Origin of the sequence: Streptomyces sp. NPDC056734 (assembly GCF_042790455.1) — a bacterium.
Classification (GTDB): domain Bacteria; phylum Actinomycetota; class Actinomycetes; order Streptomycetales; family Streptomycetaceae; genus Streptomyces.
The window spans coordinates 101317-154931 of sequence record NZ_JBHTZD010000015.1; the positions used below are offsets into that span (position 1 = coordinate 101317).

44 protein-coding genes and 1 pseudogene (1 of these 45 running past the window's edge) are annotated in these 53615 nt (G+C 72.8%); 20 read left to right on the forward strand and 25 right to left on the reverse strand.

Annotated elements, in window-relative coordinates:
- From ACFRFC_RS23255 to ACFRFC_RS23265, 3 genes are all read left to right on the forward strand, one after another.
- Positions 1-594 carry the 3' portion of a histidine phosphatase family protein gene (locus tag ACFRFC_RS23255; RefSeq protein ID WP_382690474.1) on the forward strand. Its footprint begins 6 nt before the window's first position, so the window shows 594 of its 600 coding nt (coding positions 7-600); its start codon lies beyond the left edge, outside the window; it ends in the stop codon at positions 592-594.
- A gap of 63 nt (positions 595-657) precedes the next feature.
- Entirely contained in the window at positions 658-1278 is a 621-nt protein-coding gene (locus ACFRFC_RS23260; RefSeq protein WP_382690476.1) for a hypothetical protein, read from the forward strand.
- Between the two features lie 52 nt (positions 1279-1330).
- Entirely contained in the window at positions 1331-1753 is a 423-nt protein-coding gene (locus ACFRFC_RS23265; RefSeq protein WP_382690478.1) for an acyl-CoA thioesterase, read from the forward strand.
- 124 nt (positions 1754-1877) lie between these two features.
- Here ACFRFC_RS23265 and ACFRFC_RS23270 read toward each other — a convergent pair whose 3' ends face one another.
- The 6 genes from ACFRFC_RS23270 to ACFRFC_RS23295 all read right to left on the reverse strand — a co-directional run bounded on the left by ACFRFC_RS23270 (position 1878) and on the right by ACFRFC_RS23295 (position 5936).
- Positions 1878-3257: an 8-oxoguanine deaminase gene (locus ACFRFC_RS23270; RefSeq protein ID WP_382690480.1), complete on the reverse strand. Its 1380-nt coding sequence runs from the start codon at positions 3255-3257 to the stop codon at positions 1878-1880.
- Between the two features lie 50 nt (positions 3258-3307).
- Entirely contained in the window at positions 3308-4237 is a 930-nt protein-coding gene (pucL, locus tag ACFRFC_RS23275) for a factor-independent urate hydroxylase (protein ID WP_382690482.1), read from the reverse strand.
- Positions 4238-4239: 2 nt separating this feature from the next.
- Positions 4240-4677: a hydroxyisourate hydrolase gene (gene uraH, locus ACFRFC_RS23280; protein WP_382690484.1), complete on the reverse strand. Its 438-nt coding sequence runs from the start codon at positions 4675-4677 to the stop codon at positions 4240-4242.
- A 5-nt stretch (positions 4678-4682) separates the two neighbouring features.
- Positions 4683-5195 (reverse strand): 2-oxo-4-hydroxy-4-carboxy-5-ureidoimidazoline decarboxylase, encoded by a 513-nt coding sequence (uraD, locus tag ACFRFC_RS23285; RefSeq protein WP_382690486.1) that lies wholly within the window; start codon positions 5193-5195, stop codon positions 4683-4685.
- Between the two features lie 130 nt (positions 5196-5325).
- Complete coding sequence (locus ACFRFC_RS23290) at positions 5326-5637, reverse strand: helix-turn-helix domain-containing protein (RefSeq protein WP_382690630.1); 312 nt, start codon at positions 5635-5637, stop codon at positions 5326-5328.
- 47 nt (positions 5638-5684) lie between these two features.
- Entirely contained in the window at positions 5685-5936 is a 252-nt protein-coding gene (locus tag ACFRFC_RS23295) for a hypothetical protein (RefSeq protein WP_382690488.1), read from the reverse strand.
- A gap of 143 nt (positions 5937-6079) precedes the next feature.
- On the opposite strand from ACFRFC_RS23295, the gene ACFRFC_RS23300 reads away from it, so the two are divergent.
- The 3 genes from ACFRFC_RS23300 to ACFRFC_RS23310 all read left to right on the forward strand — a co-directional run bounded on the left by ACFRFC_RS23300 (position 6080) and on the right by ACFRFC_RS23310 (position 8795).
- Positions 6080-6937, forward strand: coding sequence for a TIM barrel protein (locus ACFRFC_RS23300; protein ID WP_382690490.1), 858 nt, complete (start codon positions 6080-6082; stop codon positions 6935-6937).
- Between the two features lie 178 nt (positions 6938-7115).
- On the forward strand, positions 7116-8006 hold the full coding sequence (locus ACFRFC_RS23305) for a 2-hydroxy-3-oxopropionate reductase (protein ID WP_382690492.1): 891 nt from the start codon (positions 7116-7118) through the stop codon (positions 8004-8006).
- 528 nt (positions 8007-8534) lie between these two features.
- Positions 8535-8795, forward strand: a complete 261-nt coding sequence (locus ACFRFC_RS23310; protein WP_382690632.1) for a hypothetical protein — start codon at positions 8535-8537, stop codon at positions 8793-8795.
- Positions 8796-8848: 53 nt separating this feature from the next.
- Here the strand turns inward: ACFRFC_RS23310 and gcl are convergent, their stop codons facing one another.
- Positions 8849-10633: a glyoxylate carboligase gene (gcl, locus tag ACFRFC_RS23315; protein WP_382690494.1), complete on the reverse strand. Its 1785-nt coding sequence runs from the start codon at positions 10631-10633 to the stop codon at positions 8849-8851.
- 246 nt (positions 10634-10879) lie between these two features.
- On the opposite strand from gcl, the gene ACFRFC_RS23320 reads away from it, so the two are divergent.
- The gene (locus ACFRFC_RS23320) at positions 10880-11389 is read left to right on the forward strand and encodes a hypothetical protein (protein ID WP_382690496.1); all 510 of its coding nucleotides are present in this window, start codon (positions 10880-10882) and stop codon (positions 11387-11389) included.
- A 30-nt stretch (positions 11390-11419) separates the two neighbouring features.
- Here ACFRFC_RS23320 and ACFRFC_RS23325 read toward each other — a convergent pair whose 3' ends face one another.
- Complete coding sequence (locus ACFRFC_RS23325; protein WP_382690634.1) at positions 11420-13105, reverse strand: AMP-binding protein; 1686 nt, start codon at positions 13103-13105, stop codon at positions 11420-11422.
- A 454-nt stretch (positions 13106-13559) separates the two neighbouring features.
- Positions 13560-13703: a hypothetical protein gene (locus tag ACFRFC_RS23330; protein WP_383112650.1), complete on the reverse strand. Its 144-nt coding sequence runs from the start codon at positions 13701-13703 to the stop codon at positions 13560-13562.
- A gap of 72 nt (positions 13704-13775) precedes the next feature.
- Between ACFRFC_RS23330 and ACFRFC_RS23335 the strand changes: the two genes are divergently transcribed.
- The gene (locus ACFRFC_RS23335) at positions 13776-16580 is read left to right on the forward strand and encodes an ATP-binding protein (protein WP_382690498.1); all 2805 of its coding nucleotides are present in this window, start codon (positions 13776-13778) and stop codon (positions 16578-16580) included.
- A gap of 293 nt (positions 16581-16873) precedes the next feature.
- Positions 16874-17662 (forward strand): S1 family peptidase, encoded by a 789-nt coding sequence (locus ACFRFC_RS23340; protein WP_382690500.1) that lies wholly within the window; start codon positions 16874-16876, stop codon positions 17660-17662.
- 127 nt (positions 17663-17789) lie between these two features.
- Here the strand turns inward: ACFRFC_RS23340 and ACFRFC_RS23345 are convergent, their stop codons facing one another.
- From ACFRFC_RS23345 to ACFRFC_RS23365, 5 genes are all read right to left on the reverse strand, one after another.
- A complete protein-coding gene (locus ACFRFC_RS23345) occupies positions 17790-19106 on the reverse strand; it encodes a winged helix DNA-binding domain-containing protein (protein ID WP_382690502.1) in 1317 nt (438 codons plus the stop codon).
- A gap of 163 nt (positions 19107-19269) precedes the next feature.
- Positions 19270-20475, reverse strand: a complete 1206-nt coding sequence (locus tag ACFRFC_RS23350; protein WP_382690505.1) for an ABC transporter permease — start codon at positions 20473-20475, stop codon at positions 19270-19272.
- Entirely contained in the window at positions 20472-21209 is a 738-nt protein-coding gene (locus tag ACFRFC_RS23355) for an ABC transporter ATP-binding protein (protein WP_382690507.1), read from the reverse strand. Before ACFRFC_RS23355 ends, ACFRFC_RS23350 begins: the two co-directional genes overlap by 4 nt.
- A complete protein-coding gene (locus ACFRFC_RS23360) occupies positions 21206-22402 on the reverse strand; it encodes a peptidoglycan-binding protein (protein ID WP_382690509.1) in 1197 nt (398 codons plus the stop codon). Before ACFRFC_RS23360 ends, ACFRFC_RS23355 begins: the two co-directional genes overlap by 4 nt.
- Positions 22399-22944, reverse strand: coding sequence for a hypothetical protein (locus tag ACFRFC_RS23365; protein WP_382690511.1), 546 nt, complete (start codon positions 22942-22944; stop codon positions 22399-22401). Before ACFRFC_RS23365 ends, ACFRFC_RS23360 begins: the two co-directional genes overlap by 4 nt.
- Before the next feature lie 228 nt (positions 22945-23172).
- Here ACFRFC_RS23365 and ACFRFC_RS23370 point away from each other — a divergent pair, with 228 nt between their 5' ends.
- Together ACFRFC_RS23370 and ACFRFC_RS23375 are read left to right on the forward strand one after the other, a co-directional pair.
- On the forward strand, positions 23173-23829 hold the full coding sequence (locus tag ACFRFC_RS23370; RefSeq protein ID WP_382690514.1) for a response regulator transcription factor: 657 nt from the start codon (positions 23173-23175) through the stop codon (positions 23827-23829).
- Positions 23826-25106 (forward strand): sensor histidine kinase, encoded by a 1281-nt coding sequence (locus ACFRFC_RS23375; RefSeq protein WP_382690516.1) that lies wholly within the window; start codon positions 23826-23828, stop codon positions 25104-25106. The genes ACFRFC_RS23370 and ACFRFC_RS23375 overlap by 4 nt, the downstream gene beginning before the upstream one ends.
- 76 nt (positions 25107-25182) lie before the next feature.
- Here ACFRFC_RS23375 and ACFRFC_RS23380 read toward each other — a convergent pair whose 3' ends face one another.
- A complete protein-coding gene (locus ACFRFC_RS23380) occupies positions 25183-26508 on the reverse strand; it encodes an MFS transporter (RefSeq protein ID WP_382690518.1) in 1326 nt (441 codons plus the stop codon).
- Between the two features lie 29 nt (positions 26509-26537).
- Positions 26538-27875 carry a guanine deaminase gene (guaD, locus tag ACFRFC_RS23385; RefSeq protein WP_382690520.1) on the reverse strand — a complete coding sequence of 446 codons (1338 nt, stop codon included), beginning with the start codon at positions 27873-27875 and terminating at the stop codon, positions 26538-26540.
- 243 nt (positions 27876-28118) lie between these two features.
- Between guaD and ACFRFC_RS23390 the strand changes: the two genes are divergently transcribed.
- The gene (locus ACFRFC_RS23390; RefSeq protein WP_382690522.1) at positions 28119-30602 is read left to right on the forward strand and encodes a heavy metal translocating P-type ATPase; all 2484 of its coding nucleotides are present in this window, start codon (positions 28119-28121) and stop codon (positions 30600-30602) included.
- Positions 30603-30739: 137 nt separating this feature from the next.
- Positions 30740-31741: an NAD-dependent epimerase/dehydratase family protein gene (locus ACFRFC_RS23395; RefSeq protein ID WP_382690524.1), complete on the forward strand. Its 1002-nt coding sequence runs from the start codon at positions 30740-30742 to the stop codon at positions 31739-31741.
- Between the two features lie 163 nt (positions 31742-31904).
- Here the strand turns inward: ACFRFC_RS23395 and ACFRFC_RS23400 are convergent.
- Positions 31905-32187: pseudogene (locus tag ACFRFC_RS23400) on the reverse strand (response regulator transcription factor); the annotation flags it as partial.
- Positions 32188-32279: 92 nt separating this feature from the next.
- Positions 32280-34145, reverse strand: coding sequence for a protein kinase (locus ACFRFC_RS23405; protein WP_382690526.1), 1866 nt, complete (start codon positions 34143-34145; stop codon positions 32280-32282).
- A gap of 222 nt (positions 34146-34367) precedes the next feature.
- Here ACFRFC_RS23405 and ACFRFC_RS23410 point away from each other — a divergent pair, with 222 nt between their 5' ends.
- From ACFRFC_RS23410 to ACFRFC_RS23420, 3 genes are all read left to right on the forward strand, one after another.
- Positions 34368-34775 carry a YciI family protein gene (locus ACFRFC_RS23410; RefSeq protein WP_382690528.1) on the forward strand — a complete coding sequence of 136 codons (408 nt, stop codon included), beginning with the start codon at positions 34368-34370 and terminating at the stop codon, positions 34773-34775.
- A 58-nt stretch (positions 34776-34833) separates the two neighbouring features.
- On the forward strand, positions 34834-35997 hold the full coding sequence (locus ACFRFC_RS23415) for an RNA polymerase sigma factor (protein WP_382690636.1): 1164 nt from the start codon (positions 34834-34836) through the stop codon (positions 35995-35997).
- A 575-nt stretch (positions 35998-36572) separates the two neighbouring features.
- Positions 36573-38522, forward strand: coding sequence for an NAD(P)-binding protein (locus ACFRFC_RS23420; RefSeq protein ID WP_382690530.1), 1950 nt, complete (start codon positions 36573-36575; stop codon positions 38520-38522).
- Between the two features lie 327 nt (positions 38523-38849).
- Here the strand turns inward: ACFRFC_RS23420 and ACFRFC_RS23425 are convergent, their stop codons facing one another.
- A complete protein-coding gene (locus tag ACFRFC_RS23425) occupies positions 38850-41528 on the reverse strand; it encodes an FAD/NAD(P)-binding protein (RefSeq protein WP_382690533.1) in 2679 nt (892 codons plus the stop codon).
- A 269-nt stretch (positions 41529-41797) separates the two neighbouring features.
- On the opposite strand from ACFRFC_RS23425, the gene ACFRFC_RS23430 reads away from it, so the two are divergent.
- On the forward strand, positions 41798-42721 hold the full coding sequence (locus ACFRFC_RS23430) for an aminoglycoside phosphotransferase family protein (RefSeq protein ID WP_382690535.1): 924 nt from the start codon (positions 41798-41800) through the stop codon (positions 42719-42721).
- Positions 42722-42857: 136 nt separating this feature from the next.
- Here ACFRFC_RS23430 and ACFRFC_RS23435 read toward each other — a convergent pair whose 3' ends face one another.
- On the reverse strand, positions 42858-43589 hold the full coding sequence (locus tag ACFRFC_RS23435) for an NAD(P)-dependent oxidoreductase (protein WP_382690638.1): 732 nt from the start codon (positions 43587-43589) through the stop codon (positions 42858-42860).
- 121 nt (positions 43590-43710) lie between these two features.
- On the opposite strand from ACFRFC_RS23435, the gene ACFRFC_RS23440 reads away from it, so the two are divergent.
- A complete protein-coding gene (locus ACFRFC_RS23440; RefSeq protein WP_382690537.1) occupies positions 43711-44433 on the forward strand; it encodes a TetR/AcrR family transcriptional regulator in 723 nt (240 codons plus the stop codon).
- Positions 44434-44449: 16 nt separating this feature from the next.
- Here ACFRFC_RS23440 and ACFRFC_RS23445 read toward each other — a convergent pair whose 3' ends face one another.
- The 3 genes from ACFRFC_RS23445 to ACFRFC_RS23455 all read right to left on the reverse strand — a co-directional run bounded on the left by ACFRFC_RS23445 (position 44450) and on the right by ACFRFC_RS23455 (position 47863).
- Entirely contained in the window at positions 44450-45055 is a 606-nt protein-coding gene (locus tag ACFRFC_RS23445) for an HD domain-containing protein (protein WP_382690539.1), read from the reverse strand.
- A 186-nt stretch (positions 45056-45241) separates the two neighbouring features.
- The gene (locus tag ACFRFC_RS23450) at positions 45242-47176 is read right to left on the reverse strand and encodes a choice-of-anchor A family protein (protein WP_382690541.1); all 1935 of its coding nucleotides are present in this window, start codon (positions 47174-47176) and stop codon (positions 45242-45244) included.
- Positions 47177-47290: 114 nt separating this feature from the next.
- The gene (locus tag ACFRFC_RS23455) at positions 47291-47863 is read right to left on the reverse strand and encodes a hypothetical protein (protein ID WP_382690543.1); all 573 of its coding nucleotides are present in this window, start codon (positions 47861-47863) and stop codon (positions 47291-47293) included.
- Positions 47864-48062: 199 nt separating this feature from the next.
- Here ACFRFC_RS23455 and ACFRFC_RS23460 point away from each other — a divergent pair, with 199 nt between their 5' ends.
- Positions 48063-49775, forward strand: coding sequence for a purine-cytosine permease family protein (locus tag ACFRFC_RS23460; RefSeq protein ID WP_382690545.1), 1713 nt, complete (start codon positions 48063-48065; stop codon positions 49773-49775).
- 24 nt (positions 49776-49799) lie between these two features.
- Here ACFRFC_RS23460 and ACFRFC_RS23465 read toward each other — a convergent pair whose 3' ends face one another.
- On the reverse strand, positions 49800-51527 hold the full coding sequence (locus ACFRFC_RS23465) for a GAF domain-containing protein (RefSeq protein WP_382690547.1): 1728 nt from the start codon (positions 51525-51527) through the stop codon (positions 49800-49802).
- A gap of 393 nt (positions 51528-51920) precedes the next feature.
- On the opposite strand from ACFRFC_RS23465, the gene ACFRFC_RS23470 reads away from it, so the two are divergent.
- Entirely contained in the window at positions 51921-52346 is a 426-nt protein-coding gene (locus ACFRFC_RS23470; protein WP_382690640.1) for a pyridoxamine 5'-phosphate oxidase family protein, read from the forward strand.
- A 52-nt stretch (positions 52347-52398) separates the two neighbouring features.
- On the opposite strand, the gene ACFRFC_RS23475 is transcribed toward ACFRFC_RS23470, so the two are convergent.
- Complete coding sequence (locus tag ACFRFC_RS23475) at positions 52399-53073, reverse strand: helix-turn-helix domain-containing protein (protein WP_382690642.1); 675 nt, start codon at positions 53071-53073, stop codon at positions 52399-52401.
- Positions 53074-53615 lie beyond the last annotated feature (542 nt).

A 53615-nucleotide genomic window follows, 5' to 3' on the forward strand; every position in this document is an offset into this window, starting at 1 on the left:
GATCTCTTTCTCGTACGGCACGGTGAAACCGAGTGGTCGCGGTCCGGGCGGCACACCGGACGCACGGACGTCCCGCTGACCGAGCGGGGGCGGGACGAAGCCCGCGCGGTCGTGCCGCTGATCCGGTCGCACAGGATTGGCGCGGCGTTCGTCAGCCCCTCGCAGCGGGCCCGGGAGACAGCGGAGCTGATCGGGCTGCCGGACGCGCGGCCGGACGCGGATCTCATGGAGTGGGACTACGGGGCCTACGAGGGGGTCACCACGGTCGAGATCCAGCGGGACCGGCCCGGGTGGTTCCTGTTCACGGACGGGGTGGAGCCGGGGCCGCCGGAGCATCCCGGCGAGAGCGTGGAGGAGGTCGGGCGGCGGGCGGACCGGATGCTGGCCAAGGTGGACGCGGCGCTCAGCAATCACGAGGGGTGTGTGGTGCTGGTGGCGCACGGGCACATTCTGCGGGTGCTGACCGCCCGGTGGCTGGCGCTGCCGCCGCAGGACGGGGCGCTGTTCCAGCTGGCGACGGGGGCGGTGTGCAGGCTGGGCCATGAACACGGGCGGCCGGTGATCGCGGGGTGGAATGTCCGACCCGCGACGTAGCCTTCGAAGGGTGAGTTCGGAGGGTTGGTTCGGAGGGCTGGCTCGGAGGGTGAGGAGGGTGCGATGGCCCGACCGGGCAGTGCCGCCCAGCGGCGGGTCATCGACGCGGCCGATCCGGTCACCGGGCGGCTGAAGGGTACGGAGGCGCAGCTCGCGGCGCTGGTCAAGCGGGGGCTCGCCTTCCGGCATCCGCGTGCGCCGCACGATCACTTTCTGACGCCCGCCGGGCATCGGCTACGGGAGGAGCCCGTTGCGGTGGCTGTGGCGGAGGGCGACGCCGGGGTGTTCAGTGCGCGCGTCGGGGGTGAGGAGGAACCGCCGGTCGGCGGGCCCGCGCGGAGCCGCGAGGTGCACAGTGCCTGGCAGGGGCTGCTGGAGCTGCGGCGGATGACCAATCCGGACGGGGCGACGGACCGGCCCTGCGGCTGGGAGCGGAGCAATCTCGTGCGGGCGGCGGCGCTGGCGCTGGAGGCGGCGGGGCATCGGCCGGCGGACGGGACGGAGGAGTCCGGCTACCGGGTCAGGGCCACCCCGCAGCCGGACGCCGTGGCCGTCCATGAGCCGGACCCGGCGGCCCTGCGAGCGTGCGCGGCGACGCTGGAGCGGGCGGGCTGGCAACCGGGCGAGTACACCGAGCCTCGCACCCGGGTGCGCTATCTGCTGGCCTCTCCGCGCCGGGTGTGAGGGGCGTGCCAGGATCGGCGGGCAGAGTCGATGGCTTGGACAAGGAGTTGTGGTGAGCGAAGAGTTCTCGGTGCCGGTGACCGTCCGTGGGTACGAGACCGATGTTCAGGGTCATCTCAATCAGGCCGTCTATCTCAGCTATGCCGAGCACGGGCGGTGGGCGCTGCTGGAGGCGGCCGGGATCCGTCAGCGGGACCTGACGGACAACAGCCTGGGGCCGGTGGTGCTGGAGACGACCATCCGCTACCGGCGGGAGCTGCTCGCGGGTGATGAGGTGACGGTGACCTGCGCGTTCCTGTGGGGTGAGGGCAAGACGTTCAAGGTGGTGCAGCGGATCGTGAAGGCGGACGGCACGCTGGCCGCCGAGGTGGAGGGCCTGAGCGGACTGCTGGACCTGAAGCTGCGCAAGCTGGTCGCGGACCCGGGCGGACGGTTCAAGCAGCTGGCGTCGGAGCCGGGGCTGTTGGGGCTGTAGGCGGCGAATTCGGAGTTCCGGGGCGTGCGTCGTCCGGCACGCCCTTGAGACAGGCGCCCGGGGCCCCGCTCTGGTCCGGGGTCGCCGACGGGAGCCGTCCCTCCCGGGCGGAGCAGGGGGACGCTCAGCCCCGGGCGGTGATGTCCGCCAGGCGGCGGGCCTCGGTACGGGTCGCTTGGGCGATGGCGTCCTCGTCGGCCGTGAGCAGGCGGCCGTCCGCCACGATCTGGCGGCCGTTCACGAAGGACGCGGTGACCGGGGCGGGGGCGCCCAGGACCAGCGCGGCGACCGGGTCGGCGATGGAGGCGTGGGCGAGGGTGTCCAGCTTCCACAGCACCAGGTCGGCCAGCTTGCCCGGCTCCAGGGAGCCGGTGTCGGCGGCCCGGCCCAGCACCTGGGCGCCGCCGTACGTGCCCAGGCGCAGTGCCTGACGGGTCGTCAGGGCCTGTTCGCGGTGGGCGCCGAGGCGGTTGACGAGGAGGGCGTTGCGCAGTTCGGTGTGGAGTTCGCCGGACTCGTTGGAGGCTGTGCCGTCTACTCCCAGGCCGACCGGGACCCCGGCCGCGAGCAGGTCGGGGACGCGGGCGATACCGGCCGCGATGCGGGCGTTGGAGGAGGGGCAGTGGGCGACGCCGGTCCTGGTGCGGGCGAAGGCGGCGATGTCGGCGTCGTTCATGTGGATGCAGTGCGCCATCCACACGTCCTCGCCGAGCCAGCCGGTCGACTCGAAGTAGTCGGTCGGGCCCATGCCGAAGAGTTCATGGCAGAACCTCTCCTCCTCGACGGTCTCCGAGCCGTGCGTGTGCAGCCGTACGCCCAGGCGGCGGGCGAGCGTGGCGCCCTCGCGCAGCAGATCGGTGGAGACCGAGAAGGGGGAGCAGGGGGCGACCGCCACTTGGGTCATGGCGTCGGAGGACGCGTCGTGGTGCTCCTTGACCGTCTGTTCGGTGGCGGTGAGCGCGCCCTCCAGGGTTTCGACGGCGAAGTCCGGGGGCAGTCCGCCGTCCGACTCACCACGGTCCATCGAGCCCCGGGCGAGGGTGAAGCGGACGCCCATCTCGCGGGCCGCGCGGATGATCGCGCCGGACAGGTCGCCCGAGCCGCGCGGGTAGACGTAGTGGTGGTCCATGGCGGTGGTGACCCCGCCACGGGCCATCATCGCGAGCGAGCCCTGGGCCGCCGCGTACACCATGGGCTCATCGATACGGGCCCAGGTCGGGTAGAGCGCCACGAGCCAGTCGAAGAGGTTGTGGTCGGTGGCCAGGCCCCGGGTGATCCACTGGTAGTAGTGGTGGTGGGTGTTGATCAGGCCGGGGGTGACGAGGTGTCCGGTGGCGTCGATCCGGCGTACGACCTGCTCCAGACCCTCGGGGGCCGGGCCCGCGCCGAGTGACTCGATCCGGTTGCCGGCGATGACGACATGTCCGCCGGCGTACTCGGTGTCGTGGGCGTCGACGGTCGCGATCGCCGCGTTCTCGATCACGATGCGCTGGGGTGCTGCCATGCTGGTGCGTCCTTTTCGAGAGACCTTCGGCTTCAGGGAATAGGCGGAGATCAGCGGGTGGTGAGGTCCAGTGGGATCCTCGCCTCGCAGCCGTCCCGCAGTACGGTCGCCTCTATCAGGCCGTAGGGGCGGTCGGCGGCGAGATACACCTCGTTCTCGTTCTTCAGTCCGAACGGCGCCAGGTCCACCAGGAAGTGATGCTTGTTCGGGAGCGAGAAGCGGACCTCGTCGATCTCGCCGCGCTGCTCGATGATCCGCGCGCCCATCTGGTACAGCGTCTGCTGGAGGGAAAGCGAGTAGGTCTCGGCGAAGGCCCGGAGCAGGTGCTCCCTGGTCCGCTCGTAGGACTCCTCCCAGTCCGGCATCTCCTGGTCGTCGCCGGTCCAGTGGAAGCGCCAGCGGCCGGAGACCTCGGTGGCCAGGATGCGGTCGTGCGCCTCCTGGAGGGTCGTGTACTTGTCCTTGACGTAGCCCCAGAATTCGGAGTCGGTCGAGTTCATGACCACCAGGTCCTTGAGCCCGGAGATGACCTCCCAGTCCGTACCGTCATAGGTGACCTGGGTGACCCGGACCTCCTGGCCCTTGCGGACGAAGGAGTGCCTGGGTTCCTCGGAGGAGGGGGCGGAGGCCGTGGAGGCGGCGGCCTGGGTGGCGATCCGCTCCCAGGCGTACTCCTCGATCCGGATGCGGGCCCGGTGGATCGGCTCCTGGGAGGTGACGAAGTGCCGGGCGAGGTGGATGCCGAACTGTTCCGCGGACTCGATGCCGTGCTCCTTGGCGAACGCGTACACCGTGTTCTTGGTGGTGTCGGTAGGCAGGACGCTGGCGTTGGAGCCGGAGTAGTGGACCTCCTCCATGGCGCCGCTCAGCGCGACGGAGACATTGAGATCCTTGATGTGGTGGGTGGCGCCGTCCCGCGTGATCCTGACGACTCGGTTCTCGGCCTTGCCGTACTGGTTCTGTCCCAGGATGGTCGGCATAGCTAGCTCCCTCGGTATACGGAGTAGCCGAACGGGTTGAGCAGCAGCGGTACGTGGTAGTGCTCGCCGGGGCGCACGGCGAAGGTGATCGCCACCTCGGGGAAGAACACGGCACCGCTGTCCCGATGCGCGGGGGCGTCCTGCTGCGGATCGGCTCGATTCTCTGCGGTCTGTGCGGTGGATTCCTCGACGTACGGTTCGGTGGCTTCCTCGAAGTACGGTTCCACGGCGAAGTCGAGCCGTACGTGGGTGGTGGCCCCCGGCAGTGCCGGGAGGTCCCTGCACCGGCCGTCCGCGTCGGTCGCCGAACCGCCGAGCGGCTGCCAGTCCGCGTCCCGGCCTGCGCGGGCCGCGAGGTGGACGGTCACGCCCCCGGCGGGGCGGCCACGGCTGGTGTCCAGGACGTGGGTGGACACCGAGGCGGTGGTGCTGGTGCTCATGGCGGTCAGTCCTCTTCGGGTTCCAGGAGACGGGCGAGCCGGATGCGGTTGATCTTCCCCAGTTCGGTGCGGACGATCTCCCGTTCCCGCTCCGGCGCGTTGCCGATCCGTGCCCTGAGCGCGTCGCGCATCTGCTCGCCGGTGCGGCCGGTGGCGCAGATCAGGAAGACATGGCCGAACTTCTCCTGGTAGGCGAGGTTCAGTTCCAGCAGGTCCGCGCGCAGGGCGGCGGAGGCACCGGCCAGGCCGCCCTGCTCCCGCGCCGAGGTGGGGTCGCCGGGCTCGGGGCGGCCGATCGGGGGATGCCCGGCCATCGCCTCGCCGAGGCCGTCGGCGGTCAGCCCGGCCAGGGCGGTGTCACTGGTTGTGTACAGGTCCTCACCGGTGGCGTACGGGCGGGCGGCCAGTACGTGCCCCGCCCAGGTCGCGGAGGCGCACACCTCGCGCAGGGCGGCCCGGGCCGCGTTCTCCTCCAGAGCGTTGAACCGGGCCAGGCCCGGCGTCGAGGTCGTCGTCACGGCAGAGCCTCCGCGCCTTGTGCTGAACGGGCTGCGGCCAGCTAACGCCCTGCGGGTGTCAGCGTCAACAGTTTGTTGAAAATTCGGGGTTACGTCAGGAGGCGAGGTGCGGCGGCCGGGAACCGGTGCGTCAGCTCTCCCGCTCTCGGTTGAGGTAGTTGTACACGGTGAACCGGCTCACCCCGAGGGCGGTCGCCACGGTCTCCACCCCATGGCGTACCGAGAAGGCTCCGCGCGCCTCCAGCACCCGCACGACCTCCTGCTTGGTCTTGCGGTCGAGGTCGGCCAGGGACTTGCCGTGCCGGCGTTCCATGGCGGCCAGGATGTGGTCGAGGGAGTCGGCGAGCTGGGGCAGCCGTACGGCGATCGCGTCGGCCCCGGCCCAGGCGAGCACCACATCGTCCGGACCGGCCTCACCCGGCGGGAGCATGGCCCCGCCCATGGCGTCGACCAGCGGCTTCACGGCGGCGATGAAGGCATCATGGCCGGTCACTTATCGCCCTCCCCGACCACATTGACCTGGAGCGAGACGCGGGTGGCACCGGCCTGGAGGGTCCGGCGCAGCAGGGCGTCCAGGGCGGTCAGTACGGCGTCGGCCTGCCCTTCCGCCGTGTTGCCGAAGGGGCCCACGTCCACCGTGTCCAGGTCGGCGGCCTCGATGACCTCCCGCGCCACCAGCGCGTGATCGGGGGCCTGGTCGAGGTCGAAGGGCTCGGTCGTGAACTCAACTCGCAATCGCACGGGCCCAACCTAACGCGTGGCGCGTGCGCGGCGGCAGCCCCCTTGACAAGGGTCCGCACCCGGCGGCACTCTTCCATTACTTCCATTAGACAGAAACTAACTTCCATAATACGGAAATGAGACGCGGAAGGAGCGGAGCCCTGATGCCAGCTTTTGAATCGGGCACTGCCGCGGGCCGGCGCTTCGACGTCAACCTGTCGATCCTCTTCACGGAACTCCCGCTCCTGGAGCGCCCCGCGGCAGCCGCCGCGGCCGGTTTCTCCGCGGTCGAGCTGTGGTGGCCGTGGGTCGACTCCCCCGCCCCCGGGCGATCCGAACTCGATGCCCTCAAGGGCGCCATCGAGGACGCCGGCGTCCAGCTCGTCGGGCTGAACTTCTACGCCGGGCAGCTCCCCGGCCCCGACCGTGGCGCGCTGTCGATCCCGGGGGCGGAGTCCGACCGGTTCCGGGCGAATGTGGAGGTGGCGGCGGGGTTCGCCGCGTCCGTGGGGTGTACGGCGCTCAACGCGCTGTACGGCAACCGGGTGGACGGGGTCGAGCCGGGCGCGCAGGATGCGCTGGCTCTGGAGAACCTCGCCCTCGCCGCGCGGGCCGCCGACCGGATCGGGGCGATTTTGCTGGTCGAGGCGTTGAATCGGCCTGAGTCGCCGAAGTATCCGCTGGTGTCCGCACGGGCCGCGGTCGAGGTTGTCGACAGGGTCAACGAGGTGACGGGGCTTGATAACGCGCGGTTCCTGATGGATCTGTACCACCTCTCCATGAGCGGTGAGGATCTGCCCCAGGTGATCGCCGACTACGCCGACCGGACGGGGCATGTCCAGATCGCCGATGATCCCGGGCGGGGGGCGCCGGGGACGGGGGCGTTGCCGCTGGAGGAGTTGCTCGGTCAGCTGGCCAAGGCCGGGTATGACGGGTGGGTCGGGCTGGAGTACAAGTCGGCGGGGCCGGGCGCGGAGGCGTTCGACTGGCTGCCGGTCGCTGCGCGGGGCTCCGCCCCTTGACCGGCGTTGAGCTGAGCGTCGGGCTCCGCCCTGTGCCCGGCGTTCGGGTGACCGTCGCCGGGGGCTCCGCCCCCAGACCCCCGGACCTATGCCCACCCACCACCCGTCTCGGTCGGCAAACGGTGAACCGACAAGCGCGCGGAACGACTTCGGACGTCCAGTCCAGAGAGGTACCCACATGAGCAATCTCCCCAAGGTCGCCTGGATCGGGCTCGGCATCATGGGCTCGCCCATGTCCGAGAATCTGATCAAGGCGGGATACGACGTCACCGGGTTCACGCTGGAGCAGCCGAAGCTGGACCGGCTCGCGGCGGCCGGTGGGACCGTCGCCGGGTCCATCGCCGACGCCGTACGGGACGCCGACGTGATCGTCACCATGGTGCCCGCCTCCCCCCAGGTAGAGGCCATCGCCTACGGGCCGGACGGCATCCTGGAGAACGCCCGCTCCGGCGCGCTCCTGATCGACATGTCCTCCATCACCCCGCAGACCTCCGTCGACCTGGCCGCCGCCGCGCGCGACCAGGGCATCCGGGTCCTGGACGCGCCCGTCTCCGGCGGTGAGGCCGGGGCCGTGGAGGCCGTCCTCTCCATCATGGTCGGCGGCGAGCAGGCCGACTTCGACACCGCCAAGCCGATTTTCGAGGCGCTCGGCAAGACCATCGTGCTGTGCGGCCCGCACGGCTCCGGCCAGACCGTGAAGGCCGCCAACCAGCTGATCGTCGCCGTGAACATCCAGGCGTGCGCCGAGGCCGTGGTCTTCCTGGAGAAGTCCGGCGTGGACCTGAGGGCCGCGCTGGATGTGCTCAACGGCGGTCTCGCCGGGTCCACCGTGCTGACCCGGAAGAAGGACAACTTCCTCGACCGGGACTTCAAGCCCGGCTTCCGGATCGATCTGCACCACAAGGATCTGGGCATCGTCACCGACGCCGCCCGCAATGTCGGCGCGGCCCTGCCGGTCGGTGCCGTGGTCGCCCAGCTGGTCGCCTCGCTGCGCACCCAGGGCGACGGCGGGCTCGACCACTCGGCACTGCTGCGGTCCGTCGAGCGCCTGTCGGGCGCCCAGCTCTGACCGTCCCCCACCCCCTGCTCCGGGCGGTGCCGCCGCTGACAACTGTCCTGTCGCGCCCAGGCGCCGGCACCGTCCGGGATCCACTTCCCCTTCCCCTTCCCCTTCCACGGCCTACCTCAAGGAACCCAGAACGGCGTCCGTGCGCCCGGCGAGAGCCCCCGGCAGCGGACGCGTGTCCGCCACGCGCCGACGACCCGCCTCAGGGGTGGTCGACCGGCCGGCGGACCCGGCCAGGACCGCGGCGGCGTGCGAGCCAGTGCGGTGGTGAAGCCCCGGAGGACCCTTTCCGACCTGAGGGAAGACCTCCGGCGCCGTCGCCGCCGCCGCGGTCCCAGCCGGGCACGGCCCCGGGCGAGCACAGCCCCCTGGCGGGCACGGCCCTGGGCAACCCATGACTCCGTCCGGCGGCGCGAACGGCTCCTCGCGCCCAGCCTCGCGCCGTCGGACGGTCCCATCCCCGGAAGCGTGCCGGGCGACGGGCGTGCGGCACGGCCGCCCCCACGGCACCCTGAAGGCATGGCACAGGGCATGGCACATCCCCCGGAAGAACCGCACGTGGTGGTGCATCCGCCGGCTCTGGACGGGTCGCGGCGGGTCACCGAGGGTGACGAGACGCTGGGCGTCGCCACCCATCTCGACGACGTCAGTGAGTTCCTGCGGCTCGCGGACCACTATGTGACCGACGTCGAGGAAGCCGCCTTCATCGAGTGGCAGGGCGGCGGCCCGGAGGACTGGCCGGGCCTCACCGAACAGCATCCGCAGGAGCAGGAGGGCGAGCGCCGGCCGTAGCACGGCTTGCTCGCCCCCCCCTCAGCCCCTAAGCCCCTCAGGTCGTCAGGCCCTCAGACCTTCAGCGTCCTGATCGACGTGGGCGCGTGCCCGGGCTCCGTCGCGATCTCCTCGAACTCCACCACGTTGCCGATGTCATTGGTGGGTGACATCGAGATGTTGGTGACCCGCTCCAGGATCGCCTCGACCACCACCGGCACCTGGAACTCGACGGCGAGCTTCTTGGCCTGTTCCAGGGCGGCGCCCAGTTCGTTCGGGTCGGTCACCCGGATCGCCTTGCAGCCGAGGCCCTCGGCGACCTTGACATGGTCGACGCCGTAGACGCCCAGCTCGGGTGAGTTGAGGTTCTCGAACTCCAGGTTGACCTGGAAGTCGATCTCGAAGGCCCGCTGCGCCTGGCGGATCAGGCCGAGATAGGCGTTGTTGACCAGGACATGGACGTACGGGATGCGGTGCTGCGCGCCGACCGCGAGTTCCTCGATCAGGAACTGGAAGTCGTAGTCGCCGGAGAGGGCGACGACCAGGGTCTCGGGGTCTGCCTTGGCGACACCGAGCGCGGCCGGGATGGTCCAGCCGAGCGGGCCCGCCTGGCCGCAGTTGATCCAGTGGCGGGGCTTGAAGACGTGCAGCATCTGGGCACCGGCGATCTGCGAGAGGCCGATGGTGGTGACGTACCGGGTGTCGGGCCCGAACGCCTTGTTCATCTCCTCGTACACCCGCTGCGGCTTGATCGGGATGTCGTCGAAGTGCGTACGGCGCTGGAGGGTGGCCCGCTTCTCCTGTGCGGCGGCGGCCCAGCCGGAGCGGTCGGGCAGCCGGCCCGCGGCCTTCAGCTCGCGGGCCACCTCGATGAACAGCTCAAGCGCGGCCTTCGCGTCGGAGGCGATGCCGTAGTCCGGGGCGAAGATCTTGCCGATCTGGGTGGGCTCGATGTCGACGTGGACGAACTTCCGCCCGGCGGTGTAGACATCGAGCCGGCCGGTGTGGCGGTTGGCCCAGCGGTTGCCGATGCCGAGGACGAAATCGGACTCCAGGAAGGTCGCGTTGCCGTAGCGGTGCGAGGTCTGGAGGCCGACCATCCCGGCGTTCAGGTCGTGGTCGTCGGGCAGGACGCCCCAGCCCATGAGGGTCGGGACGACCGGGACACCGGTCAGCTCGGCGAACTCCACCAGCAGTTCGGACGCGTCGGCGTTGATGATGCCGCCGCCCGCGACGATCAGCGGCCGTTCGGACGCGTTGAGGAGGGTGAGGGCCTTCTCGATCTGGGGGCGGGTGGCCGCGGGCTTGTAGACCGGCAGCGGCGCGTAGGTGTCCGGGTCGAACTCGATCTCGGTGAGCTGGACATCGACCGGCAGATCGATCAGCACCGGCCCCGGGCGGCCCGAGCGCATCAGATGGAACGCCTGCTGGAAGACGCCGGGCACCTGGGCCGCCTCCAGCACGGTGATCGCCATCTTGGTCACCGGCTTGGCGATGGAGGCGATGTCGACGGCCTGGAAGTCCTCCTTGTGGATCACCGCGGTCGGGGCCTGGCCGGTGATGCAGAGGATCGGGATCGAGTCGCCGGTCGCCGAGTACAGGCCGGTGATCATGTCGGTGCCGGCCGGTCCGGAGGTGCCGATGCAGACGCCGATGTTCCCGGCCTCGGTGCGGGTGTAGCCCTCGGCCATGTGCGAGGCGCCCTCCACATGCCGGGCGAGGGTGTGGGAGATGCCGCCGGCCGCCCGGAGCGCGGCATAGAAGGGGTTGATGGCCGCGCCCGGCACACCGAACGCGTGGGTGACGCCCTCGCGCCTGAGGATCTCGACTGCCGCGCGGGCAGCGGTCATACGAGCCATGGGTTACTCCATACTCCTGCTTCGGCTGTCGGATGCGTACTCCCGTCGCGCCCGCCGCGAGTACATCCGCGATTCCGCGAATTCCGTATCGTGGAAAATCTTTTCTACGATCTGGAAGTAATGTAGGAGTGTGGGCCAAGGCAGTCAAGAGACGGACAAGCGGGGGCCCGGTGGAGCACCATGGGGTCGCCGTCCCGGCCCTGATGCCGACCTGATGCCGACCTGACGCCTTTTCTGGAGCGGGACTTGTCCGAGAGCATCCCGGTGCGCTGCCCGGCCTGCGGCCGTGAGCACCGCTACACCCCACCGTCGTATCCCTGTGTGTGCGGTACGGCGGTGGCGCCGCCGCTGGATCCGCGCGGCACGGTACGGCCCGTGGCGCATCGCGCCTGGGACGAGGAGTGGGTGCCCGCGCGCTGTACGGGGTGCGGGCTGGTCGGCAGCCGGCCGCGCCCGGAGCTGGGCTGTCCGTGCGGCACGGCCCTGCGCGTCCAGGTGGCGACGGAGCCGTGCGCCCCGTCCGGCGACGGCCGCCCGGCGTTCCGGCCGGTGACCATCCGCACGGCGAAGGACGCGGTGACCACCGCCGTCCTGTATCTGGACCGGCTCGGCCACCAGGGCATCCGGCGTGCCGACCAGCGCCCGCCCTCCGGCATAGCGCTGGCCGCGCCCGGGATGTACGTACTGGACCTGACGGGCACGCCCCAGCCGGTCAACACGACGGCCGAGCGGCTGACGGCGACGGGGGCCCGCTGAGCCCCGACGGCACCCGAGCGCCGGGCGCGGTCACTTGAAGTCCTCCTCGCGGTACTCCCGTGCCGACCCCGCCGCCGTCGCCTCGCGCAGTTCGATCCGGCGGATCTTGCCGGACACCGTCTTGGGCAGCGCGCCGAACTCCAGCCGCCGGATCCGCTTGTACGGGGCCAGCACCTCCCGGGCGTGCTCGAACAGCACCCGCGCGGTGTCGGGGCCGGGCTCCCAGCCCTCGGCGAGCACCACATACGCCTTCGGCACCGCGAGCCGCAGCGGGTCCGGCGCGGGCACGACGGCCGCCTCGGCGACGGCCGGATGCTCCAGGAGCGCGCTCTCCAGCTCGAAGGGCGAGATCTTGTAGTCGGAGGCTTTGAAGACGTCGTCGCTGCGGCCGATGTAGGTGATGTATCCGTCGGCGTCCCGGGAGCCGATGTCGCCGGTGCGGTAGTAGCCGCCGGACATCGCCTCCGCCGTACGGTCCGGGTCGCCGTGGTAGCCGGTCATCAGCCCGACCGGGCGGCCCGCCGGAGAGGACAGGTCGAGGGCGATCTCGCCCTCGTCGCCGGGGGTGCCGGTGACCGGGTCGAGGAGGGCGACGCGGTAGCCGGGGCTGGGGCGGCCCATGGAGCCGGTCTTCAGCGGCTGGCCGGGGCTGTTGGCGACCTGCACGGCCGTCTCCGTCTGCCCGAAGCCGTCCCGGATCGTGACGCCCCAGGCCCGGCGGACCTGCTCGATCACCTCGGGGTTGAGCGGCTCCCCGGCGGCCACCACCTCGCGGGGCGGGGTGCGCAATTGGGTGAGGTCGGCCTGGATGAGCATCCGCCACACGGTCGGCGGGGCGCAGAAGGTGGTGACGCCCGCGCGGTCCATCTCGGCCATGAGGCGGGCGGCGTCGAAGCGGGTGTAGTTGAGGAGGCAGACGGTCGCCTCGGCGTTCCAGGGCGCGAAGAGGTTGGACCAGGCGTGCTTGGCCCAGCCGGGCGAGGAGATGTTGAGGTGGATATCGCCGGGGCGCAGGCCGATCCAGTACATGGTCGACAGATGCCCGACCGGGTACGAGACATGGGTGTGCTCGACCAGTTTGGGGCGGGCGGTGGTCCCGGAGGTGAAGTAGAGCATCAGGGGGTCGTCGGCGCGGGTGGGGCCGTCGGGGGTGAAGCCGGCGGGGGCCCGTTCGGCCTCCTCGTAGGGCAGCCAGCCGTCGGGGGCGCCGCCGGCCGCGATCCGGGTGTAGTCGCCGGGTACGTCGTCGAACTTGGGGGTGTCCTCGGCGCGCGCGATCACCTGCCGGACCCGGCCGCGCCCGACGCGGTCGCGCAGATCGGCGGGGCCGAGCAGCGGGGTGGCGGGGATGACGACGGCCCGCAGCTTCATCGCGGCCAGCGCGGTCAGCCACAGTTCGGCCTGGTTGCCGAGCATCACCAGGATGCGGTCACCGGCGGCGACGCCCCGCGCGCGCAGCCAGTTGGCGTACCGGTCGGAGAGCGCCGACAGTTCCGCGAACGACAGCCTGGTCTCCCGGCCGTCCTCCTCCGCGATGTGCAGCGCGGTCCGCGCGTTGCCGTCGGCGATCACGTCGAACCAGTCCAGGGCCCAGTTGAAGTGCTCGGGCCGGGGCCAGCGGAAGCCCTCGTAGGCCGTGGGGTAGTCCTCGCGGTGGGCCAGCAGGAAGTCCCGCGCCCTGCGGAAGTCCTCGGTCGGTGTCGTCGCCGTCGTCATCTTGTCGTCCTCCTCGGGCCGGGCCATTGCCGGGCGGCTCATTGTCATCGTGTAATCCGTGATGCAGGTCTCACTACCCCCGAACGGGGGTGGGCGGTACGACGGAGGCGGGTTCCGTGGCGGTGGACGGTGGTGCGGGAGTGATGCGCGGTGCGCTGCCGCTGCCGCGGCTCCGGCGCACGACTCCGCGGCTCCGGCGCACGACGCCGTGGCTCCGGCGCGCGTCCGGGCTGCCGGTCGTCTCCGGCGGTCCGGTGGAGCCGGGGCGGCGGTTACGGATCGGCGAGCCGACCGGGGCCTGGACCGGGGCCGGGGCCTGGACCGGGGCCGGGGCCTGGACCGGGGCCGGGGCCTGGGCCGGGACCAGGACCGGGACCGGGGCCGGGGCCGGGACCAGGTCGCCCGGCGCGCTCGCGGTGGGCTCCGGCCAGGGCCTCGGCGGCCGGGCGGTGGCTCACGCCCGCCCGTGCTCGGTCACCGACCACCCCTCCTCGCGCCGGATCAGCCACGCGTACGCCATGCCGGTCGCCGCCGAGGGGCCGGGCTCGATCCCCGGTGTCCCGGAATCAACCGCAATTCCCGCTGTAATCTCCCTCACGACCTCGCACCTCCGGATTTCAACGACGCGTTGCCTAGAATTTGGCGGGGACCACGACACTCGGAAGGAGCGGTGACCGTGCTACCGGACTTCCAGGAGCCTGCGCGATGCCGCCCCGACCTGGTCATCGGGCGGGAGGAGCTGTTCACCGCGGCCCGTGAGCAGCTCGGGCGCGGTGGCAGTGTGCTGCTCCACGGTCCCGCCGGGATCGGGAAGTCGACCGTGCTGCGGGCGCTGGCCGCCGAATACGGTGAGACGGCCCGGACCGTACTGCGCTGCTCTGCGACCGAGTCGGAGTCCCATCTGCCCTTCCTGGCCCTGGCCGATCTGCTCGGTCTGGTGCTGGACGAGGTGGCCGGAAAGCTGCCCGACGCCCAGCGCACCGCCCTGGAGTCGGCGCTCACCGGCCGCGGCGAGTCCACCCTCCAGCGCGACGGCCTCGCCCTGCGGCTCGCGGTGCTGTCCGCGCTGCGCGCGCTGGCCGCCGAGGGCCCGGTGCTGGTGGTCGCCGACGACCTTCAGTGGCTGGATCCGGCCAGTGCCGAACTGCTCGGCTTCGCCGCCCGCAGGCTGGGCGACTTCCCGGTGCGGGTGCTGTGCGCGGCCCGCACCGAGGGGCAGGAGTACGACGATCATCTACGCGCGTCCCCGCCGGACACCCTGGCGCTGCGGCTGGGTCCGCTGACCCGTGCGCAGGTGTCCGCGCTGCTCGACGAGCGCGGCTATCTTCAGCTGCTGCGGTCCACGGTCCGTGACATTCATCGCACCAGTGGCGGAAATCCGCTGTTCGCGCTGGAGCTGGGCCGGGCCCTCGCGGAGAGCCCGGCCTCGCCCCGGCCGGGCGAGCCGCTGCCGGTGCCGACGTCGCTGCGCGCGCTGGTGCTGCACCGTCTGGACCGGCTGTCGGCCGAGGCCCGGCACACCCTGCTGGTGGCCAGCGCGGGCGCCCGCCCCACCACCGCCCTGCTCCACGCGGCGGGCCGGGTCAACGCCGAGGCGGAGACCGCGCAGGCGGCGGCGCTGGGGCTGCTGGCGACCGAGCCGGAGGGTCCGGCCGTACGGTTCGCGCATCCGCTGATCTCGGCCGCGCTGTACGCGGAGGCGTCCGCGCAGGAGCGGCGGGACGCGCACGCGGCGCTGTCCACGGCCGCCTCCGACCCGATCGAGCGGGCCCGGCATCTGGCGCTCGCGACCACCGGCACCGACCCGGAGGCGGCGGCGCGGCTGGCCGAGGCCGCGGCGCTGGCCCGGGACCGGGGGGCGCCCGCGGTCGCGGCCTCGCTGGGGCTGCTCGCCGCCCGGCACACGCCCGCCGACGGCGACCCGGGTCCCGAGGAGCGCCGGCTGACGGCGGCGGAGGACGCGCTGACCGGCGGGGAGACGGATCTCGCCCGGGACATCGCGCGGGACGTGCTGACCCGGGCGACGGCGGCGGCGGACCGGGTGCGGGCGTGGATCGTGGTGATCAACGCGGCCGGGCAGGGGATGGGCAAGGTCGACGCGGTGTTCCCGCAGGCGCTGGCCGACGCGGGCGACGATCCGCGGCTGCTGGCGCTGGTGCGCTATCAGCTGGCCTGGCGGGCGCTGCTGGTCGAGGGCGAGATGGAGCGGGGCCGGGAGGAGGCGGCGCACGCGGCCCGGCTGGCGGCACGCGCCCTGGACCGCCGTACCGAGTTGCTCGCGCTGGCGTTCCAGGCGCACATGGAGACCCTGATGGGTCATCCGGACGCCCCGGCCACCATCAAGCGGGCCATGCGCGAGCCGCAGGACCCCCGGGTCGCCGTCGATCACAACGGGGTGGGCGCGGTCCGCTTCCGCTGGCTGATGATGTGCGACCAGCTCGCCGAGGCCCGCACGACCGTCATGACGCTGCTGCGCGAGGTGCGGCGGCGTGGCATGGCCGAGAGCGAGGTGCACTACGTCCGTTTCCTGGCCGAGACCGAGTTGCGCTCCGGGCACTGCGGCCGGGCTCTGGACCTGGCTCGCGAGAGCCTCCGGCTGGCCCGGGACGCGGGGATCGGCGAGGGCGCGAGCGCGATGCTGACCTCGCTCGCCGAGGCGGCGGGCGGCGAGGTGGGCCGGGCGCTGTCGCTGGCGCGGGAGGCGGCGGACCGGGCCGAGGAGGACGGCGACGTCATGTATCTCTCGCGGGCCCTGGGCGCGCTCGGGCACGCCCAGCTGGTGGCCGGGGACGCGCAGGCGGCGGTGCGGGCGCTGCGCCGGGTGCGGGAGCTGGAGATCGGCATGGGGATCACCGACCCGGCGCGCGGGCGCTGGCAGGGTGATCTGGCGGAGGCGCTGGTGCGGATCGGTGAGATCACCGAGGCGCAGGATGTCATCGACGTCTCGCGGGTGCAGGCGCTGCGGCTCGGCCGGGAGAGCGTGCTGGCCGTGCTCGACCGGGCGGAGGCGCTCGTACGGGCGGCGCGGGGGGAACGGGAGGCGGCGCTCGCGCAGCTGACGTCCGTTCAGGACCGGCTGGCCAAGCTCGGGTACGGGCTGGAGGAGGCGCGGGCGGCGTTCGCGCTGGCCCGGCTGCGCACCGGGCGGCCGGGTCCGACGTCGTACGACGAGGCGGCCAGGCTGTTCCGGCGCTGCCGGGCGCTGCCGTGGCTGCGGCAGGTGGAGGAGGCCGCGGCGAACCCGCCGGAGCCGTCCGCACCACCGGTGGCGCTCGACGCGCTGGCCGGGCTGGCGGCGATGGAGCGTCAGGTCGCGGCGCTGGTGATGGAGGGCGCGACCAACCGGGAGATAGCCGGGCGGCTGTACATCAGCGTCAAGACGGTCGAGGCGACGCTGACCCGGGTGTACCGCAAGCTGGGAATCCGCTCACGGGTCGACATCGTGAGACTGGCGGCGGGGCGGGGCGGGCGGTAGCCGGGCGGGCGGTCGCGGGACGGGCGATGGCCGGCACGGGCGATGGCTGGGGCGGGCGATAGTGGGGCGGGCGATAGTGGGGCGGGCGATAGTGGGGCGGGCGATGGTGGGGCGGTAGGCGCCCGACCGAGGGTTTCCCCTGTCCAACTCGCTTAGGGGAGTCCCTCATTGGGAGCTGACAGGCTGCCCTCTAGCGTATGGGCCGTGCCGCTCGCCGGGCACACGAGGGCAGGTCCGAGGCCCTCGTGCTCCCCCCACCCGCGCGACCCCCCACCGGCAGACCGAGGAGACTCATGTTCGGGCTCATCCGCGCCAGAAAGACCGCCCTCGCCCTCGCGGCCTCCGCCGCCGCAGCCGCGACCGCGTTCGCCGGCGCTCCCGCCGTCGCCGCCCCCACCCCCGTCGTCGGCGGCACCACGACCACCACGACCGCGTACCCGTACGTCATGCAGATCACGGACGCCTCGCAGAACCAGTTCTGCGGTGGCACCCTCATATCGCCCACCAAGGTCGTCACCGCCGCGCACTGTATGGTCGGCGAGACCACGAGCAGTGTCCGCGTGGTCGGTGGCCGCACCTATCTCAACGGCACCAACGGCACGGTCGCCCAGGTCAGCCGGATCTGGATCCACCCCGAGTACACGAGCGTGACGCGCGGCGACGACGTGGCCGTCCTGACCCTGTCGACCTCGATGCCGTACGCGACGATCCCGTACGTCGCCGCCACGGACACCGGCCTCTACGCGACCGGCGCCACCGCCCGGGTGCTCGGCTGGGGCGACACCAGCGAGAACGGCAGTTCCTCCAACCAGCTGCGCACGGCGACCGTCCCGACGGTCTCCGACACCAGCTGCCGCACCTCCTACGGCACCCGCTTCGTCGCCACCGACATGGTGTGCGCGGGCCTCACCAACGGCGGCGTGGACACCTGCCAGGGTGACAGCGGCGGCCCGCTGGTGATCGGCGGACGCCTCGCGGGTATCACCTCCTGGGGCGACGGCTGCGCCCGGCCCGGGTTGCCGGGGGTGTACACCCGGCTGACGACGTTCTCCGCCCTGGTGACGGCCCAGCTCAACTCGTAGCCGACGCCGAGCCGAAAGACTCCTGAGTATCCCTCAGGTGCATGACCGGGGGGCGTTGCGGGCCTCCACGAGCGGCCCGCAGCGCCCCCTTTCCATGCCTGGCCTCCCCCGGGTCACCGGGGCACGGTCACTGAGGCATGACGGTCCCGAAGCGGAGGTCGTGGCCGGTGTCCGGATGCACGGCCGCCAGCATCCGCGCCCCCTCCTCCAGCACTTCGTCCCGCCGCTCCTTGGTGAGCTTCTCGAACAGCTCGATGACGAGGGCGTTGTCGGTCAGCCCCCAGACGCCGACGAGGAAGCCGTCGGCGAGGAGCGGGCAGTAGGGGGTGTTCACCTGCCAGGTGCGGCCGTGGTGCACGGCCGGGAGGATCCGGGTGCGGTCGGCGTGGGAGAGCAGCGCGTTGTCGAACTCGGGCAGGAAGCGGGGCGGGGCCGGGGTGGCGGGGTCGGGGCGGGGCGCGTCGGGCAGGTCGAAGAGTTCCACTCCGTGCTGGTCGTGGAAGGTGACGAGCCGGGAGCGCAGGCTCTCGAACGCGTCGCGCAGCCGGGTCAGTCCGCACCAGGTCTGCATGTCCTTCACCGAGGCGGGCCCGAAGGCGGCGAGATAGCGCAGCACCATGTCCTGCCGGGCGGCGGCGGGTGCGGCGGGCCGGTCCAGCCAGTGCTCGGCGGTGGTGACGGCGACCTGCTTGCTCTGCCCCCACATCCCGCGCGGGGTGATCTGTACCAGCGGCAGCAGACAGCGGGCGGCGACGGACAGGGACTGCGGGTCGGCGTCCGGCCAGTGCGTGCCGAGCGCGTCGCGCAGTTGCCGCATGGTCCGGGGCGTCTCCTCGACCAGGTCCCGGGCGAGGGTGGCGAGCCGGTCCAGGTCGACACCGGCCAGGCCCTTGCGGAAGATCTTCAGCTCCCGTTCCAGGGCGGCCTGAGCGAAGGGCCGTACGGTGAGCGCGTCATCGGCGGTGTGGAGGTGGATGGTGGAGCGCAGGGTGGCCATCCGGACGACGGCCCGCTCCCCGAGCAGCGCGGACAGTGTCTCGGGGGTGAACCCGTCGAGCCGGGCGGCGAGCGCGTAGTACGGCGGCTTCACCTCCTGCGCCTGAAGCCCGACGAGATGCCCGACGGCGGCGCGCGGCGACATCGTGGACCGCTGGAGGAGGAGCTGACGGGCGAGGGTGGCGCGGTTGAGGGCGCGGGGGGTGAGGACGGCGGGCCCGGGCCTGCTCCCGCCCCTGCCCCTGCCCCTGCCCCTGCCCCTGCCCCTGCCCCTGCCCCTGCTCTCGCCGTCGCGCTGTGCCGGCGAGCCGGTTCCGGGCTCTTCCCCGACCTTCGCCGTGTCGACCGTGTCGGCCGTGTCGCCTGTGTCAGCCGTGTGGTCGATGTCGTGCATGCGGTCCATGCGGTCCATGCCCGCAGCCTCTGTCATCGCGGTCCCGTCCGCCATCCCAGCCACCTCCGTGAGGGTTCCGTACACGGCCGCCGTCGCCGGTTGGCCGTAAGCGCGAACCTATGGACCCTTGCGGACAAGGACTGTCCGCGAAGGCCAAGGCGTCGGCGGAGGTGGTGAGTGGCGGAACGGGCGCGGACGCTGGGGTGGGCGGGCGGGGTCAGGGTGTGGCCAGGGCCTCCGTCGGGGGCAGCCGGGACGCGCGGATCGCCGGGTAGAGGCCGGCCAGGGCGCCGATGGTCAATGTGGCTGCTATGCCGAGGAGGAGGGCCGATGGGGGGATGACTGTCGGCCAGTGCTGGTAGAGGGCGTAGGCGGTGGTGGCTGTGGAGCCCAGGAGGGCGCCCGCCAGGCCGCCCAGGGTGGACAGGAGGAGGGATTCGGCCAGGAACTGGGTGCGGATCTGGGGGCGGGTGGCGCCCAGGGAGCGGCGGAGGCCGATCTCGGGGCGGCGTTCCAGTACGGAGATGACCATGGTGTTGGCGACTCCCACGCCGCCGACCAGCAGGGCCACCGCGCCGAGGCCCAGCAGCAGGCCGGTGAAGGCGCGGCCCGCGGCCTGTTTGGCGGCCAGTGCGTCGGAGGGGCGGGAGACGCTGACCTCGCCGGGGGCCTCGGGGTTGGCGGTACCGGCGAGGACGGCGGCGACCTGCTCGACGTCGGCGTCCGAGGAGCGGGTGTAGATCGTGGTGGGGTGGCCGCCGAAGTCCAGTTCGGACTCGGCCGCGCTCCAGCCCAGGAGGGCCGCGGTGTCCAGTTCCGGGGCCAGGGGGGCCGGGGCGAGGATGCCGATCACGGTGAACCAGCGGTCGCCGACGAGGATGCGGGTCTCGGGGGTGGCGTGGCCGATGCCGAGCCGCTGGGCGGCACTCGCGCCGAGCACGGTCGCGGGGTAGCCGCCGGTCGCCGCGTTGAGCCAGGTGCCGCTGTGCAGCTTCGCGCGGACGGTGGTGAGCAGGTCGGTGCGTACGGCGTAGGCGGCGAGTCCGTTGTTCTCCGCCTCGGGGATGCGGTCGTTGCGGTAGATGTTCGTCTCCGGGATCTTGCCGATGGCGGAGACCGCGTCCACCGGGCGGATCCGGCCGATCATCGCCTCGGCGGTGGTGGGGAGCGTGGCCGTGCCGCCCGCCAGGGTCTCGCCGGGTGTGACGGTGAGCAGGTTGGTGCCCAGGGCGTCCAGGGTGCGGTCGAGTTCGGCGCGGGAGGAGGACGAGATTCCGACCACCGCCACCATCGCCGCGATGCCGATCGCGATGCCGAGGGCGGACAGAAAGGCCCGCAGCGGGCGGGTGCGCAGACCCACCCCGCCCACCTTGAGCACATCGCCGGGCCACATCCGGGCCGGTTTCAGCGTCTCGCCGGTCATCGGGTCGCCTCCGGGGTACGGGTGTCGTGCTGTGCGGAGCCGGAGTCGGAGCCGGAGCCGGGGTCGGCGTCGGAGCCGGAGTCGGCGACCATCCGGCCGTCGAGCATCCGCACCTGGCGGGGCAGGGCGTCGGCCAGGGCCCGCTCGTGGGTGATGACGACGACGGTGGTGCCCGCGGCGTGCAGTTCGCGCAGCAGCCGCATCACCCCGGCCCCCGACACGGAGTCGAGGGCGCCGGTCGGCTCGTCGGCGAGCAGCAGCGCCGGTTCACCGGCCACCGCGCGGGCGATGGCGACGCGCTGGCGCTCACCGCCGGACAGTTCGTGTGGTTCGTGGTCCAGCCGGTGGCCCAGGCCCACCCGGCGCAGTACCGTCTCGGCCCGTCGCCGTCGCTCCCCGGCCCGCAGCCCGGAGTACAGGAGCCCGTCGGCCACGTTGTCGATCGCCGGGGTACCGGCGGCGAGATGGAACTGCTGGAACACGAAGCCGATCCGGGACGCCCTGAGCGCGGACAGTTCGGCGTCGGAGAGCGCGCCGATGTCATGGCCGTCGATACGCACCCGGCCGGAGCTGGGCCGGTCGAGGGTGCCGAGGATGTGCAGCATGGTCGACTTGCCGGAGCCGGAGGGGCCGACGATGCCGACCAGTTCGCCGCGGCCGATGTGCAGGGTGACGCCGTTCAGCGCGGTCACCCCGCCGGGGTAGGACCTGGTCACGCCGGTCAGGGAGATCATTTCGGCATCCCGACCTTCGCGCCCTCGGCGATCCCGTCACCGGTGATCTCCACCTTGCCGTCGGCGAACAGACCGGTCTTCACCGGCACGTACGTCGACGTCGAGCCCTCGACCACCTCCACGCCGAAGCCGCCCTCGGCCAGCGTGAGCAGCGCGGCGACCGGCACGGTGAGCACGTCCTCGCGCTCCCCGGCGGTGAAGTCCACCCCGACCGCGCCCAGTTCGAAGGCGTCGGCGGCCTTCGCGTCCGTGAGCCCGACGACCAGGCGGATCTTCGTCTGGGCCTGCTCCTCCGGCCCGTCGCCCTCCTCGATCACCGTCGACACCTTCTCGATCACGCCCTCGGCGACGCTCCCGTCCGGGAGACGGACCGCGACCGTGCCGCCCTTCTCCGCGAGCCGCTGATCGGCGGGGTCCAGATCGACCGAGACGACCTTCACCGTGCCGGTGTACGTGAACACCTGCTGGTCGGGGCCGGTCTGCTCGCCCTTGGCGGCCGAGGCGCCGTCCACCCGGACCGCCGCGTCCGCGAAGACCACCCGGCCCAGGTCCACGACGCCGGTCTCCGGCAGGCCGACATCCTCCTGCCACTGTTCGACGACGGCCGCCGTGGCGGCGGTGTACTCGCGGTCGACGGTGAAGCCGTCGTAGCCGAGCGCGGACAGGTTCTTCTCCAGCTGCTCCACGTCCTTGCCCTCCGTGCCCGCCTTGAGCGCCCGGTACGCGGGCATCGAGCCGTACATCAGCGTCACCGGCCTGTCGTCCACCTTGAACAGCGCCTGCCCCCGGGTGATCCGGGCGCCGGTCGCCGGGACGGCGGTGAGGGTGCCGGGGATACGGCTGACGGCGGTGGCGGTGGTGCCGTAGCCGAGTTCGCCGTCCTCGCTCTGGGAGTCCTTGAGGGTCTGCCTGGTCACCGTGGCGGTGCTCGGCGGCAACTCACTCGCCTGCCCGCCGCCGTCGCCGTCCCCGGCGGTCCGCAGTGCGGTGACCGCCACGGCGCCGCCCGCGGCGAGGAGGACGGCGAGGGCGATGGCGGCGTTCCGGCCCCGGCGGGGGCGGTGGGGGCGACGAGGGGGGCGGGGGACAGCGGAGCCGACGGGATCGGGGCGGGCGGGATCGGGTCGGGCAGGATCAGGCACGGCCGGATCGGAGACCTGGTCCGCCGGGTTGTCCGGGGACCGCTCGCTCACAGCTCGTCCTTCGGGGTCAGTTCGCTCTCGCCGCCGCCGGGCAGCAGGCCCTTGCAGGTCTCGTCGGCCCCCTGGAAGTCCGGGTCGTCCTGGAGGGAGCCGTCCATCTCCAGGCCACCGCCGGAGATCGGGTCGGGGAAGTCCTCCACGCCGTTCTCGCGCATGCACTGGGAGTACGCGCGCAGCTTGTCCTGCGTCTCCTCGCTCACCTCGGCGGTTCCGCCGTTCTCCATGGGGTCGTACTGGCGGCACGCCTCCATGGCCTGGTCCGCCACCGACTTGTCGACGCCGCCCAGGTCTAGGTCCAGGCCCTCACCGGGCTTGGGGTCGGCCATGTCGACGCCGTTCTCGCGCATGCACTCGGCGAACCTCTGGGCCATCTCGTCCGGGCCCAGCTCGGGTGCGGCACCGGCACTGCTGCCGCCCCCGCCGCTCGCGGAGGCGACCCCGTCGTCCCCGCCACCGTCTCCCCCGCAGCCGCTCAGGGCCAGCACGGCCACCATCGGCAGGGCCGCCAGCGCGGCGCGTGTCCGGATACGCATCGGGTGATCCCCTCGTCCCACGGGCCGGCCCGCTGCCGGCTCGTGAGAGGCGATGCAACAGCCAGGGGTGTTAACTCACCGTTACTCCTGCTGCTTCTGTTCCTCCCTCTACTCCTGCTACTCCTGGTTGCTAACAGAAAGGAACACCCCGCTCCGTCAACATGTCCCGGGGGCACGCTCGCGGCGCGGCGGGGGTACAGATCCCGTGGACCGGAGGGAACGCTGTTCATGCGGGTGCTGGTGGTCGAGGACGAGGCGATGCTCGCCGATGTGATCGCGGAGTGGCTGCGCGGCGAGGCGCACGCCGTCGATGTCGTGCACGACGGTCTCGCCGCGCTGGAGCGGCTCGGCGTGCACGACTACGACCTGGTGGTACTGGACCGGGATCTGCCCCGGCTGCACGGCGACGACGTGTGCCGTCAGGTCGTGGCCTCCGGCTCGGGCGCCCGCGTGCTCATGCTCACCGCCTCGGCCGAGGTCACCGACCGGGTGGCGGGCCTGTCGATCGGCGCCGACGACTACCTCACCAAACCGTTCGCGCTGCCCGAACTCGCCGCCCGGGTCCTCGCCCTCGGCCGCCGCTCCCGGCCCGTCACCGCGCCCGTGCTGCACCGCGTGGGGATCACGCTCGACCCGGCCCGGCACGAGGTCTTCCGCGACGGCCGCAAGGTCGCCCTGGCGAAGAAGGAGTTCGCCGTGCTCGCGGAGCTGCTGCGCGCGGACGGGGCCGTCGTCTCCGCCGAACAGTTGCTGGAGAAGGCGTGGGACGAGCACATCGACCCCTTCACGGGGGTGGTGCGCGTCACCGTGCTCAAACTCCGCCGCAAGCTCGGTGACCCACCCGTCATCGAGACCGTCACGGGAGTCGGGTACCGCATCCCATGAACACGCCAGATCCGCTGAGTCCCCCGGCACCCCCCGGCCGTCCGAAGCGGCTGCGCCCCGGCCGTATCACCCTGCGGGCCCGGCTCACCCTCGTCTACGGGCTGCTGTTCCTGGCCGCCGGGGTGGTCCTGCTGGGCACCACGTACGCCCTGTTCAACCAGCGGCTCCAGGCCGACACCAGCAGGACCGAGATCAGCACCCCGTCCGTGGCGCCCTCACCGAACGCGCCCTCGCCCAACGCACCCTCGACGCATCAGCCGTCGCTCACCGGGCCGGACGGCCGCACCTACACCGGCCCCGGTGCCGAGGAACTGCTCAGGGACGCCCAGGAGGAGATCCGGGACGCCGCCACCGCCTCGCTGATCACCCAGGGCGGCATCGCGCTGCTGATCGTCGGCGGCGCGGCGGCGGGGCTGGGCTGGCTGATCGCGGGACGGGTGCTGGACCCCCTGCACCAGGTCACCCACACCGCGCGGCGGATCGCGGCGGCCCCCGTCGCCGACCGGGGCCTGCACGAGCGCATCACGCTGGGCGGGCCGGACGACGAGGTGAAGGATCTCGCCCGTACCTTCAACGCCATGGTCGAGCGGCTCGACCGGTCCTTCGACGGGCAGCGCCGCTTCGTGGCCAACGCCAGCCATGAGCTGCGTACCCCCTTGGCGCTGCACCGCGCCCTGGTGGAGATGGCCATGCACCGGCGGACCGCGTCCACGGACGTCAAGGAACTCGGCGCCGGTCTGCTGGAGATCAACACCCGGCAGGAACGGCTCATCGCCGGGCTTCTCCTGCTGGCCGGGGCGGAGAACCATCTCCCCGAGCGGCATCCGACGGATCTCGCCGACATCGCCGCCCATGTGATCGTCCAGAGCGAGCCGGAGGCCGGGCGGGCGGGTGTCACCGTGACCCACGACTTCGCGCCCGCCCCCACCCGGGGCGATGTCCTGCTGCTGGAGCGCGTCATCCAGAATCTGGTGGAGAACGGCGTCCGCCACAACGACGACCGGGACGGGTGGGTGAAGGTCAGCACCCGGGACGGTGCGGAGGGCACGGTGGCGGTGGTGGTCGCCAACTCCGGCCCCACCGTGGCCCCCTACGAGATTCCCGCGCTGTTCGAGCCGTTCCGGCGGCTGGGCGGTGAGCGGCTGGTGACCGCGAAGGGGGCCGGACTCGGACTGTCCATCGTGCGGGCGATCGTCCACGCCCACGACGGCACGGTGGCGGCCGTCCCGAACCAGGACGGCGGCCTGACCGTCACCGTGACCCTGCCGTCGCAGTGACCCGACCGACACCATGACCCGGCCGTCACAGTGACCCTGCCGTCGGCCTGAGGCCACCGTCAGTCTGAGGCCGCCCTCACCGCGCCCCCGCCTTGCCCGTGTCCCGGATGAACAGGCCCGCCAGCGCGCCCAGCACCAGCAGGATCGGCATGAGCAGCAGGGCGTGTCCGTAGTCGCCCAGGTCGGGGTGGTCGGGCAGCAGGCGGCCGGGGATGGCCTGGAGGAGTCCGCCGATGATGAAGCAGACGCCGTTGACGATGGCGGCGGAGCTGCCGACCAGGGCGCCGGGGACGGACTCGCCCGCGACGGTGAAGCCGAGCATGTGGGCCCCGGCGAAGAGGCCGACGCAGAACATGGTGACGACGGAGACGCTGTTGGTCTCGCTGGGCAGATAGATCAGCAGGGAGATCGCGACGGCCTGGAGCAGGACCCCGCACACGGCCGGGATCCGGCGGTTGTTCCAGTGGTCGGAGAGCAGATTGAACAGCGGGGCGCCCACGGCCAGGCCGAGCCAGGACATGGCGGTCAGTACGGCGGCCAGGGAGGTCTCGGCGCCCCGGGCCTCCATCACGCGCGGCCCCCACAGCACCCCCATGGCGAGCATCGAGCCGAAGGAGACTCCGGCCAGGACGGCGGACAGGACGACATTGCGGTTGCGGAAGCAGGCGCCGAGGCCGTGGAAGATGCTGGAGACCAGGGGCGGTTTCGCGGTGCAGGACTGCTGGGCCAGTTGTTCCGGGCCGGGGGTGGGGTTGCGTACCAGGAGGGCGAACAGCACGATCAGCACCACGCCCGCCGCGCCGAAGCCGTTGAGGAGCTGTTCCCAGGAGACCTGGGTGAGCTGCCAGGAGATGACGGGCTGGCCGAACGCCGAGCCGAGCGAGGCCAGGGACTGCACCAGGCCGAACATCAGCCCGTAGCGCGCGGCGGGGAACCACTGGCCGCCGATGTATCCGGCGCCCACGAACCCGAACGACGAGCCGATGGCCAGCACCACCTGCGCGGCGATCAGCGTGGACATGCTGGTGGTCTGGGCGTAGAGGAAGGCACCGGCGGTCACGAAGGCCACGGCGACGGCCAGCAGCGGGCGGGAGCCGAAGCGGTCCAGCAGGGCGCCGGAGAAGAACTGGCACAGTGCGAAGGCCCAGGTGTAGATCGAGCCGGCCAGGCTGATCTGGCCCACGGTGAGTCCGGCTGTCCGCTGGATCTCCGGGGAGACGACGGCGTATCCCGTCTGGATGGAGAACAGCCAGACCACGAAGATCGTGCACAGGCCCCAGATGATCCACGCCTCGACGCCGCCGATGGTGCGGTGCGGGCCGTGCAGGATGCGGGCGCCGGGATGCTTGCGGTACTCGTGCCCGGTGTCACCGCCGGGGGCGGTGGCGGCGGTGTCGGCCATGACGCGGTCTCCCGTCGGTGGTTGCGGGCTCAGCCCGGGGACGCGGACGCGGCGGCGTCGCGGTCGTGCGCCAGGGCGCCATTGACGTAGGTGGCGCGGACGGTACGGTCGTCGCCCATCACGGCGAGGACGAACAGCAGTTCCTCGATGTCCTGGGCGCGTGAGGTGCGCTGGGCGAGCAGCGGGGTGGCCCTGGGGTCCAGGACGACGAAGTCCGCCTCGTGGCCGGGGGTGAGGGAGCCGATCCGGTCGTCCAGGCCCAGGGCCTGGGCGCCGCCGAGGGTGGCGAGGTAGAACGCCTTGAGGGAGTCGAGCGGGTAGTTGCTCAGCTCGGCGACCTTGTAGGCCTCGTTCATGGTGGCCAGCAGGGAGAAGCTGGTGCCCGCGCCGATGTCGGTGCCGAGGCCGACGTGGATCGGGCGGTGGGGGTCCTTGGCGTCGTGGAGGTGGAACAGGCCGCTGCCGAGGAAGAGGTTCGAGGTGGGGCAGTGCGCGATGGCGGTGCCGGTGTCGGCGCACCGGCCGCGCTCGCGCCCGGTCAGATGGACGCCGTGCGCGAGGACGGCGCCGGGTCCGAGCAGGCCGTAGTGGTCGTACACGTCCAGGTATCCGGCGCGCTCGGGGAAGAGCGAGCGCACCCAGGAGATCTCCCCCGTGTTCTCCGAGACATGGGTGTGCAGCAGGGCTTCGGGGTGCTCGCGGCGCAGGGCCCCGGCCGCCTCCAGTTGGGCGGGGGTGCTGGTGGGGGCGAAGCGGGGGGTGATGGCGTAGAGGTTGCGGCCCTTGCCGTGCCAGCGCTCCAGGAGTTCCTTGGAGTCCGCGTACCCGGACTCGGCCGTGTCGAGGAGTGGATCGGGGGCGTTGCGGTCCATCAGGACCTTGCCCGCGACGATCCGCAGGTGCCGGGCCGACGCCTCCTCGAACAGGGCGTCCACCGACGCCGGGTACACGGCGCAGAAGGTCAGCGCGGTCGTCGTGCCGTTGCGCAGCAGTTCGTCGCAGAACGCGGACGCGATCCGGCGGGCGTACCCGGGGTCGGAGAAGCGCTGTTCCTCGACGAAGGTGTAGTGGTTCAGCCAGTCGATCAGCTGGGAGCCGAAGGCGGCGATGATGCCGGTCTGTACGTAGTGGATGTGGGTGTCGATGAATCCGGCGGTGATCACGTGCCCGGGATAGTGGGCCGGTGTCATGCCCGGGGGGAGGGCGTCGCGCAGGGCGGAGTAGTCACCGCAGGCGGTGATCGTCCCGTTCTCGCAGATCAGCAGCCCGTCGCTCTCGTGTACGAAGGCGTCCTCGCGGCTGGTGAGGAAGGGATCGCCGGTGAAGCTGACGAGCGGGCCCCGTACGGCCGTCACGTCCGTGGACATAGCCACCTCCGGTTCGGGGCTCTCCCGCTCTCCCCGTCTGAACCCAGTGCACGCGGGGGTGGGGCCGGGTGGCAGCCGGTGATCGGCCGAACGGGTGACGGTGGGAGGGTCGGGCGCGCGGGTGACAGTGGGGGGTCGGGCGCGCGGGCTGGGCACCCCGGTTGCGGTAATACCCCGTAGGGGTATTCTGGGCGACAATCGACGCATGTCGGCGGCCCGGCCGTCGGCCCCGGAGGTACGGTCATGACCCTGGCGGTGACGGAGATCGATCTGTCCGACTGCTGGTGCGGGACGGAACTGGCGGAGGTCGAGCGCGGTCTGGCGCGGCTGCCGGGGGTGGAGTCCGTCCAGCTGGACCGGACCCGCTCGGTGGCGCACGTCGGGTACGACCCCGACCGCACCGACCGCCGCGCCCTGGCGAACGCGCTGGCCCGGCGGAGTCTCGGCTGTGTGTGCGTGGACTGCCCGGACTCATGCTGCCAGCCGGGACATCCGGCGGTGGGCACGGCCGACCGGGCGACGGGGGAGGCGGCCGGGCCCGATACGGGGCGGGGCGCGCACGGCGGGCAGGCCGGGCACGAGATGCACGCGGCTCATGGCGAGCACGGGGGGCACGGCGAAGGGCCTACCGGGGCCGGAGCCGGGGCCCATGACCATGACCATGAGCACGGGCATGAGCATGGGCATGGGCATGAGCATCAGGACATGGGGCCTGACGAGCACGCCGGGCATGGGGCCGCCATGGTCCGGGACATGTTCCGCCGGTTCGTCGTCTGCGCGATCCTGACCGTGCCGATCGTCCTGTACTCGCCGATCGGGCACAGCATCGGCTTCACCGCCGACCCGCCGTTCGGGCTGTCCATGTCCTGGTTCGGGCTGGTGCTGGGCACGCCGGTGGTGCTGTGGGGCGGGTGGGTGTTCATCTCCTCGGCCTGGCGGTCGCTGCGCCACGGCGAGGTGACGATGATGACCCTCATCGCGACCGGGATCCTGGTGGCGTACGTCTACTCCGTCGCGGCCACCTTCGCTGGGGCGCAGGACGTGTTCTTCGAGGCCGCGGCGATGCTGACCACGCTGAGCCTGATCGGGCACTGGCTGGAGATGCGTTCGCGGTACGCCACCGGCCGGGCCGTGGAGGCCCTGCTGTCGCTGGCGCCACCGACCGCGCGGGTGCGGCGGGACGGGGTCGAGACGGAGATCCCGCTGGAGCGGGTGGTGACCGGTGACCGGATCGTGGTGCGGCCCGGGGAGAAGGTCCCGGTCGACGGGACGGTGGACGAGGGTTCCAGCTATGTCGACGAGTCGATGATCAGCGGGGAGCCGCTGCCGGTGGCCAAGAGCGCGGGCGCGCCGGTGATCGGCGGGACCATCAACACCACCGGCGCGTTCACCTTCACCGCCACCGCGGTCGGTGCCAACACCGCGCTGGCCCGGATCGTGCAGATGGTGCGTAACGCGCAGGCGTCCAAGGCGCCCGCGCAGCGGCTGGCCGACACGGCCGGGAAGTACATCGTCTATCTGGCCCTGGGCTCCGGTCTGATCACCTTCCTGGCCTGGGCGCTGATCGGCGACGAGGGCGTGGGCTTCGCGATCACCGCGGCGGTCTCCGCCGTCGTCATCGCGTGTCCCGACGCGCTGGCGCTGGCGACGCCCACCGCGATCACGGTCGGTGTCGGCCAGGGGGCGCGCGGGGGTGTGCTGTTCAAGAACGCCACGGCGCTGGAGGCGACGGCGGCCGTCGACACGGTCGTGTTCGACAAGACGGGCACCCTCACCGAGGGGCGGCCGTCCGTCACCGATGTGGTCCCGGCGCCGGGCGCGGACGAGGAGACGGTGCTGCGGCTGGCGGCCCGCGCCGACCAGCCCTCCCAGCATCCGCTGGCCGAGGCCCTGGTCGCGGCGGCGCGTGCGAAGGGGTGGGCGGTGGATCCGCCGGCCGAGTTCGACTCCGTACCCGGCTACGGGGTGGTGGCCGTGGTGGACGGGCGCCGGGTGCTGCTGGGCAACGTACGGCTGCTGGAGCGTGAGGGGGTCGCCGCGGAGTCGCTGGTGCCGGACGCGGACCGGCTCGCGGCCGATGGGAAGACGGCGATGTATGTGGCCGCGGACGGCAAGGCCCTGGGCGTGGTGGCGGTGGCGGACCCGGTGCGGGCGTCCGCGCGGGCGGCGGTCGCGGAGTTGCACCGGGACTCGGTGGTGGCGGTGATGCTGACCGGTGACCGGGCGGCCACGGCGCGGGCGGTGGCCCGCCGGGTCGGCGTGGACGACGTGATCTCCGATGTGCTGCCGGAGGACAAGGCGCACCGGATCGCCGCGCTGCAACAGGGTGGCGCCAAGGTCGCGATGGTCGGCGACGGCGTCAATGACGCGCCCGCGCTGGCCCAGGCGGAGGTCGGCATCGCGATCGGCGCCGGGACGGATGTGGCGGTGGAGACCGCCGATGTGGTCCTGGTCCGCGACGACCCGGCCGATGTCGGCTACGCGCTGCGCATCGCCCGCGCGGTCCGCCGCAAGATCAAGCAGAACCTGTTCTGGGCGGCGATCTACAACCTGCTGGCCATTCCCGTCGCGGCCGGTGCGCTCTATCCGAGTCTGGGGCTGGTGCTGCGCCCCGAGTGGGCGGCCCTGCTGATGAGCGCCTCGACCATCATCGTGACGTTCAACGCGCTGCTGCTGCGGCGCCTCACCCCGGCCCGTACGGCCCGGATGGCCCGTACGGCGGCGTAGCGCGGCCGTGCGCGTGCGCGCCGTCCCGAGCGCCGGCGTACGCGCGCGCACGCCGTTCGGGTCCGAGCGTCTTACACCACGGTGACGTCCCCGGCGGATCACCCGGTGCGGGGCCGTCGCCGCCCTAGCGTGACTCCATGCGTGTACTGGTCACCGGCGGTGCCGGGTTCATCGGGTCCCATGTCGTCGACGTGCTGCGGGCACGCGGTCACGAGCCGGTCGTGTACGACGTCCGGCAGGACCCGGCGGCCGATGTGCGCCGTCCTGTCGAGGTCGCCCGTGCGCTGGTGGGGGTGGACGCGGTGTGCCACCAGGCGGCGATGGTCGGGCTGGGCGACGGGGTCGCGGACGCCGCGGACTATGTCTCGCGCAACGACCTCGGCACCGCGGTGCTGCTGGCCTCGATGGCCGAGGCGGGGGTGGACCGGCTGGTCCTGGCGGGCTCGATGGTGGTCTACGGGGAGGGGCGGTACGCCTGCCCCGGTCATGGCGTGGTGCGGCCCGGACCGCGGGCCGCCGGGGACCTGGCGTTTGGGCGGTTCGAGCCGCTGTGCCCGGTGTGCGGGCGGGATCTGGTGCCGGGGCTGGTCGGCGAGGACACCCCGGCCGATCCGCGGAGCGTGTATGCGGCGACCAAGCTCGCCCAGGAGCATCTGGCCGCCGCCTGGGCCCGGGTGACGGGCGGTTCGGCGGTGTCGCTGCGCTACCACAACGTGTACGGGCCGCGGATGCCCCGCGACACCCCGTACGCGGGCGTCGCCTCGTTCTTCCGCTCGGCGCTCGCCCGGGGCGAGGCCCCGCAGGTCTTCGAGGACGGGGGCCAGCGGCGGGACTTCGTGCATGTACGGGACGTGGCGGCCGCCAACGCGGTGGCGCTGGAGGCGAGTGCGGAGCCGGGTGCGCTCACCGTCTACAACACCGGCAGCGGCGAGCCGCACACCGTCGGCGAGATGGCCGCCGCGCTGGCCGCCGCGCACGGCGGCCCCGAGCCCGAGGTGACCGGCGAGTTCCGCCTCGGCGACGTCCGCCACCTCACCGCGGACTCGGCCCGCCTCCGCGCCGACCTGGGCTGGAAGCCGGAGATCGGCTTCGAGACGGGGATGCGGGAGTTTGCTCGGGCGGGGATGCGGGGGGATTGAGGGGCGGGGGGTGGTGCCGGGTGGGTGGTCAGGTGGGTGGGTGGGTGGTCGGGTGGGTGGGTGGTCGGTGCCGGGGGCGGTGCAGGTTGGGGGCGGGGCGCGGCGCGGTACGGGGCGGGGCGCGGCGCTGAGGGCAGGGCGGCAGCCGGGATCCGGGGCGTGGTGGCGCGGACGTGGACGGTGACGGTGGACAGGTCGCCGAAGCCCCAGCCCCACACCTCCCGCATCAGGTCCTCGCGGCTGAACGCCCGGCCGGGATGGGCCAGGAAGAAGGCGAGCAGGTCGAACTCGCGCAGGGTGAGGGCGAGGTCCGTGCCGTGCTTGGTGGCGCGGCGGGCGGCGGGGTCGAGGGCGAGACCGGCCGCGCCGAGGGGGCGGGGCGCGGGGCCGGGGCGGGCGCGGCGCAGCACCGACTCCACGCGCAGGACCAGTTCCCGGGGACTGAACCCCCGGGCCTGGCTCACCGCTCAGGCGGTCCTCGCGCTGCTCCTCAACCATCTGCTGCGCACGGGCTGGTGAGCCGGGGGCAAGGACCGGGTCAGTCCTCCTGTTCGTTGGGCATCACATCGGTGACCTTGCCCGTGTGGTCGGCGGTGAGGTGGCCGCTCTGCGAGTAGTCGTTGATGACATACACCGTCATCTCCTTCGGGGTACCGAAGACCGGGTCGGCGCCACGGACCGCCAGATACCGCGAGGTGATGTCCTTGACGTTGAGTTCCTTCTCGGCCTGCTCGAACAGGGCGGGAACCGTGTCCCAGCTGAAGTCGTCGATGTCGAACAGGCTGTCCACGGGGCTCAACGAGCCGCTGATGATGCCCTTCTCGGCGCCCTCGCCCGGCCGGTAGGTCCAGGAGTCGTAGCGGGACTTGCTGCCGTCGACCATGATGTTGGCCGAGACGTACTCCGGGTAGACACTCAGGCTGCTCATCTGGTCCGTGCCCGTGGCCTCCTTCAGCGCCGCCACGGCGGTGCGGATGCCGTCGGGGGTCAGCAGACCCAGCTCGGCGGTGTCCCCGCCCGGATCCCCCGAGTCGCCCGAATCCCCCGAGTCGCCGGAATCCCCGGAGCCCCCTGCGTCCCCGGCGTCCGTCGGGGTGGCGTCCACGAGGTCCGTCGACGCCTCCGTGTGGGTGCCGCTCGCGGACGGGCCCGCTCCCCCGGCGCCGGTGCTCACCCCGCCGTCGGGCAGCAGGGCCCACACCAGGACCCCGACCAGGACCGTCGACGCGACGGACGAGCCGATCGCGATCCGCCGGATCCGCCGCCGGGCCCGTTCCTCATCGCCGCCCCGGTCCGCCACCGGCGCGGTCACGCCGTGGGGGTGGGGCGTGGCGTGGGAGTCCGGGACGGCGGCGTACGGATTCCGGCCGGTGGCGGAGTTCGGGCTCTGGCCGGTCGTGGCGTACGGGCCCTGGCCGGTGGCCGCGTACGGATTCGGCTCGGGCGGTGGCACCGGGCCGGTCGGCGTGGCCGGTGTGGCGAGGTGGTACGAGGTCGCGCCGCCGGCCTCCGATCGGCGCGGGTCGGACACCGGGGCGTCGGCCGGAGCGTCGGCCGGGGCGTCAGCCGTCGCGGCCTGGGCGAGCAGCGCGTCCATGGTGGCCACGTCGGGCCGCAGGGCCGGGTCCTTGACCAGGACGGCGGCGAGGAGCGGGGCGAGGGCACCGGCCCGCCGGGGCGGCGGCAGTTCCTCCCGCAGTACGGCGGCGAGGGTGGCCAGCGTGCTCGCCCTGCGCAGCGGATGGTGGCCCTCGACGGCGACGTACAGCATCATCGCGAGCGACCACAGGTCGGACTCGGGTCCGCCGTCGCCGCCGGAGATGCGCTCCGGGGCCATGTAGTCGGGGGTGCCGATGACGGAGCCGGTGGCGGTGAGGGCGGTCGATTCGCGGATCGCGGCGATGCCGAAGTCGGTGAGCACGGGGCGTCCGTCGGGGCGCAGCAGGACGTTCGCGGGTTTCACGTCCCGGTGCTGGATGCCCGCCGCGTGGGCGGCGCGCAGCGCGCCGAGCAGTTCGCGGCCGAGCAGGGCCGCCTCGCGCGGGTCCAGCGGGCCGCGGGCGAGCCGGTCGGCGAGCGAGCCGCCGGTGACCAGCTCCATGACCAGCCAGGGGTAGGTGTGCTCGGCGCCGTCGACCACATGGTGGATGGTGACGACGTTCGGGTGCTCGACCCGGGCCAGGGCGCGGGCCTCGCGCAGCACCCGGTCCCGCAGCAGCCGCGCGGCCTCGGGGTCGTACTCGGCGAGGCCCGGGTCCGGGGGCCGTACCTCTTTGAGCGCGACGGCCCGGTGCAGGACGAGGTCGAGCGCCCGCCACACCGTGCCCATACCGCCGCCGCCGAGCCGCGCCTGAAGCTCGAACCGGCCATCGATCACCCGTCTGGCGGGCCCACCCTCGTTCATCGCCCGCAGCATACGAGAACCCCCGCCCCGGCCCCCACCTGGCTCCCCCGCCAAGGCCCCGGCCAAGGCCCCGGCCAGGGCCCCCGCCAAGGCCCCGCCCGACTCCCCCGGAAAAGATCCGGCGAAAAAAGATCCGGCGGCGATGTCGAGAACGCCTCCCCGGCTCCGTCCCCGAGGTGAACGCGACCACAATGGGTCGTACGAAGCACGAGGAGAGCGACCATGGCGAAGTATCTGCTGCTCAAGCACTACCGGGGCGCCCCGGCGGCCGTGAACGACGTGCCCATGGACCAGTGGACGCCCCAGGAGATCTCGGCGCACCTTCAGTACATGAACGACTTCGCGGCCCGGCTGGAGCGGACCGGGGAGTTCGTGGACGGACAGGCGCTCGCGCCGGAGGGGACGTTCGTCCGGTACGACGGTGAGGGGCGCCCGCCGGTCACCGACGGGCCGTTCGCCGAGACCAAGGATCTGATCGCCGGGTGGATGGTGATCGACGTGGATACGTACGAGCGGGCCGTCGAGCTGGCCGGGGAGCTGTCGGCCGCGCCCGGCGCGGGCGGGAAGCCGATCCACGAGTGGCTCGAACTGCGCCCGTTCCTGAGCGCCCCGCCCACCATCACCGAGTGATCGCCGAGCCGGACACACGTGAACTGACGTGAACTGACGTGGACTGACCTTGACCGACATGGACGACGCCCTGCTCAGGAGTCTCACGCCGGGGGTGCTGGGGATCCTCGTCCGCCGCGGAGCCGACTTCGCGGCGGCCGAGGACGCCGTGCAGGACGCGCTGGTGGAGGCGGTCCGGGCCTGGCCCGCCGACCCGCCGCGGGATCCCAAGGGCTGGCTGGTGACGGTGGCCTGGCGCCGGTTCCTCGACGCGAGCAGGTCGGACGCCTCCCGCCGCCGCCGGGAGGATCTCGTACAGGAGGAACCGGCGCCGGGGCCCGCGTCCGGCGCGGACGACACGCTGCGGCTGTACTTTCTGTGCGCCCACCCCTCGCTGACGCCGTCGTCGGCGGTCGCGCTCACGCTGCGGGCCGTCGGCGGGCTCACCACCCGGCAGATCGCCCGGGCGTATCTGGTGCCCGAGGCGACGATGGCGCAGCGGATCAGCCGGGCCAAGCGGACGGTGTCCGGGGTGCGGTTCGACCGCCCCGGCGATGTGGCCACCGTGCTGCGTGTGCTGTACCTGGTCTTCAACGAGGGGTACTCCGGCGATGTCGATCTCGCCGCCGAGGCCATCCGGCTCACCCGGCAGCTGGCGTCCTCGATCGACCATCCCGAGGTCGCGGGGCTGCTCGCGCTGATGCTGCTGCACCATGCCCGGCGTGCCTCCCGGACCGGGCCCGACGGCACGCTCGTACCGCTCGCCGAGCAGGACCGGAGCCGGTGGGACACGCGGATGATCGCGGAGGGCGTCGGGATCCTCCAGGCGGCGCTGGCCCGTGACCGGCTGGGTGAGTTCCAGGCGCAGGCCGCCGTCGCGGCGCTGCACGCGGACGCGCCCACGGCCGGGGAGACGGACTGGGTGCAGATCGTGGAGTGGTACGACGAGCTGCTGCGGCTGACGGACAGTCCGGTCGTCCGGCTGAACCGGGCGGTGGCGGTGGGCGAGGCCGACGGACCACGGGCCGGGCTGGCGGCGCTGGCGGAGCTGGACGGTTCGCTGCCCCGGTACCCGGCGGTGGCCGCGTATCTGCGGGAGCGCGACGGCGACCGGGCGACGGCCGCGCGGCTGTACGCCGAGGCCGCCCGGCAGGCGCCCACCCTGGCCGAGCGTGACCATCTGACCCGTCAGGCGGCCCGCCTCAACACCCTGCTGCGCGGCGGCGGTCCGGGCGGGGCCTGATCGGCTCCGGTCAGCTCAGATCAGCTCCGGTCGGCCCTGATCGGCCCTGATCGGCCCTCACGGGCTCTGGCGGGTTCTGCCGGGCTCCGACCGGGCTGTCCGGCGTCGACCGCATTGCCGGAGGTGTCGCGATTTCGTCGCCGAGCCGCGACGGCCGGGGTGCGCGCCGCCCATCGGTCCGTAAAAGCGCAGGTGACACAGGGGGTTCACAGGAAACGGCGGGTGTCGTGGGCAGGTCATCGGCCGACGCCCGGAGAACGGGGGCCGTGCGGGTGCGGTGAGCGCCCCGGCCGCCCCACTCCCCCACCCCACCTCACGGGTTGACGAAACGCACCGTGAAGATCCGGTGCCGGTGGCGGACCGCCCGGCCGACCGCTCCACCTTCCCCCCGCAACTGATTCCGCATCAATATTGGCCACTTGCAACGAAATTCGCACTTAACTATCGGACCGGCAACTGTTTACCATCACGATCACCCCCCACGACTCCGAATTTCGTATCTCCGGAACTCTGCATCTCGGCAGGCCCGCAATTCCGCAAGCCCGCAAGTCCGCAATTCCGCGTGGAGGTTTGGCATGTCCGGCTTCAGTGATCGTGAACTCGGTATGGGGCGGCGCATCACCCGTCGCGACTTCATAGACGGTGTGGCCGTCGGCACGGCCGCCATCGCCGCCGCGACCGCGCTGCCCGGTGCCGCCCAGGCAGCGCCCGGCTCGTCCCGGGGCAACGGCCACGGTCATGGGCACGGCCACGGCGGGCCGAAGACCCCGTACCCGCCGACCGGCACGGGCCTCACCGCCCAGGGGCAGGGCTCGTACGAGGTGGCGCACTCCGTGCGCAACGGCGACTTCGACCCCGGGAAGATCACCAGCATCCGTGAGTCGTACGACCTGGTGGTGGTCGGCGCCGGGCTGAGCGGGCTCGCCGCCGCCTACCTCTACCGCAAACACGCCGGGCGCCACGCCAAGGTCCTGATCCTCGACGCCCTGGACGACTTCGGCGGCCACGCCCGCCGCAACGAGTTCCACGTCGGCCGCAGCCTGCTGCTGTCCAACGGCGGCACCGTCAACATCGACACCCCCAGCACCTGGACCCGCGCGTCCCGCGACCTGCTCACCAAGGACCTCGGCGTCGACCTCAAGGCGCTGGGGGACACGGTCAAGACCGACGCCTACGCCCCGTACTCGCTGCGCAGCGCGACCCTGTTCACCGCCGACCGGTGGGGCAAGGACCAGCTGGTGGTCCGTGAGTCCGGCGAGTCCTGGGCGTCGTACGCCGCGAAGCTGCCCATGAGCGCGGCGAGCCGGGCCTCGCTGGTGCGGCTCTACACCACGACGGAGGACTTCTACCCGGGGCTGAGCGACGCGCAGAAGAAGGAGATCCTCGCCCGCACCCCGTACGAGACCTATCTGCGCGAGAAGATCGGCCTGGACGACGACGCGCTGGAGATCGTCAAGCGCGGCACGAACGGGCTGTGGGGCGTCAATGTCGACCGGGTCGCCGCCGCCGACGCCTGGGCGACCGGACAGCCGGGCTTCAACGGGCTCGGTCTCACCCACGCCCCCTGGCCGGGCGCCGGATTCACCCCGCTCATGCAGCTCAACGAGAGCGAGGAGGACGGCTACTTCTACTTCCCCGAGGGCAATGCCTCCCTCGCCCGGCTCCTGGTCAGCAAGCTGGTCCCGAACGCCTTCGACGAGCGCCGCCCCGACTGGCGGGAGATCGTCACGGCCAAGGCGGACTACTCACGCCTGGACCGCGCGGGCAACGACGTCCGTATCCGGCTGGGCAGCACCGCCTACAGCGTCCGCAACGACGGCCGGCGCAGCGTGGACATCCGCTACTCCAAGGGCGGGCGCAGCTACCAGGTCCGCGCCAAGGGCGTGGTCATGGCCTGCTGGAACTCCGTCGCCTCGTACGTCATGCCCGAACTGGGCGCCGAGCAGGTCTCCGCGATGCGCTACGGCGTCAAGGTGCCCCTCGTCTACGCGCGGGTGGCGCTGCGCGACTGGCGGCCCTTCGCGCAGGCCCGGATCTCCCGGGTCAGCACGCCGTCCCGGTTCTTCGGCAGTTTCGGACTGCCCACGGTCACCGAGATCGGCGACTTCAAGATGCCGAAGCGCCCCGAACTGCCCACCGTCATCTCCCTGTCCGCCACCCCGAACCAGCCCGGACTGACCTGCCGCGAGCAGCACAAGGCGGGCCGCAAGCAGCTGATGCGGATGCAGTTCGCGGACTTCGAGCGCGAGATCCGTGACTCCATGACCCGTTCGCTGTCCGCCCACGGCTTCGACCCGGGCCGTGACATCACCGCCATCACGGTGAACCGCTGGGCGCACGGATACGCCTACGAGTACAACTCCCTGGACGATCCGCACCTGTTCCGGCCCGAGGCCGAGCGCCCCTACGCCCAGGCCCGCCGTCCGGTCGGCCGGATCACCATCGCCAACTCCGACGCCGAGGGATTCGGCTACACCCAGGCCGCGTTCGACGCGGCCCACCGGGCGGTGTCGCACCTGCTGTGAGTGGGGGGGCCTGTGTGGTGGTGCGGGTTGTGGCGCGGGGTGTGGGCGCGGGCGCGCGGCGGCGGGGGCTGTCCGTCCTGGTCGCGTTCTCCGCCTGCGCCGCCCTCGCCGCTCCCGTCGTGGCCATCGCCCCCGAAGCGCCGGCCGCCGACAGCGCGGCGGCTCCGGCCGTACCCATCCGGTGGGGGCCCTGTCCCGCCAGTGAGCCCTTCCCCGAGCCGAGCCCCCGTGCGCAGTGCGGGGGCTCGACGGGTGGGAAGGGCGGGACGGGCAGGAACGGCTGAGCGGCTCTCAGCCCCTGGGCGATCCTCAACCCCTGTGGCGCCGCTAGCCCTTGAGCGCCAGCGCCGCCATCATCCGCCGGTCCCGGGGCGCTTCCTTGCGGTCCAGGCGGGCGGTGAGCAGCCGCTGGGCCGCCTCGCAGCGCCCCGCCGAGACGAGGGCGTACAAGAGGGTCTCCTCGATCACCTCGCGTTGCGCGGCGCTGCCGCCGACCTTGCGCAGGACGGGCAGCAAGGCGGTGAGCCCGCGGGCGGCGTCGGCGAACCGCTCCTCGACCAGCGCGGCCAGCGCCTCGCACAGCGGGGCGACGATCTCGCGCTGTACGTCGTCGGCGCCGGCGGCGTGGTCGCGCAGCCGGCGCAGTGCGGCGAGGTCGCCCGCGGCGGTGAGGGCGATGGCACAGTGCAGGGCGGTGAAGGCGGTGGCGGGGCGTTCGAGCACCTCGCGGGCCACGGAGTCCAGGACGTCCCCGGCGGGCAGTTCGCCCTGCCAGCTGTCGCTGAGCCGGGCCCGCCACAGCAGCGAGCCGGAGTCGACCAGGGCGCGGACGCCCGCCACCCGGCCCGGCGCGAGCTGGCTGTGCCAGCGTTTGCGGACGGCGGCCGGGTCGTCCAGGGCCAGTTCGTGCAGGGCGATGTGCCAGGAGAAGTGGGCGCGGTGGACGGCGCCGCGTCCGCGTCCGGCCACCCATCGGTCGAGCCAGTCACGGCCCGCCTCGTGGGTGCCGGTCTCGTAGTGGACGTGGGCGAGCGCGTGCACGGCGTGCCCGGCGGCGGGCTCGGTGGCCAGGACGCGGTGGGCGAGTTCCCCGGCCTCGTGCAGCCGCCCCTGCTCCTGGCGCAGGAACGCCAGCAGCGAGGTGTGGAACCAGTGGCCGTCGTAGGCGGGTGAGGTGCGCTCGACCAGGCGCAGCGCGTAGTCGTCATCCAGGTCGTCGACGCCGGAGAAGGCGATGGTGGGGACGGCGGCGGCCAGCGCGAGCGCGTCGCCGGGGTGGGCGTCGAGGTGGTGCATCAGGGCGGTGTCGCCGCCGTCGCCGTGGATGCGGCGGGTGACGACGTCCACGAAGGAGCGTTCGCGCGGGTCGGCCCGTTCCCGGGCGCTGCGCTGGGCGTCGGCGAGGGCGCGCGGTACGTCGACGGGGGCGCCGCACTCGTGGCCGAGCAGGGCGAGGGCCGCGTGTCCGAGGGCGAAGCCGGGGTCGAGGGCGACCGCGCGGGTGAAGGCGTCGTCGGCACCGGCCCGGACCTTGAGGACCCGGTCCAGTCCCCGGCGGTAGGCCGCGGCGGCCTCGGCGTGGGTGGACAGCGCGAGGCCGTGTCCGTCGACGGGCCGCCGGGTGGCGCGGGGCGCGGGGGCGAGCGGGGCGAGGAGTTCGCGGGCGAGGGCGGCGGCCTGGACGCGGATCTCGGGGATGGCGGTGGTCTCCCACAGCTCGCCGCGCCGGGGCGCCCCGAGGGTGAACAGCGGCAGCGCGGCGTCCGGTGCGGCGGCGCGCAGGCGGCCGTCGGTGGTGGCGACGCCCATGCCGAGCGGCCCGGGAAGCGCGGCCCCGGATCCGGCCAGGAACGCCCACAGCGGGTCGTCGACGGTCCGGCCGGGGCCGGTGCAGTCGATCACCCAGCCGACCCGGAGGGTGGAGCCGTCGGAGAGTTCGGCGGTGACCGGGCCGTCGTCCGCGTCGGGCAGGGCGGCGGTGACGGTCCCGGAGTGCAGGGTGAGCCGTCGGGTGGTGCGGGCGCGGTCGACGGACTCGGCGGTGGCCGGGGCCATCCGGTGCCGGTGGGTGTTCCACAGGGCGCCCTCGTGGGCGAGGAACTCGGCGCGCTCCTCGGGGCTGAGGCTGCGCCACAGCCGTGCGGTCTGGGGGCGCAGGCTGTCCAGTGCGGGCCGCCAGTCGCCGTGGGTGCGCAGGGCCCGGCTGACGTGCTGGTAGACGGTCCGGCGCAGGGGTCCCAGGGCGAGGCCGCCGGGCAGCGGGGGCGGGGCCATGGGTCCGGCCGGGGTGAGGGCGTGGGGCTGGGGCAGCAGTCCGCTGCGGGACACCGCGTGCACGGTCCGGCGGGGGCCGTCCAGCGCGAGGGCGAGGTCCACGGCGGTCAGCCCGGTCCCGACGAGCAGCACATCGGAGGCGTCGGCGGCCACCGGGTCGAGCGCGCCCGGCGTCCAGGGCCGGGCGACGAACCGTGCGGAGCCGCGCAGGGCGTCCGGCGCCCAGGCGGCGTGGGGTGCGGCGGGGCCGGTGGCGAGCACGGCCCGGTCCGCGGTGAGCCGTCCCCCGTCGGCGAGCTGGAGGTCCACCCGGCCGTCGGGGGTGCCGGTACAGCTCTCCAGGCGGGTGCGCAGCCGTCGTACGGCGACCACGCCCCGGGCGCGTACGACGGCCTGGGCGAGGGTGTCGGCGAGGTAGGCGCCGTAGCGGTAGCGGGTGGCGAAGTCGGCGCCGGTGACCTCGGACTCGCCGTGCCGGCACAGCCAGCGGGTGAAGTGACCGGGGTCGTCGGGGTAGCAGCTCATGTTGCCCGCGGGGACGTTGAGCCGGTGCCGGGGATCCCGGGTGGCGTAGGCCGTGCCCCGGCCCGCCTCGGGGGCGGGGTCGACGAGCACGAGATCGAGGGGGGTACGGCGGCGTACGGCCGTTTCGCAGACCTGGACGGCGGTCAGCGTCCCGGCCGCTCCCGTTCCGGCGATGGCCACGGTGTACCGCTGACGGGCTGAGGTCACGTTGCTGCCTCCGGCGAGGATCGGTGAGGGGTGGGGGGCGACACAGGGTCGCCACAGAGATCGGCACACGGGCCGACACACGGGCCGACACGGGGATCGACACGGGGATCGATATGTGGAACGACCCGTTCCTCACTATTCCGATCGGACTGGTGGGAAACCATGTCTGGCGGGACGATCTCACCGGATCCTCAGCGCACCGGCCGCCCGTTCATGTCCCGTTCATGGTTCGCGGCCACGCGGGGGCGGGCCGACTAGGGTCGCCCCCTATGACGCACACCGAGATCGAGATCGAGATCACCGCCGAACTGGTCCGGGAACTGCTGCGTGGGCAGCACCCCGATCTCGCCGGGCGGCCGGTGCGGTTCGGGGCGTTCGGGTGGGACAACCAGTTGTGGCGGGTCGGCGAGGATCTGGCGGTCCGGCTGCCGTGGGCGACCTCGGGCGCCGATGAGCTGCTGCGCAAGGAGCACACCTGGGTACCCGTGCTGGCGCCGCGCCTGCCGCTGCCGGTTCCGGTGCCGCTGCGGCTCGGGGAGCCGTCGGCGCGGTTTCCGCGGCCGTGGACGGTCACCACCTGGGTGCCGGGGACGCCCGCCGACCACGCCCCGGCCACCCGTGCCGAGGCGGCGGAGACACTGGCCGCCTTCCTGACGGCGCTGCACCGGCCCGCCCCCGACGCGGCGCCGGTCAGCGGATACGGACGGGGCGGACCGCTGCGCGAGCAGGCCGCCGGTTTCGCCGAGCGGCTCGGGTCGGCCGTGGACGCGGGGCTGGTCACCGATCCCGGGCCGGTGCGGGAGGTGTGGGAGGACGCGCTGGCCGCGCCGCAGTGGGACGGCCCCGCGTACTGGCTGCACGGCGATCTCCACCCGGCGAACGTCCTGACGTCGGACGGCACCTTCTGCGGAGTGATCGACTTCGGCGACCTGTGCGCGGGCGACCCCGCCTGCGACCTCGCGGCCCCCTGGACACTGCTCCCGGACGGCACGGCCGGCATCTTCCACCGGACCTACCGCCCGGCCGCCGACCCCGCGACCCTGCGCCGCGCCCGCGGCTGGGCGGCCCTGCGAGCCCTCGGCGGCCTCCTCATCGGCGCGGCGGGCGAGCAGGGCCGCCCCGGCGGCAAGACCTCATGGGGTCCGCCCGCGCGAGCGGCACTGCACCGCCTGGTCACGACGGCGGGCCGGTAGATCCGCCCGCCCGTACCGCACGCACTCCCTCCGGTCCGAAACTCACTCCCCCCGGTCCGGAACACACTCCCCCCGGTCCGGAACACACTCCCTCCGGTCCGGACGGCGACGGCCGACCGGCCATCAGGCGCGGCCCTCACACCCGGCCGGGGGCCGCCCCCGCGTGGGCCAGCGCGCTCGGCGTCCGGCAGCCGACGATCGCCGGGGCCTCCCGCACGAGTGTGTCGTCGGTGAGCGCCTCCACCATGAACAGCGCGAAGTCCACCCGCCGGGTCAGATCGTCGGCCAGCACCGGATCGCCCACATGCCGGCTCCACACGGGCAGCCCCTGGCTCTCGCCCTCCTCCAGGGAACTGCCGCGCACCACGGTCCACCGGGTGTCGCTGGCGAACACCCGGTCGCACGCCTCCACCTGGTCGTCGATCTCGGCGAACCGCACCAGCTTCCCGATCACGGTGGCGGCCCGCAGCCCGAAGCGGAACAGCCGTGAGTAGTGGTCCTTGCCGTCGCGGGTGATGTGCCAGCCGCAGGAGAAGACCAGCCGCGCGCCGGGGCGGGCGAAGTCGAGCACCGCCTGTGCCGTGCCCGACGAGTACTGCCGCACCCCCCATGGCACCAGCACCGTGAGCACCCCGTCGCAGCCCTCGACCGCCTTCCGGATCACCTCCCGGTCGTCGGTGTTCCCGGGCACGACGGTCATCCGCCCCTCGAACTCCGCCAGTTTCGGCACGCTGCGCTCCCGGCAGACGCCCACCACCTCGTAGCCCCGCTCCAGCGACTGGCGGACCATGTACCGCCCGAGTTTGCCGGACGCGCCGACGACACAGACCTTCCGGATCGGCCCCTGTTCCCGCTGCCCGTCGCCCATGTCCAGGACCCCCTTCACCCACCTGCGCACCTTATGTTGTAAGGCAAGGTAACCTTATGCCGTAAGGCAGTCAAGGCCGGTCGAGGCGGTCAGGGTTCGCGGGAGAGGAAGGGAGCGGCGGATGGCCCAGGGAGGCAAGGCGGCGCCCCGGCGCGGGACAGGGGGCCGGGGAGCATCGGGACGCGGCGCGGCGGGCCGCACCCCGCTCAGCCGTGAGCGGGTGATCCGTACGGCGGTGGCGGTGGCGGACGAGAAGGGGTCGGCGTCGCTCACCATGCGGGCCATCGCCGCGCCGCTGGGCGTCGAGGCGATGTCGCTGTACCACCATGTGGCGGGCCGGGAGGACATCCTGGACGGCATGGTGGACACGGTGTTCGGGGAGATCGAGCCGCCGGTCCCCGACCCGGGCGGCAACTGGCGGGCCGCCATGGGCCGCCGGGCGCGCTCCGCCCGCGCCGCCCTGCTGCGTCACCCGTGGGCGATCGGCCTGATGGACTCGCGCTCACAGCCCGGCCCGGCGACCCTGCGCCACCACGACGCCGTGCTGGGCGCCCTGCGCACGGCCGGATTCTCGGTGCCGATGACGGCGCACGCCATCTCGCTGATCGACAGCTATCTGTACGGCTTCGTGCTCCAGGAGCTGAGCCTGCCGATCCGGGGCGGCGCGGAACCCGACGAGGTGGCGGGCGCGATCCTGCGCGAGATGCCCCCCGGCGCCTACCCCCACCTCGCCGAACTGGCCACCGAGCATGTCCTCAAGCCGGGGTACGACTACGCGCAGGAGTTCGACTTCGGGCTCACCCTGATCCTGGACGCCCTGCACCCCGACGAGCGCACCGGCTGACCCGTACCCACGGCTGTCAGAGGCGGTCGAGCCCGTTGGCCATCACCCGGTCCGTCATTCCGCTCGCGACATACCGGGCCGCCGCGCACCGCGGCTTGCGGGCGGCCTGGTCCTCGACCAGCCGGACGAAGGACGCGGCGAACCCGAGCCGGGGATACGCCTCCACGAGGTCGCGCCGGAACACCGGATCGAAGTCCTCAAGCCCCCCGCCGGAGACATCCGCGGTGGTGCCCACCTGCAACATCCGGCTCTCCGGGTCGGTTTCCGGCGCCACGTCGTCCCGCATGTGGAGCACGATCACCTCGGCCACCCGGTCCCGGCGCTCCACCGGCCAGCCCAGCCCGGCCGTGAAGACCCGCGCCAGCTGGCCACCGGCCTCCTCGAAGGCGAGGGTGTGGCTGTCGAAGGGCGGAGTGAGCGCCAGATCGTGCAGCAGCGCGGAGACGAAGAACAGCTCCGGGTCGTGGTCGAGCCCCCGCTCCCCGGCCCAGACCGCACCGAAGAAGTACGCCCGCAGACTGTGGTGATACAGCGCCCGGTCCGCGTACTCCCCGCAGACCAGCAGCGCCCGCTCGGCCGCCGCCCCCTCCGGCACCCGCACTCCCCCGACCTCTGCCGGCATCCGCCGCCCTCCCTTTCGTCGTCGTCTTCGTCCTCGTCGAACACGGTTCCGCACGCCGTCGCGCTGGGCGCAGCCTAGGGCCGACGGGCCCCGGTGCGGGCACCGCCCACGCGAACGCGCCCACCGTCAGCGCGACGGCGGGCGCGGCTCGTATCGGGAGGGTGGCTGGATCACACCGGTACGGCATCAGGCGTCGACGCAGTGCCCGTCACCTCCGTGGCCGTACCCCTTGTCGCCGTGCCCCTTGCCCCCGTAGCCCTTCTCGCCGTACCCCTTGTCTCCGTAGCCGCTGTGGCCGCCGTGGCCTTCGTGGCCGCCGTCGCCGTAGCCGCCGGGCTCGCAGGGCTCGGGGGGTTCCTCGCGGGTGTTGTCGAGGCGGGCCGTGACGGTCTCGCCGTCGGTGTCGATGACGTACGGGCCGCTGACCGGGTTGGCGGGCAGGACATAGCCGTCGGGTACGGCGGTCTCGCGCAGGTAGTAGGTGCCCTGTGGGAGTTCGCCGAAGGTGCAGCGGCCCTCGGTGTCCGTGGTACAGACGCCGCCGACGTGGGTGTCGGGGTCGGCGCCGGTGGTCTGGAGGCCGGGGACGCCGTTGGTCTCCTCCCACAGTTCGAAGGTCACGCCGGGCAGCGGGTCGCGGCTGTCGGCGTCGGTCTTGACGATCTGTACGCTGCCGGTGTCCTGCGGGGACGAGACGGGCCGGTCGGCGGCCGTCACGGACACCCCGTCGGCGGCGTTCTGCGCGGTCAGGACCAGTGGGCCGAACACCGCGGGCTCCGGCAGTTCATAGCCCGCGGGGGCGTCCGTCTCCTGCCAGTAGTACGTCCCGGTGTCCACGGTCCGCGCGCACAGGCCCTCGGCGTTGGTGACACAGGGTCCGGCGACGGCGGTGTCCGCGCCGGGGCCCGTGGTCTGGAGGCCGGGGACGCCGTTGGTCTCGCGCCACAGCTGGAAGGTGGCGCCTTCGAGGACCGCGCCGGTCCCGGCGTCGGTCTTGACCACTTCCACCACGCCGGTGCGCGGAACGGGGGTGCCGCAGTCGGGCAGGTCGCCGTTGAACGGGTAGGCGTGGAACTCCTGGCCGCCGCCACCGGTCGCGGCGGAGGTGTGGGTGAGGGCGCCCGTGGTGAAGAAGCGGCCGTTGACACCGGGCAGGGTCACGGTGGTGCTGGAGGACTGATTGCCGATCAGGAAGCTGCCCTGGAACTGCCCGGTGCCGGTCAGGCCGACCGTGGTGGCGTCGGGGAAGTTCCACAGCAGGCGCTCGCGGTAGGCGTTGAGCGGGGCGGTGTCGGCGATGCCGCCGCTGTAGGTGTTGATGGTGCGGTTGGCGCCCAGGATGTTGACCAGGATCGTCGCGGTGGCCGGGATTCCGGCGAAGGTGACGCCCTGCTGGCCGCCGTTGGCCGCCGTCATGTTGAAGTCGACGTTGAAGACCTGGAGGGCGGAGGTGCCGTCGCCGGTGAACAGGGTCTGGCCGCCCTGGTTGACGGCGGTGCCGGTGGGCGGGCGCGGGGTGCCGTTCACGCGGGCGTAGCACTGGCTGGCGGTGGTCAGCTGGTCGCGCAGGCCCACATAGGGGTCGGTGGCGTCGGGGTCCTGCGCCAGGGTGGCGAGGACGGTGCCGGTGACCGTACCGGCGTGCCGGACGACGCCGCGCTCGGCGAGGAGCCGCTGGCCGGGCGCCACGGTGATGTTGCCGCCGGTGGTGAGCCAGTCGGCGCCGACCGGGGGCGGGACCCGGGAGCCGACGCCCGCTTCACCGACGTTGTAGACCCGGCTGACGCCCGCGCGCTTGTTCATGTCGAAGTTGTCCAGGACGACGACCCGGCCCTCGGCCTCGGCGGCGGCGCCCCGTACATGGAAGTCGCTGCCGACGAAGACGTTGACGGCGTTGTCCCGGCCCGCGATGGGACCGTTGCTCACACCGGGGAAGGGGTCGGGGCAGTCGCCGGGGACACAGGGGCCGAGTCCACCGGGCAGGGGTGCGGCGGACGCGGGGGTGGCCCCGGGACCGAGGACCAGAACGGGTACGGCCGTGAGGGCCACGGCACAGGAGAGGCCCGCGGATCTCGCGCGTTGTCGAAGGCGCGCGGAGGGGCGGGCGGTGAGGTTGCTCATGGCCGGAGTGTCGAACCGCGCGACACCGCCCACCACCCGGGTCACCCGCGATTGGGCCGGTCAGGGCGGTGACTCACCGTCAGGCGTGAACGGTGGAGCCGGTCGGACCCGTGCTCACGTACGCGCGTTGATGACCGCGATGCCCGACTCGCCCTCCTCGAACCACGCGATCAGTTCGGCCGGGGTGACCGGCCCTGCGGTGTGCCCGCCGGTGTGGTCCAGGAGGAGCACCGGCTGATGCTCGCCGTCGCGCCGGACGGGCTCGAAGTCGGTGACGGTCTCGCGGCGCAGCAGGATGACCCAGCGGTCGTCGCGGGGGTCGGACGGCAGGGAGTCGAGGTGGCCGGCGAGATCGTCGGCACCGGAGGTCGGGCCGGAGGTCGGGCCGGACATCGGGCCGGGCGTCCGATCCGGCGTCCGATCCGGCGTCAGATCGTGGGCCAGTACCTCCCGATGGGCCAGGACGGTGACGGCGAGCCGCTCACCCGACCGTTCGTAACGGGCCGACAGATCCTCCGGCAGCAGATAGAAGACGCCCTCCTCGCCCTCGTGCCCCCGGTTCAGCAGCCGGCAGGCCATGCGCTCGCCGGGGTCCGTGGAGGTGTGGTCCAGATCGAGGATCACCTCCCGGGTGTCCGGGTCGAGGGAGGGGATCGTACCGATCCACATACGGGTGAGGCCGTCCATGCGCCGTATCCAAGCACAGGGGTGACCCGGGCCCGCGAGGTGCTCCCGGCGGTGAGGTGGGCGGCGTACCTCTCATCCCGGCGCAACCGGACATGAACCCCCGGAAACATCGTGTTCACGACAATCGGAAGCGGCGGAAACAGCCGCTTTCTAGCGTGACCGCGCCGCACCCGCACCCTGCCCCCTCAGGAGGCCAGGCATGACCACGGCCGAGTCACGGCTCACGACGCCCGACCCGAAGGACCCCGGGACCGACCCGAAGGACCCGGGTACCGACCCGAAGGATTCCGGGGCCGTCCCGCAGGATTCCGGTACCGACCAGGCGGTCAAGGAGACCCTGGAGGACTACACCCTCCGTTTCGCGCCCCGCAGTTACCGCCGCTGGACCCCGATGGTCGTGGCCACGACCGCGCTCGGCGGCATCGCGTACATGGCGGACTTCTCCATCGGCGCCGGGATCGCGATGGCCCACGGCACGGGCAACGCGCTGGTGGCGATCACGGTGGCCGCCGCGGTCATCTTCATCACCGGGTTCCCGCTCGCGTACTACGGCGCCCGCTACAACATCGACCTCGATCTGATCACCCGAGGCTCCGGCTTCGGCTACTACGGCTCGGTGCTGACCAGCGTCATCTTCGCCAGCTTCACCTTCATCTTCTTCGCCCTCGAAGGCTCGATCATGGCGCAGGGGCTGAAACTGGGCTTCGGGCTGCCGCTGTGGCTGGGCTATCTGGTCTCCACGCTGCTGGTGATCCCGCTCGTCATCTACGGCATGAAGGCGCTGAGCAAGCTCCAGGTGTGGACCACCCCGATCTGGCTGGTGCTGATGGTCGCGCCGCTGGTCTATCTGGTCGTCACCGAGCCGGGCACGGTCGACAGCTTCCTCGGGTACGCCGGTACGGACGGCGAGGGCGCGCTCAACACCGCGTCCGTGCTGCTGGGCGCCGGGGTGTGTCTGTCGCTGATCGCGCAGATCGGTGAGCAGATCGACTATCTGCGCTTCATGCCGCCCAAGACCGCCGAGAACAAGCGCGCCTGGTGGACCGCGGTGGTGATGGCCGGGCCGGGCTGGGTGGTGCTGGGTGCGCTGAAGCAGGCCATCGGGGTCTTCCTCGCCGTCTACATCCTGGCCGAGGTGGGACCGGCCGCCGCGACCGAGCCGATCCAGCAGTTCCACGGCGCCTTCGAGGCGATGCTGCCGTCCTGGACGGTGGTCCCGCTGGCGGTGGCGCTGGTCGTGATCAGCCAGATCAAGATCAATGTGACCAACGCCTACTCGGGTTCGCTGGCCTGGACGAACTCCTTCACCCGGGTCACCGGCCGCTACCCCGGCCGGATGGTCTTCGTGCTCGTCAACCTGGTCTTCGCGCTGATCCTGATGGAGGCCGACATGTTCAGCTTCCTCAACTCCCTCCTCGGCTTCTACTCGAACTGCGCGATCGCCTGGGTCGTCACCGTGGCCACGGACATCGGCGTCAACAAGTACCTGCTGAAACTCTCCCCGCTCCAGCCGGAGTTCCGCCGGGGCATGCTGTACGCCGTCAATCCGGTGGGGGTGGTGGCGTTCGGAGCCGCGTCCGCCCTGTCCATCGCGATGTACTTCCATGCCCTGGGCGACGCGCTCCAGCCGTACTCCCCCGTCGCCGCGGCCGTGCTCGCCTTCGTCCTCACCCCGCTGATGGCGGTGGTCACCAAGGGCCGCTACTACCTGCGCCGCACGGACGACGGCATCGCCGAGCCGCTGCTCGACACGGACGGCAACCCCAGCGCGGTCGCCTACGACTGCCATGTCTGCCGCCAGTCCTACGAGCGCCCGGACGTCACGGCGTGTGTCACCCATGACGCGGTCGTCTGCTCACTGTGCCTGAGCACGGACCGGGTGGGGGACCATGTGCTGCCCGCCTCCGGATAGAGCCCGAGCCGGCGCCGGGGTGGCCTACTCGCCCGTCACCGGCGCCCACCACGTCAGCCGGGTGCCGCCGCCGGGCGGGCTGCTCAGCTCCAGTTGGCCGCCCAGTTGCCGGGCCCGCTCGGCCAGGTTGCGCAGGCCGCTGCGGCGGCCGTCGGCGGGGATGCCGACGCCGTCGTCGGTCAGGGTGAGCCGGACCTGACCGGAGGCGGCCGTGAGGACCACATCCGCCCGGCTCGCGTGCGCGTGCCGGGCGATGTTGGTGAGCGCCTCGGACAGCACGGCCACCACATGGTCGGCGATCTCGCGCGGTACGTCGGTGTCGACCAGGCCCTCCATCCGGATGCTCGGCGCGAACCCGAGCACCGGGGCGGCCTCGCCGACGATCCGCACCGCGCGGGAGCGCAGCCCGCTGCCGGCCACGCCCTCGCGGGTGCGCAGGCCGAAGATGGTGGACCGGATGATCTTGATGGTCTCGTCCAGGTCGTCGACCGCCCGCACCACCCGCTCGGACGCCTCGGCGTGGTCGATGAACCGGCCCGCGCTCTGGAGGGTCATGCCGGTGGCGAACAGCCGCTGGATCGCGAGGTCGTGCAGATCGCGGGCGATCCGGTCGCGGTCCTTGAGCACCGCGACCTCCTCGGCGTCCCGGCGCCGCTCCGCCAGCTCCATGGCGACGGCGGCCTGCGCGGCGAAGCCCTGGAGGGGTTCGATCTCCGTCGCGGTGAACACCGTACGGCCCGTCTCGCGGAGCAGCAGCAGCACTCCGCGCACCCCGTCCTCGCCGGTGCCGACGGGCACGGCGACGGCGGGGCCGAGGCCGGTCGCGCGCAGCGACTGTGCCGCGATCCGCTCGTCCCGGGAGACGTCCGCGCTGGTCACCGGGGCGACCGTGGTGAACGCCTCGCCGATCAGACCGGCGTCGGCGGGCAGCACCAGGCCGCGCACGGTGTCCGCCTCGGGGCCGAGGGCGAGTTCCACGCCGAGGGCGTCGGTGTCCTGCATCGGCATCGCGACGACCGCGAGGGCGGCGCCCATGATGTCCCGGGCGCGCTCGGCGATCAGCCGCAGCACCTCGCCGCGTCCGGCGCCCGACATCAGGCCGTGGGTGATCTCGGCGGTCGCCCGCAGCCAGCGTTCACGCAGCCGGGACTCCTCGTAGAGGCGGGCGTTGTCGATGGCCACCCCGGCGGCCACGGCGAGCGTGGAGGTGACCGAGACGTCCTCCTCGTCGAACTGCCCGCCGCCCCGCTTCTCGGTCAGATACAGATTGCCGAACACCTGGTCGCGGACGCGGATGGGGACGCCCAGGAAGGTGTTCATCGGGGGGTGGTTCGGCGGGAAGCCGTACGACGCCGGGTGCGCGGAGAGCTTGTCCAGGCGCAGCGGCTCGGGGTTGCGGATCAGTTCGCCGAGGATGCCGTGGCCCTCGGGGTAGGGGCCGATGCGGGCGATCTCCTCCTCGGTGACGCCGACGGTGTGGAACGCGGACAGCCGGCGCCCGTCCGGGCCGATCACCCCGAGGGCGGCGTACTCGGCGTCGACCAGCGCGGCGGCGGCCTCGACGATGCCGCGCAGGGCCTGTTCCAGGTCCAGCTCCCGGCCGACCGACAGCACCGCCTCCAGCAAGCTGTGCACCCGGTCCCGGGTGCCGCGAGCGGCGTCGATCCGCGCCTGTAGCTCCTCCAGCAGCTCGTCCAGCCTCAGCTGCGGCAGACGCACACGCGCCGCCCAGGGCTCGTCGGGGCTTGCCACCTGCGTCTCCTCGATCCGGTCTACGGTCAACGGTGTCCGGCGTGCTGCCGTGATCCGGGGTCTCCTGCGTCACGGTGCCCGCGCCCGGACGGCCCGGATGAACCGGACGGACCGGACCCGCCGGAACCGCGCCGGAACCGCGCGGGAAAGAAACCAGGAGAACACCTGGCATTCCCACCGTACTCACTCACCCGCCGTACACGATGCCGTCCCATGGGCCGGTCGGCCCCAGGGGCGGGGAAGAACAGCACCTCCCCACCCGCCCGCCCGGCGTTCCACCCTGAACCTGCGCCGCGACCGTGGTCCGGTCCGAGCCGTCGATCCGAGGAGCACGTCATGGTCCATAACCTGTACGACGTCCAGGGGGACCGCCGGGACCCGGCGCTGCGGCACATGACCGCCGGACCGCGCCGCAGGGTCGAGATCGGCGCGGACGAGGCGCTGCGGCTGCTGGGCGAGGTGTCGCTGGGCCGGATCGTGTTCACCCGGCACGCACTGCCGACGGTTCGCCCGGTGAACCATGTGCTGGACGCCGGGGACATCGTCATCCGCACCCACGAGGGCGCCGCCCTCACGTCCCACGCCCAGGGCGCCGACGCCCCCGGGGTGGTCGTCGCCTACGAGGCCGACGCCCTGGACCCGGACACCCACCTCGGCTGGAGCGTGGTGGTCACCGGCTACGCCCAACTGGTCACGGACCCGGCGGAACTCGCCCGCTACCACGCCCTGATCCACCCGTGGATCGACCAGGAGATGGACCAGACGGTCCGGATCCGCCCGGATCTGGTGACGGGGGTAAGGCTGGTGCCGCAGCCGTAGCGGCCACGGCCGGAGCCCACACCCCACCCATCGGCGCCACCCCCACCCGGCCTCACACGCTGATCCGCCGCCCGGTGATCACCGCCGGATCGACGCTGATCCACAGATCGCGGTCGCCGCCCGCCCAGGGCGTGCTGTACGCGCCCGCGTCGAGGCGGCGGATCTCGTCGGGGTCGGTCACCGTGCGGGCGCGTCCGCGGACCAGGACGCTCCAGCCACGGCTGAACGCGTCGTCGATCCGGTCGGCCTCGAAGGCGACCCGGCGTCCGGCGGCGAGCGCGGGGGTGGCGTCGTGGGCCGTACGGAAGACGATCGCGCCGTCCACGACGCTGTAGTTGACCGGCACGACGACGGGCCCGGTGCCGGTGGCCACGGCGATCCTGCCGACGCCGTGACTGCCGAGCAGGGAGCGGCTCTCGTCCTCGGCCAGCTCGGCGAACTCGGCGCCGGGGGCGGCCTCTCCGAGGCCGGGCGGCAGGTCGGCGGTGCCACCGGTCAGCTCCGGCACGGTGGTCTCCAGGGCGACGGCGAGCCCGAGGAGGGTGCCCCGGTCGGGCGCGGCGCCGGGGTGTTCCTCCAGGTACCTGACATAGCTGGCCGCCATCCCCGCCCGGTCGGCCACCTCGTCCCGGGTCAGACCGAGGTGGGCCCGCCGGGAGGCGATACGGCGCCCCAGATCACCCAGGGGCCGCTCGGCCGCCACGTCGTCCCTCGGCTGTCCCACCATGATCGTCACACCCCTTCACCAACCTCCCCCGACACCGGAAACTGACCTATACATCCACTTTCACCCGTATCTCCATAGTGGCCGACATCCGCCCACCCCGCTTGGGCCGTCCGACCCTTCGGGGGCGAAGGCGGGGGCGGCGGGGGGAGGGGGAGGCGAGGCGGGGGCCGGCGAAGCGGGGGCCGGCGAAGCCGGGGGGCCGGGGTCAGGGGCCCAGAGGCTGGGAGGCTGGGAGGCTGGGAGGCTGAGGGCGCGGAGAAGCCGGGAGACCGGGCGCCCGGAAATGCCGAAGGCCCGGGCCCGGAGCCCGGGGCCGGGGGGCAGGGAGGCCGGGGCCGGGAGGCCAGGAGGCCAGGGCTTGAGGAAGCCGGAAGCCCAGACGCCGGGGGCCCGGAAGGCCAGAAGGCCCGGAGATCCGAAGGGGCGAAAGGAGAGGGAGCAGACGAAGCCGGGGGCCAAGGCCCGAAGGGGGCCAAGGCCCGAAGGGGGCCAAGGCCCGAAGGAGGCCAAGGCCCGAAGGAGGCCAAGGCCCGAAGGAGGCC

Coding starts and splice junctions, on each gene's coding strand:
- ACFRFC_RS23260 (WP_382690476.1), top strand. CDS start 658: ATGGCCCGACCGGGCAGTGCCGCCCAGCGGCGGGTCATCGACGCGGCC.
- ACFRFC_RS23270 (WP_382690480.1), bottom strand. CDS start 3,257: ATGGCAGCACCCCAGCGCATCGTGATCGAGAACGCGGCGATCGCGACC.
- pucL (WP_382690482.1), bottom strand. CDS start 4,237: ATGCCGACCATCCTGGGACAGAACCAGTACGGCAAGGCCGAGAACCGA.
- uraH (WP_382690484.1), bottom strand. CDS start 4,677: ATGAGCACCAGCACCACCGCCTCGGTGTCCACCCACGTCCTGGACACC.
- ACFRFC_RS23290 (WP_382690630.1), bottom strand. CDS start 5,637: ATGGGCGGGGCCATGCTCCCGCCGGGTGAGGCCGGTCCGGACGATGTG.
- ACFRFC_RS23300 (WP_382690490.1), top strand. CDS start 6,080: ATGCCAGCTTTTGAATCGGGCACTGCCGCGGGCCGGCGCTTCGACGTC.
- ACFRFC_RS23305 (WP_382690492.1), top strand. CDS start 7,116: ATGAGCAATCTCCCCAAGGTCGCCTGGATCGGGCTCGGCATCATGGGC.
- ACFRFC_RS23310 (WP_382690632.1), top strand. CDS start 8,535: ATGGCACATCCCCCGGAAGAACCGCACGTGGTGGTGCATCCGCCGGCT.
- gcl (WP_382690494.1), bottom strand. CDS start 10,633: ATGGCTCGTATGACCGCTGCCCGCGCGGCAGTCGAGATCCTCAGGCGC.
- ACFRFC_RS23325 (WP_382690634.1), bottom strand. CDS start 13,105: ATGACGACGGCGACGACACCGACCGAGGACTTCCGCAGGGCGCGGGAC.
- ACFRFC_RS23340 (WP_382690500.1), top strand. CDS start 16,874: ATGTTCGGGCTCATCCGCGCCAGAAAGACCGCCCTCGCCCTCGCGGCC.
- ACFRFC_RS23345 (WP_382690502.1), bottom strand. CDS start 19,106: ATGGCGGACGGGACCGCGATGACAGAGGCTGCGGGCATGGACCGCATG.
- ACFRFC_RS23350 (WP_382690505.1), bottom strand. CDS start 20,475: ATGACCGGCGAGACGCTGAAACCGGCCCGGATGTGGCCCGGCGATGTG.
- ACFRFC_RS23355 (WP_382690507.1), bottom strand. CDS start 21,209: ATGATCTCCCTGACCGGCGTGACCAGGTCCTACCCCGGCGGGGTGACC.
- ACFRFC_RS23365 (WP_382690511.1), bottom strand. CDS start 22,944: ATGCGTATCCGGACACGCGCCGCGCTGGCGGCCCTGCCGATGGTGGCC.
- ACFRFC_RS23370 (WP_382690514.1), top strand. CDS start 23,173: ATGCGGGTGCTGGTGGTCGAGGACGAGGCGATGCTCGCCGATGTGATC.
- ACFRFC_RS23375 (WP_382690516.1), top strand. CDS start 23,826: ATGAACACGCCAGATCCGCTGAGTCCCCCGGCACCCCCCGGCCGTCCG.
- ACFRFC_RS23380 (WP_382690518.1), bottom strand. CDS start 26,508: ATGGCCGACACCGCCGCCACCGCCCCCGGCGGTGACACCGGGCACGAG.
- guaD (WP_382690520.1), bottom strand. CDS start 27,875: ATGTCCACGGACGTGACGGCCGTACGGGGCCCGCTCGTCAGCTTCACC.
- ACFRFC_RS23390 (WP_382690522.1), top strand. CDS start 28,119: ATGACCCTGGCGGTGACGGAGATCGATCTGTCCGACTGCTGGTGCGGG.
- ACFRFC_RS23395 (WP_382690524.1), top strand. CDS start 30,740: ATGCGTGTACTGGTCACCGGCGGTGCCGGGTTCATCGGGTCCCATGTC.
- ACFRFC_RS23405 (WP_382690526.1), bottom strand. CDS start 34,145: ATGAACGAGGGTGGGCCCGCCAGACGGGTGATCGATGGCCGGTTCGAG.
- ACFRFC_RS23410 (WP_382690528.1), top strand. CDS start 34,368: ATGGCGAAGTATCTGCTGCTCAAGCACTACCGGGGCGCCCCGGCGGCC.
- ACFRFC_RS23415 (WP_382690636.1), top strand. CDS start 34,834: ATGGACGACGCCCTGCTCAGGAGTCTCACGCCGGGGGTGCTGGGGATC.
- ACFRFC_RS23420 (WP_382690530.1), top strand. CDS start 36,573: ATGTCCGGCTTCAGTGATCGTGAACTCGGTATGGGGCGGCGCATCACC.
- ACFRFC_RS23430 (WP_382690535.1), top strand. CDS start 41,798: ATGACGCACACCGAGATCGAGATCGAGATCACCGCCGAACTGGTCCGG.
- ACFRFC_RS23435 (WP_382690638.1), bottom strand. CDS start 43,589: ATGGGCGACGGGCAGCGGGAACAGGGGCCGATCCGGAAGGTCTGTGTC.
- ACFRFC_RS23440 (WP_382690537.1), top strand. CDS start 43,711: ATGGCCCAGGGAGGCAAGGCGGCGCCCCGGCGCGGGACAGGGGGCCGG.
- ACFRFC_RS23445 (WP_382690539.1), bottom strand. CDS start 45,055: ATGCCGGCAGAGGTCGGGGGAGTGCGGGTGCCGGAGGGGGCGGCGGCC.
- ACFRFC_RS23450 (WP_382690541.1), bottom strand. CDS start 47,176: ATGAGCAACCTCACCGCCCGCCCCTCCGCGCGCCTTCGACAACGCGCG.
- ACFRFC_RS23455 (WP_382690543.1), bottom strand. CDS start 47,863: ATGGACGGCCTCACCCGTATGTGGATCGGTACGATCCCCTCCCTCGAC.
- ACFRFC_RS23460 (WP_382690545.1), top strand. CDS start 48,063: ATGACCACGGCCGAGTCACGGCTCACGACGCCCGACCCGAAGGACCCC.
- ACFRFC_RS23470 (WP_382690640.1), top strand. CDS start 51,921: ATGACCGCCGGACCGCGCCGCAGGGTCGAGATCGGCGCGGACGAGGCG.
- ACFRFC_RS23475 (WP_382690642.1), bottom strand. CDS start 53,073: ATGGTGGGACAGCCGAGGGACGACGTGGCGGCCGAGCGGCCCCTGGGT.